This is a genomic window from Salinicoccus sesuvii, assembly GCF_042648145.1.
Classification (GTDB): Bacteria; Bacillota; Bacilli; order Staphylococcales; family Salinicoccaceae; genus Salinicoccus; species Salinicoccus sesuvii.
Genome location: NZ_JBHRWV010000008.1, coordinates 229,508 through 287,178 on the forward strand (window position 1 = coordinate 229,508; position 57,671 = coordinate 287,178).

The 57,671-nt window shown below is 42.1% G+C and carries 58 protein-coding genes (1 of these 58 cut by a window edge); 14 read left to right on the top strand and 44 right to left on the bottom strand.

What is annotated here, in order from left to right; translation table 11 throughout:
* Positions 1-59: 59 nt before the first annotated feature.
* The 3 genes from ACFOJ8_RS10120 to ACFOJ8_RS10130 form a co-directional block, all read right to left on the bottom strand.
* A complete protein-coding gene (locus ACFOJ8_RS10120; RefSeq protein ID WP_380656741.1) occupies positions 60-338 on the bottom strand; it encodes a hypothetical protein in 279 nt (92 codons plus the stop codon).
* A 153-nt stretch (positions 339-491) separates the two neighbouring features.
* On the bottom strand, positions 492-2,171 hold the full coding sequence (locus ACFOJ8_RS10125; protein ID WP_380656744.1) for a glutathione ABC transporter substrate-binding protein: 1,680 nt from the start codon (positions 2,169-2,171) through the stop codon (positions 492-494).
* A 180-nt stretch (positions 2,172-2,351) separates the two neighbouring features.
* Entirely contained in the window at positions 2,352-4,013 is a 1,662-nt protein-coding gene (locus tag ACFOJ8_RS10130; protein ID WP_380656747.1) for a glutathione ABC transporter substrate-binding protein, read from the bottom strand.
* A gap of 294 nt (positions 4,014-4,307) precedes the next feature.
* On the opposite strand from ACFOJ8_RS10130, the gene ACFOJ8_RS10135 reads away from it, so the two are divergent.
* From ACFOJ8_RS10135 to ACFOJ8_RS10150, 4 genes are read left to right on the top strand one after another with little or no spacing between them, the layout of a single operon-like run.
* The gene (locus ACFOJ8_RS10135; protein ID WP_380656750.1) at positions 4,308-5,216 is read left to right on the top strand and encodes an ABC transporter permease; all 909 of its coding nucleotides are present in this window, start codon (positions 4,308-4,310) and stop codon (positions 5,214-5,216) included.
* A gap of 10 nt (positions 5,217-5,226) precedes the next feature.
* Positions 5,227-6,147 (top strand): ABC transporter permease, encoded by a 921-nt coding sequence (locus ACFOJ8_RS10140; protein WP_380656753.1) that lies wholly within the window; start codon positions 5,227-5,229, stop codon positions 6,145-6,147.
* 16 nt (positions 6,148-6,163) lie between these two features.
* Complete coding sequence (locus tag ACFOJ8_RS10145) at positions 6,164-7,180, top strand: ABC transporter ATP-binding protein (RefSeq protein ID WP_380656756.1); 1,017 nt, start codon at positions 6,164-6,166, stop codon at positions 7,178-7,180.
* Positions 7,158-8,252 (top strand): ABC transporter ATP-binding protein, encoded by a 1,095-nt coding sequence (locus ACFOJ8_RS10150; protein WP_380656759.1) that lies wholly within the window; start codon positions 7,158-7,160, stop codon positions 8,250-8,252. Before ACFOJ8_RS10145 ends, ACFOJ8_RS10150 begins: the two co-directional genes overlap by 23 nt.
* Before the next feature lie 39 nt (positions 8,253-8,291).
* Here the strand turns inward: ACFOJ8_RS10150 and ACFOJ8_RS10155 are convergent, their stop codons facing one another.
* The 3 genes from ACFOJ8_RS10155 to ACFOJ8_RS10165 are packed head-to-tail and all read right to left on the bottom strand — an operon-like array spanning position 8,292 to position 10,878.
* Positions 8,292-8,777, bottom strand: a complete 486-nt coding sequence (locus tag ACFOJ8_RS10155) for a DUF456 domain-containing protein (RefSeq protein WP_380656761.1) — start codon at positions 8,775-8,777, stop codon at positions 8,292-8,294.
* On the bottom strand, positions 8,777-9,982 hold the full coding sequence (locus ACFOJ8_RS10160; RefSeq protein ID WP_380656764.1) for a sugar efflux transporter: 1,206 nt from the start codon (positions 9,980-9,982) through the stop codon (positions 8,777-8,779). Before ACFOJ8_RS10160 ends, ACFOJ8_RS10155 begins: the two co-directional genes overlap by 1 nt.
* 38 nt (positions 9,983-10,020) lie before the next feature.
* Positions 10,021-10,878, bottom strand: coding sequence for a LysR family transcriptional regulator (locus tag ACFOJ8_RS10165; RefSeq protein ID WP_380656767.1), 858 nt, complete (start codon positions 10,876-10,878; stop codon positions 10,021-10,023).
* A 137-nt stretch (positions 10,879-11,015) separates the two neighbouring features.
* Here ACFOJ8_RS10165 and ACFOJ8_RS10170 point away from each other — a divergent pair, with 137 nt between their 5' ends.
* A complete protein-coding gene (locus tag ACFOJ8_RS10170; RefSeq protein WP_380656769.1) occupies positions 11,016-11,894 on the top strand; it encodes an SDR family oxidoreductase in 879 nt (292 codons plus the stop codon).
* Positions 11,895-11,957: 63 nt separating this feature from the next.
* On the opposite strand, the gene ACFOJ8_RS10175 is transcribed toward ACFOJ8_RS10170, so the two are convergent.
* From ACFOJ8_RS10175 to ACFOJ8_RS10205, 7 genes are all read right to left on the bottom strand, one after another.
* Positions 11,958-12,488 carry a DUF402 domain-containing protein gene (locus ACFOJ8_RS10175; RefSeq protein ID WP_380656772.1) on the bottom strand — a complete coding sequence of 177 codons (531 nt, stop codon included), beginning with the start codon at positions 12,486-12,488 and terminating at the stop codon, positions 11,958-11,960.
* A gap of 77 nt (positions 12,489-12,565) precedes the next feature.
* Complete coding sequence (locus ACFOJ8_RS10180) at positions 12,566-14,575, bottom strand: hypothetical protein (RefSeq protein ID WP_380656774.1); 2,010 nt, start codon at positions 14,573-14,575, stop codon at positions 12,566-12,568.
* Positions 14,547-15,452 carry an ABC transporter ATP-binding protein gene (locus ACFOJ8_RS10185; RefSeq protein WP_380656776.1) on the bottom strand — a complete coding sequence of 302 codons (906 nt, stop codon included), beginning with the start codon at positions 15,450-15,452 and terminating at the stop codon, positions 14,547-14,549. The genes ACFOJ8_RS10180 and ACFOJ8_RS10185 overlap by 29 nt, the downstream gene beginning before the upstream one ends.
* Positions 15,436-15,828, bottom strand: coding sequence for a GntR family transcriptional regulator (locus ACFOJ8_RS10190; protein WP_380656778.1), 393 nt, complete (start codon positions 15,826-15,828; stop codon positions 15,436-15,438). The genes ACFOJ8_RS10185 and ACFOJ8_RS10190 overlap by 17 nt, the downstream gene beginning before the upstream one ends.
* Before the next feature lie 92 nt (positions 15,829-15,920).
* A complete protein-coding gene (locus ACFOJ8_RS10195) occupies positions 15,921-16,694 on the bottom strand; it encodes an SDR family NAD(P)-dependent oxidoreductase (RefSeq protein ID WP_380656781.1) in 774 nt (257 codons plus the stop codon).
* Positions 16,695-16,712: 18 nt separating this feature from the next.
* Positions 16,713-17,432 (bottom strand): YebC/PmpR family DNA-binding transcriptional regulator, encoded by a 720-nt coding sequence (locus tag ACFOJ8_RS10200; protein ID WP_380656784.1) that lies wholly within the window; start codon positions 17,430-17,432, stop codon positions 16,713-16,715.
* A 54-nt stretch (positions 17,433-17,486) separates the two neighbouring features.
* Positions 17,487-18,098 carry a Bax inhibitor-1/YccA family protein gene (locus ACFOJ8_RS10205; RefSeq protein WP_380659921.1) on the bottom strand — a complete coding sequence of 204 codons (612 nt, stop codon included), beginning with the start codon at positions 18,096-18,098 and terminating at the stop codon, positions 17,487-17,489.
* 259 nt (positions 18,099-18,357) lie between these two features.
* On the opposite strand from ACFOJ8_RS10205, the gene ACFOJ8_RS10210 reads away from it, so the two are divergent.
* Positions 18,358-19,554: a LysM peptidoglycan-binding domain-containing protein gene (locus ACFOJ8_RS10210; RefSeq protein WP_380656789.1), complete on the top strand. Its 1,197-nt coding sequence runs from the start codon at positions 18,358-18,360 to the stop codon at positions 19,552-19,554.
* A 64-nt stretch (positions 19,555-19,618) separates the two neighbouring features.
* Here the strand turns inward: ACFOJ8_RS10210 and ACFOJ8_RS10215 are convergent, their stop codons facing one another.
* Together ACFOJ8_RS10215 and ACFOJ8_RS10220 are read right to left on the bottom strand one after the other, a co-directional pair.
* Positions 19,619-20,527: a hypothetical protein gene (locus ACFOJ8_RS10215; protein ID WP_380656792.1), complete on the bottom strand. Its 909-nt coding sequence runs from the start codon at positions 20,525-20,527 to the stop codon at positions 19,619-19,621.
* A gap of 28 nt (positions 20,528-20,555) precedes the next feature.
* Entirely contained in the window at positions 20,556-21,704 is a 1,149-nt protein-coding gene (locus tag ACFOJ8_RS10220; RefSeq protein WP_380656795.1) for an MFS transporter, read from the bottom strand.
* Positions 21,705-21,915: 211 nt separating this feature from the next.
* On the opposite strand from ACFOJ8_RS10220, the gene ACFOJ8_RS10225 reads away from it, so the two are divergent.
* A complete protein-coding gene (locus ACFOJ8_RS10225) occupies positions 21,916-22,185 on the top strand; it encodes an ion channel (RefSeq protein ID WP_380656797.1) in 270 nt (89 codons plus the stop codon).
* Between the two features lie 15 nt (positions 22,186-22,200).
* On the opposite strand, the gene ACFOJ8_RS10230 is transcribed toward ACFOJ8_RS10225, so the two are convergent.
* Positions 22,201-23,385, bottom strand: a complete 1,185-nt coding sequence (locus ACFOJ8_RS10230) for a dicarboxylate/amino acid:cation symporter (protein WP_380656800.1) — start codon at positions 23,383-23,385, stop codon at positions 22,201-22,203.
* A 90-nt stretch (positions 23,386-23,475) separates the two neighbouring features.
* Positions 23,476-23,982, bottom strand: a complete 507-nt coding sequence (locus tag ACFOJ8_RS10235) for a GNAT family N-acetyltransferase (RefSeq protein WP_380656803.1) — start codon at positions 23,980-23,982, stop codon at positions 23,476-23,478.
* 108 nt (positions 23,983-24,090) lie between these two features.
* Here ACFOJ8_RS10235 and ACFOJ8_RS10240 point away from each other — a divergent pair, with 108 nt between their 5' ends.
* The gene (locus ACFOJ8_RS10240; RefSeq protein ID WP_380656805.1) at positions 24,091-24,375 is read left to right on the top strand and encodes a hypothetical protein; all 285 of its coding nucleotides are present in this window, start codon (positions 24,091-24,093) and stop codon (positions 24,373-24,375) included.
* Between the two features lie 37 nt (positions 24,376-24,412).
* On the opposite strand, the gene queF is transcribed toward ACFOJ8_RS10240, so the two are convergent.
* The 5 genes from queF to queC form a co-directional block, all read right to left on the bottom strand.
* The gene (gene queF, locus ACFOJ8_RS10245) at positions 24,413-24,901 is read right to left on the bottom strand and encodes a preQ(1) synthase (protein WP_380656807.1); all 489 of its coding nucleotides are present in this window, start codon (positions 24,899-24,901) and stop codon (positions 24,413-24,415) included.
* A 117-nt stretch (positions 24,902-25,018) separates the two neighbouring features.
* On the bottom strand, positions 25,019-25,657 hold the full coding sequence (locus ACFOJ8_RS10250) for a DsbA family oxidoreductase (RefSeq protein WP_380656810.1): 639 nt from the start codon (positions 25,655-25,657) through the stop codon (positions 25,019-25,021).
* Between the two features lie 77 nt (positions 25,658-25,734).
* On the bottom strand, positions 25,735-26,454 hold the full coding sequence (queE, locus tag ACFOJ8_RS10255; RefSeq protein WP_380657138.1) for a 7-carboxy-7-deazaguanine synthase QueE: 720 nt from the start codon (positions 26,452-26,454) through the stop codon (positions 25,735-25,737).
* Complete coding sequence (gene queD / locus ACFOJ8_RS10260; RefSeq protein ID WP_380656812.1) at positions 26,451-26,861, bottom strand: 6-carboxytetrahydropterin synthase QueD; 411 nt, start codon at positions 26,859-26,861, stop codon at positions 26,451-26,453. Before queD ends, queE begins: the two co-directional genes overlap by 4 nt.
* A complete protein-coding gene (gene queC / locus ACFOJ8_RS10265; protein ID WP_380656814.1) occupies positions 26,861-27,520 on the bottom strand; it encodes a 7-cyano-7-deazaguanine synthase QueC in 660 nt (219 codons plus the stop codon). The genes queD and queC overlap by 1 nt, the downstream gene beginning before the upstream one ends.
* 178 nt (positions 27,521-27,698) lie before the next feature.
* On the opposite strand from queC, the gene ggt reads away from it, so the two are divergent.
* Together ggt and trhO are read left to right on the top strand one after the other, a co-directional pair.
* The gene (gene ggt, locus ACFOJ8_RS10270; protein ID WP_380656816.1) at positions 27,699-29,411 is read left to right on the top strand and encodes a gamma-glutamyltransferase; all 1,713 of its coding nucleotides are present in this window, start codon (positions 27,699-27,701) and stop codon (positions 29,409-29,411) included.
* A gap of 148 nt (positions 29,412-29,559) precedes the next feature.
* Positions 29,560-30,516: an oxygen-dependent tRNA uridine(34) hydroxylase TrhO gene (gene trhO, locus ACFOJ8_RS10275; RefSeq protein WP_380656819.1), complete on the top strand. Its 957-nt coding sequence runs from the start codon at positions 29,560-29,562 to the stop codon at positions 30,514-30,516.
* A 44-nt stretch (positions 30,517-30,560) separates the two neighbouring features.
* Here the strand turns inward: trhO and ACFOJ8_RS10280 are convergent, their stop codons facing one another.
* On the bottom strand, positions 30,561-31,547 hold the full coding sequence (locus ACFOJ8_RS10280; RefSeq protein ID WP_380656821.1) for an acrylyl-CoA reductase family protein: 987 nt from the start codon (positions 31,545-31,547) through the stop codon (positions 30,561-30,563).
* A gap of 229 nt (positions 31,548-31,776) precedes the next feature.
* The gene (locus tag ACFOJ8_RS10285) at positions 31,777-32,415 is read right to left on the bottom strand and encodes an O-methyltransferase (protein ID WP_380659922.1); all 639 of its coding nucleotides are present in this window, start codon (positions 32,413-32,415) and stop codon (positions 31,777-31,779) included.
* 293 nt (positions 32,416-32,708) lie between these two features.
* On the opposite strand from ACFOJ8_RS10285, the gene ACFOJ8_RS10290 reads away from it, so the two are divergent.
* Positions 32,709-34,190, top strand: coding sequence for an MDR family MFS transporter (locus ACFOJ8_RS10290; RefSeq protein WP_380656826.1), 1,482 nt, complete (start codon positions 32,709-32,711; stop codon positions 34,188-34,190).
* 104 nt (positions 34,191-34,294) lie between these two features.
* On the opposite strand, the gene ACFOJ8_RS10295 is transcribed toward ACFOJ8_RS10290, so the two are convergent.
* Positions 34,295-34,489, bottom strand: a complete 195-nt coding sequence (locus ACFOJ8_RS10295) for a YwbE family protein (RefSeq protein ID WP_380656829.1) — start codon at positions 34,487-34,489, stop codon at positions 34,295-34,297.
* A gap of 203 nt (positions 34,490-34,692) precedes the next feature.
* Here ACFOJ8_RS10295 and ACFOJ8_RS10300 point away from each other — a divergent pair, with 203 nt between their 5' ends.
* Positions 34,693-35,181 carry a metal-dependent hydrolase gene (locus ACFOJ8_RS10300; protein WP_380656832.1) on the top strand — a complete coding sequence of 163 codons (489 nt, stop codon included), beginning with the start codon at positions 34,693-34,695 and terminating at the stop codon, positions 35,179-35,181.
* Between the two features lie 251 nt (positions 35,182-35,432).
* On the opposite strand, the gene ACFOJ8_RS10305 is transcribed toward ACFOJ8_RS10300, so the two are convergent.
* The 3 genes from ACFOJ8_RS10305 to ACFOJ8_RS10315 form a co-directional block, all read right to left on the bottom strand.
* Positions 35,433-36,032: a response regulator transcription factor gene (locus ACFOJ8_RS10305; RefSeq protein WP_380656834.1), complete on the bottom strand. Its 600-nt coding sequence runs from the start codon at positions 36,030-36,032 to the stop codon at positions 35,433-35,435.
* The gene (locus tag ACFOJ8_RS10310; RefSeq protein ID WP_380659923.1) at positions 36,029-37,159 is read right to left on the bottom strand and encodes a sensor histidine kinase; all 1,131 of its coding nucleotides are present in this window, start codon (positions 37,157-37,159) and stop codon (positions 36,029-36,031) included. Before ACFOJ8_RS10310 ends, ACFOJ8_RS10305 begins: the two co-directional genes overlap by 4 nt.
* A 116-nt stretch (positions 37,160-37,275) precedes the next feature.
* A complete protein-coding gene (locus ACFOJ8_RS10315) occupies positions 37,276-38,298 on the bottom strand; it encodes a fatty acid desaturase (RefSeq protein ID WP_380656840.1) in 1,023 nt (340 codons plus the stop codon).
* A 254-nt stretch (positions 38,299-38,552) separates the two neighbouring features.
* Between ACFOJ8_RS10315 and ACFOJ8_RS10320 the strand changes: the two genes are divergently transcribed.
* Together ACFOJ8_RS10320 and ACFOJ8_RS10325 are read left to right on the top strand one after the other, a co-directional pair.
* Positions 38,553-39,074 (top strand): D-glycero-alpha-D-manno-heptose-1,7-bisphosphate 7-phosphatase, encoded by a 522-nt coding sequence (locus ACFOJ8_RS10320; protein ID WP_380656843.1) that lies wholly within the window; start codon positions 38,553-38,555, stop codon positions 39,072-39,074.
* Positions 39,075-39,150: 76 nt separating this feature from the next.
* On the top strand, positions 39,151-40,218 hold the full coding sequence (locus ACFOJ8_RS10325) for an aldo/keto reductase (protein ID WP_380656845.1): 1,068 nt from the start codon (positions 39,151-39,153) through the stop codon (positions 40,216-40,218).
* Positions 40,219-40,288: 70 nt separating this feature from the next.
* Here ACFOJ8_RS10325 and aldA read toward each other — a convergent pair whose 3' ends face one another.
* The 16 genes from aldA to glmS all read right to left on the bottom strand — a co-directional run.
* Positions 40,289-41,740 carry an aldehyde dehydrogenase gene (aldA, locus tag ACFOJ8_RS10330; RefSeq protein ID WP_380656848.1) on the bottom strand — a complete coding sequence of 484 codons (1,452 nt, stop codon included), beginning with the start codon at positions 41,738-41,740 and terminating at the stop codon, positions 40,289-40,291.
* 84 nt (positions 41,741-41,824) lie between these two features.
* The gene (locus ACFOJ8_RS10335; RefSeq protein ID WP_380656851.1) at positions 41,825-42,574 is read right to left on the bottom strand and encodes an SDR family NAD(P)-dependent oxidoreductase; all 750 of its coding nucleotides are present in this window, start codon (positions 42,572-42,574) and stop codon (positions 41,825-41,827) included.
* Between the two features lie 174 nt (positions 42,575-42,748).
* Entirely contained in the window at positions 42,749-42,877 is a 129-nt protein-coding gene (locus ACFOJ8_RS10340) for a hypothetical protein (RefSeq protein WP_380656854.1), read from the bottom strand.
* A gap of 411 nt (positions 42,878-43,288) precedes the next feature.
* Positions 43,289-45,424: an ATP-dependent Clp protease ATP-binding subunit gene (locus tag ACFOJ8_RS10345; protein WP_380656856.1), complete on the bottom strand. Its 2,136-nt coding sequence runs from the start codon at positions 45,422-45,424 to the stop codon at positions 43,289-43,291.
* A 244-nt stretch (positions 45,425-45,668) separates the two neighbouring features.
* Entirely contained in the window at positions 45,669-46,040 is a 372-nt protein-coding gene (locus tag ACFOJ8_RS10350) for an iron chaperone (RefSeq protein ID WP_380657140.1), read from the bottom strand.
* Positions 46,041-46,164: 124 nt separating this feature from the next.
* Complete coding sequence (locus ACFOJ8_RS10355) at positions 46,165-46,938, bottom strand: SurA N-terminal domain-containing protein (RefSeq protein ID WP_380656858.1); 774 nt, start codon at positions 46,936-46,938, stop codon at positions 46,165-46,167.
* 116 nt (positions 46,939-47,054) lie between these two features.
* A complete protein-coding gene (locus tag ACFOJ8_RS10360; protein WP_380656861.1) occupies positions 47,055-47,438 on the bottom strand; it encodes a winged helix-turn-helix transcriptional regulator in 384 nt (127 codons plus the stop codon).
* 127 nt (positions 47,439-47,565) lie between these two features.
* Positions 47,566-48,120, bottom strand: coding sequence for a 6-phospho-3-hexuloisomerase (gene hxlB / locus ACFOJ8_RS10365; RefSeq protein ID WP_380656864.1), 555 nt, complete (start codon positions 48,118-48,120; stop codon positions 47,566-47,568).
* Between the two features lies 1 nt (position 48,121).
* A complete protein-coding gene (gene hxlA / locus ACFOJ8_RS10370) occupies positions 48,122-48,763 on the bottom strand; it encodes a 3-hexulose-6-phosphate synthase (protein WP_380656866.1) in 642 nt (213 codons plus the stop codon).
* Positions 48,764-48,972: 209 nt separating this feature from the next.
* Positions 48,973-49,674, bottom strand: coding sequence for an L-2-amino-thiazoline-4-carboxylic acid hydrolase (locus ACFOJ8_RS10375; RefSeq protein ID WP_380656869.1), 702 nt, complete (start codon positions 49,672-49,674; stop codon positions 48,973-48,975).
* 433 nt (positions 49,675-50,107) lie between these two features.
* Entirely contained in the window at positions 50,108-51,526 is a 1,419-nt protein-coding gene (locus ACFOJ8_RS10380; RefSeq protein ID WP_380659924.1) for a glycoside hydrolase family 1 protein, read from the bottom strand.
* Between the two features lie 57 nt (positions 51,527-51,583).
* Positions 51,584-52,849, bottom strand: coding sequence for a PTS sugar transporter subunit IIC (locus tag ACFOJ8_RS10385; protein WP_380656874.1), 1,266 nt, complete (start codon positions 52,847-52,849; stop codon positions 51,584-51,586).
* Positions 52,850-52,907: 58 nt separating this feature from the next.
* A complete protein-coding gene (locus tag ACFOJ8_RS10390; protein ID WP_380656877.1) occupies positions 52,908-53,216 on the bottom strand; it encodes a PTS sugar transporter subunit IIB in 309 nt (102 codons plus the stop codon).
* A 12-nt stretch (positions 53,217-53,228) separates the two neighbouring features.
* The gene (locus tag ACFOJ8_RS10395) at positions 53,229-53,519 is read right to left on the bottom strand and encodes a PTS lactose/cellobiose transporter subunit IIA (protein ID WP_380657143.1); all 291 of its coding nucleotides are present in this window, start codon (positions 53,517-53,519) and stop codon (positions 53,229-53,231) included.
* 285 nt (positions 53,520-53,804) lie between these two features.
* Positions 53,805-55,712 carry a BglG family transcription antiterminator gene (locus tag ACFOJ8_RS10400; protein ID WP_380656880.1) on the bottom strand — a complete coding sequence of 636 codons (1,908 nt, stop codon included), beginning with the start codon at positions 55,710-55,712 and terminating at the stop codon, positions 53,805-53,807.
* A 577-nt stretch (positions 55,713-56,289) separates the two neighbouring features.
* Positions 56,290-57,671 carry the 3' portion of a glutamine--fructose-6-phosphate transaminase (isomerizing) gene (glmS, locus tag ACFOJ8_RS10405; protein WP_380656883.1) on the bottom strand. The gene runs 421 nt beyond the window's last position, so 1,382 of the gene's 1,803 nt are visible here — the last part of the coding sequence; its start codon lies off the right edge, out of view; its stop codon occupies positions 56,290-56,292.

The window sequence follows — 57,671 nt, forward strand, 5'->3', positions numbered from 1 at the left end:
AAATCTCCTCGCTCTCAAATGTTTACTTCATGTATTCCCTTTTGAGGCGTATTTAATCTTTACCCAGCAGACGAGTCTTCCTGACTTTCATCCTCTTCCTGCTCTTCTTCATTTTCCTGTGCTGGTCCCGACTCTTCTTCTCTCAATGATTCGAGCTCAGCCTCCTTAGCATCTATATTCTCTTCCAACTGCTTGTTTTCTTCTTTAACATTCTGAATTCTATTCTCTAGAGATCTATTCTCTTGACTGATTGCTTCAAGATCTTTCGCCGCCTGGCTTTCGTCCGACCCGCATCCGGCGAGTAGCACTACCATTGCGATGACAGTTAGACGTTTCATTCGATCACCCTTTTTCTATTCTGTTGTAGATTATACCACCTAAAGTTGATGATGAAAATTTAAACAATGGTAGAGAAGATGTATTCATTAAAAAAGAGTACCGCAGACACTTACAGTGTCTGCGGTACTCTTTGATTATTTTGTACTACACTATTATTCGTTGATGTTTACATTTCTAAGATCATAGATATTGTATCGATCGATTCCGATATTCTCTACATTGTTACTGTATGCATTAAGGTTTTCAGAGTGTCTGACGAAGATGGCAGGCGCTTCATCAACGAGAAGTTGTTGTGCTTCTTGATAGATTTCTTCCCTAACCGAATCATCGGACTCTCGTTTCCCTTCATCAAGCAGTGCATCCAGCTCATCATTTTCAAAGAAGGAGCGGTTACCTTCTGCTCCTACCATGTCTGAGTGGAACAGCGGAGAGATACCATTGTCAGGGTCACCGGTAGTATTCGACCACCCAAGAATGAACATATCGTGTTCGCCGTTCCCTGTCATCTCGAGGTATGCGCCCCACTCGACCTGTTGAATATTTACATTGATATTGAGCTCTGCCAAGGATTCCTGCAGCCAGATAGCCATATCCCTACGCTCAGGGTTATCTTCGTTTACCATAAGATTGACATCGAATCCATCTTCATAACCTGCTTCAGCCAACAATTCACGCGCTTGGTCCATGTCGTATTCAGGACCTTCAAGACTATCACTGCTTCCTAAAATACCGGGTGCGAGTGGACCTGCTGCTGGCGTACCAGAATCATTGTAGACACCAGACAATACAGCTTCCTTGTCAAATGCATGCGTAATCGCAGTTCTCACCTGGGGATCATCGAACGGTTCCTTTTGAGTATTGAAACCGATATAGTCGATGGATACAGAGTCTGTACGTTCCAGTGTGACATCGTCATTGTTTTCCATACGCTCAATATTATTGGATTCTACTTGGGCAATAAAATCAGATGAACCTGTTTCTAGCTCAGCAATTCTAGAGCCTGTTTCAGAAACTACTTTGAAGGTCGCAGAATCGATTGTCGGCGCACCATCCCAGTAATCTTCGAAAGCAACAAGCTCTGTACTTTCACCTGGATTTCTATTCTCGAACTGCAGGTATCCAGAACCAGTCGGATTCTGTTCTACAACACTACCGATATACTGGCTGATTGAATCAGCAGCATCCTCGTATTCGCTGTCACCTGCTTCGCGTGCTTCGTAGTACTCGTCAGCAGTCATGTCGAGCCCAGCCTCATCGATTGCGTTCTGATAGTCCTCGTCAATAAGATCACCGCTCATCATTTTCCCTGCGCCATGAGTCAGGTGGTTGATAAGTGGTGCGAATGGATATTCCGTGACGATTTCGACTTGATAGTCATCGACTACGTTCACTTCCTCAATCATCTCTAGCACAAAAGCACGCTCAGAAGCAGCTGCGGGTTCCAAGAGACGATCCAGATTCTTCTTGACCACGTCAGCATTGAACTCACTACCATCATGGAAAGTGACGCCTTCCCTCAAGGTGAATAGCCATGTGGTGTCATCAGTCTGTTCCCACTCCGTCGCAAGCAGTGGTGCCACTTCGAGGTTCTCATCTTGTACAACAAGCCCTTCGTACATCGTATCCCTCACCTGTTCAGACGGCACGTCATTACTGCCATGTGGATCCATGGACACTGCGTCACTCGGGAAAGCAAGGACCATATCCCCGCCGCCACCAGACGTTTCTTCACCCTCAGCATCTGAGTCCGGCTCGACACTACTATCATCAGTACACGCTGCTAATACCAGTACGAAAATACTGATCAGCAGGAATTTCAAGTAATTCTTCATCTATTATTCCCCCTATGGTCATCTTCTCCCATCATCCAGTTCCTATGTATACTTGGGATACTACAATCTTATAACAGCAAGAGTATTCTTTCAATAAGGAATATTCAGAAATATAAAGGGGGAAAGAAACAGTCAATATACAATTAAGGGCATATTGACTGCTCCCACATCCAAAGCTTCCTAATTTCGCAACGTAACATTTCTAAAGTCCGGCTTATTGTAGCGGTCGATTGTGAGTCCTTCAACTTCATCACGATAAGCATTTGTACTCTCAGCCTGCCTCATGAATATCGATGGCGCTTCTTCTATCAGCATTCTTTGCGCTTCTTGATAAATCTGTTCGCGTGCCTCTATATCGCTCTCCTGTCTGCCAGCTTCAAGCAGCCCATCTAGTTCGTCATTTTCAAAGAAGAAGCGATTGCCCTGACTGCCGATCATTGAAGAATGGTACAGCGGCCATAGCCCCTGGTCCGGGTCTCCTGTGGTATTTGGTAATCCTAGCAGGAATATGTCGTGATCACCTGTGCTAGCTCTCTCAAGGTATGCTCCCCATTCGATTTGCTCTACTGTCGCCTCTATATTTAAAGTTGCGAGCGCTTCTTGAAGATATATTGCTACGTCAATCCTCTCTGGTGCATCATTCGTAATAATGGAAACCTCGAAGCCATCTTCATAACCTGCTTCCTCCATGAGCGCTTTGGCACGATCTACATCGTATTCCAATACTTCGATAGTGTCATCATACCCCAGCACTTCAGGTTGCAGTGGCCCATTAAGTGCTCTACCTGTTCCGTTGTAAATACCTTCAAGAACCTCTTCTTTGTCGAATATGTGAGTAATGGCCTGCCTCACTCTTTTATCATCTAGAGGTTCCTTACTCGTGTTGAAACCGACATATTCCATGGAGATAGAATGGAAAGTAAACATATGTGTTTCTGGATTATCTTCTATTCTCTCAATGCTACTTGAATCGAACCCGCTAATCATATGTGAAGTACCTGTTTCAAGTTCAGCGAGCTGGGAGCCTGATTCTGCTACAACTTTGTACGTAACTGTATCTAGTTTCGCTGGTGTCCCCCAGTAGTCATCGAATCTAGATAGAGTCGTCGACTCCCCGGGGTTACGTGTTTCTAGCTGAAGATAACCCGTACCGATTGGTTTTTGTTCCACTATTGTATGTAGGTATTCAGAAATATCATCACTGATTTCGTTATATCTTTCTATATCTGTCTCCCTTAGACTATAGAAATCCTCGACTGTAATATCAATATCCGCTTCCTCAAGTGCATTACTGTAATCTTCATCGATGACCCGCTTACTTATCATACCGCCACCATCATTTGTAAGATGGTTAAGGAGGGGAGCAAATGGATATTCAGTTGTAATCTCGACTTGATACTCATCTAAAATCTCAACAGACTCTATCATTTCAAACAGGTTCACGCGAGGAGAAGCAATACCCGGGTCCACTATCCTGTCAAAGTTGGCTTTGACGACTTCCGCATTAAATGGACTACCGTCGTGGAAAGAAACATCTTCTCTCAAGGTAAATAACCAAGTTTCATCATCCACCTGCTCCCACTCCTCTGCTAGCAACGGTTCAATTTCCAGTTCTGCATTCTGGGTGACCAGCCCTTCATAAATCGTGTTGCGCACTTTATCTGAAGGTAAGTCACTACTACCATGGGGATCTAGAGATACAAGATCACTGTTCGTAGAAAGTATAAAATCCCCACCGCTCTGACTCTGTGATTCAGTTTCTGATCCAACATCGCCATCATCCGTGCACCCTGCGAGTACTAAAAAGCAAAAAAACGAAAATACGATGGTTACCTTTTTCATCGATACACTCCTTTTTATTTTCCTACTAAATAACTATGCATTATTCATGATTTCATGTTATATTAACAATTTCAATAGTGCAATGCCTCGAACCGAAATAATTTGATTTATCTGGAAACATCAGTCTCCCACTTTTTTCTGGAAGGTGATCGTGTAAACCTCTCCTAAACAAAGAAGGTAGACAATTTCTATGTCCTTATAAACATTGATATATTGGATCGAGATATGTATCATTATGAATAACCAATAAAAGAATTTTCTCAAAATTCCATTAAGATTTCAGGAGGTCAGAGCATGGCAGTTGCTTCTAAAGAAAGAATTCGTGATACCAGACCGGTAAACCCCCGGATTAAAAGCCTAAAAGATACGTTTAGGCGCCTCAAAAAAAATAAATCCGCACTTGTTGGTTTTTATGTACTTTTATTCTTCTTCGTGGTATCCATATTTGGCGCACTTGATGCCAACTACGGTTTAACAGGTATAAGTTCAAATGCTACAAGTCTTTCAGAAAAACTGGAAAGCCCATCAGCCGCCCACTGGTTCGGCACGGATCACCTGGGTAGAGATATTTTCATAAGAATATTACATGGTATGTACATAACATTGGGAGTAGGATTTGCAGCTACGTTCTTAGCAGGCCTTGTTGGGGTACCACTTGGTATTCTTGCCGGTTACTACGGCGGATGGTTTGACACTATCGTCATGAGAATCATGGACGTCCTGCTAGCCTTCCCAGGAATTTTGCTTGCGCTTGCGATCGTAAGTGTTCTTGGAGGCAGTACAATCAATGTAACAATTGCCATCGCAATCGGCGCTATTCCACAATTTGCCCGCATTGTCAGAGGGTCGACATTGACAACTAAAAAACTGGAATATGTCGATGCCATTCGGGCACTCGGTGCACGTGATGGGAAAATCATCTTCCAACACATACTCCCGAACATCATGTCACCAATTATCGTCAACACTACACTCTTCATCGCAACAGCGATACTTACTGCTGCTGGACTTTCATTCCTCGGACTTGGAGTACAGCCGCCGACACCTGAATGGGGTGCTATGCTGAATGACGGGAGAAACTATATGTATCAGGCAGGACATATCACACTTTTCCCTGGCATGATGATCGTCATCGTGGTACTTGCATTTAATTTATTCGGAGACGGATTGAGAGATGCACTCGATCCGAAAATGAGAAAATAGGAGGCATCATATGACTACATTTATCATTCGCAGACTACTACAGCTGATTCCTGTACTGCTTGGGGTGACCATACTGGTATTCAGCTTGATGCATCTGACTCCGGGTAATCCGGCGGTAATCATGGCCGGTGAAAGTGCGCCTCAGGCAACTGTCGAAGCGATCGAACAGCGTCTTGGACTGAACGACCCACTGCATGTCCAATACTTAAATTTCCTAGGGAATGCCCTGCAGTTGGATTTTGGCACATCTATCAGGGATAACATCCCGGTATTCAGCCATATACAGCCAAGATTCCTAATCACACTAGAACTGACAATATATTCAATGATTTTTGCGATCGTTCTTGGACTTCTGGCCGGCATCGTTTCAGCCGTACGTCAATACACTATTTCTGACGTTGCTATCATGATCGTTGCACTGTTTGGTCTTTCCATGCCGAACTTCTGGCTTGGACTGATGCTCATCCAGTGGTTTTCAATCAATCTTGGGTGGTTTTCACCGACAGGCTGGGGAGATCCCGATCAGCTCGTCCTTCCTGTCATTGCACTGGGTACGGCGGGAGCCGCAATCATCGCACGCATGACAAGGAGCAGTATGTTAGATGTTATATCGCAAGACTACATTAGAACCGCGAGAGCAAAAGGCGTAAAAGAGCGCGTGGTTATATTCAGACATGCACTGAAAAATGCCATGATTCCTGTAGTGACGGTAATCGGCTTACAGTTCGGTTATTTCCTCGCCGGATCGGTCCTTACCGAAAGCGTCTTTGCAATCAATGGCCTTGGTCGTCTCATTATCGATGCCATCCTACAAAGAGACTTCCCGATCGTCCAGGGCGCTGTACTTGTTGTTTCAATATCTTTCGTTGTAGTCAATCTCATCGTTGATATATCCTACAGGTTCCTCAATAAACGCGTAGACCTAAACTAAGCTGGGAGTGACATATGTGTCAAAGAATATTCTTGATATAAAAGACCTGAGAACTTCCTTCTTTCTGGAAGGAAATGAAGTGCGGGCAGTCGATGGTGTAACATTCCAAGTGCCTGAAGGAAAGACACTCGGTATCGTCGGAGAATCAGGCTCCGGCAAGAGTATCACTGCGCTGTCCATCCTGCAGCTCATAGAAAATCCCGGTAAAATTGTCGGTGGTAGCATCAACTTCAAGGGAGAAGAACTCACAACAGCGAAGACATCCCGTATGCGAGACATTCGAGGAAATGAAATATCCATGATTTTCCAAGAGCCGATGACTTCACTTAATCCGGTCTATACCATCGGCCAACAGATGAGGGAATCTTATAAGATACACCAAGGTCTTGGTAAAAAGGAAGGCACAAAAAGAGCAATTGAAATGCTTGAACTCGTTGGTATCCCCTCCCCTGCCAAGCGTATCGACCAATACCCTTATGAATTATCAGGAGGTATGCGTCAACGTGTGATGATCGCCATGGCACTCGCATGTAGACCGGAACTCTTGATTGCCGATGAACCGACAACTGCACTTGATGTCACCATCCAGGCACAAATACTTGAACTTATCAAAGAACTTCAGAGCGATATTGGTATGAGCGTTATTATGATCACACATGACCTCGGTGTAGTGGCAGAAACATGCGATTATGTTGCCGTAATGTACTGCGGTAAAGTAGTCGAATATGCGGATGTCGAAACATTATTTGAAAATCCAAGACACCCCTATACGGTCGGTCTTCTTAATTCACTTCCACGCCATGATGTTGATCAAGATGAGCTAATTCCGATCAAGGGGAATGTGCCTGCACCGGACGAAATGCCGACAGGCTGCCGGTTTGCACCAAGATGTCCGCATGCATCCGATATATGCAGCAAGCTTCCTGAACTTGAGACTCAAGAAGACGGCAACGATGTTAGATGCTGGATCTATACTGAGGAATGGGATGGAGAGAAGGAGGTAGCAGTCTATGACAGAGAACCTACTACTTAAAGTTGAGAATCTAAAACAGTATTTCCCGATTAAAGGTGGATTCCTCGGACGTACTGTTAACCATGTCAAAGCAGTTGATGATATTTCGTTTTCTATCCGCAAAGGAGAGACTGTTTCTGTTGTCGGTGAGTCCGGGTGTGGGAAATCGACAACTGGTCGAGCCATACTCCGACTTGATGAACCGACAGCCGGAGGAGTCGAGTTCGAGGGCAGAGATGTTCTCGGTATGAGTGCAAAAGAGATGCGAAAAATGCGCAGTGAGATGCAGATCATATTCCAAGATCCCTATGCCTCACTTAATCCACGTAAGACCGTTCGCCAAACACTTAACGAGGCAATGGAAATTCAAAATGTGGTTCCTAAAAAGGAGCGTAACGCGCGCATCATTGAACTTATGGAGACAGTTGGACTTCAGAAGCACCAGGTAGATCGTTTCCCTCACGAGTTTTCAGGTGGTCAGAGACAGCGTGTCGGTATTGCGCGTGCATTGTCGGTGAATCCGAAACTCATCATCTGTGATGAGGCAGTGAGTGCCCTTGATGTATCTATCCAGGCACAAGTACTGAATCTGCTCAAGCGTCTACAGCGTGAGATGGGACTTACGTATCTTTTCATTGCTCACGATCTTGGTGTCGTCCGTCACATATCGGACCGTATCATAGTAATGTATCTTGGCAAAATAGTCGAAATGGGCGACACGAAGAGTATTTTCGAGAACCCACAGCACCCTTATACGAAAGCACTGCTCTCTGCAATTCCCATCGCTAATCCGAAAAAGAAGTCGGAACGGATATTCCTGCGTGGAGACGTTCCTTCTCCAATCGATCCGCCAACAGGATGTCGTTTCCATACAAGATGTCCATTCGCCACGGATAAGTGCCGAGAAGAAGTACCTGTTTTAGAAGAAAAGGATGAAATCTACAAAGATAAGCACAGCGTTGCCTGTCATTATGCGCTCGATATACAACAAGGCAAGCACCAGCCAAAGTACAATATGACCGATGTACGCAAAAACCTCGACGATGAGGGCACAGACAACAAGAGTAAGGAAAAGGAAATCGAAAACGTATAGGACAAAAAAGGCCCCTCAATGAGGGGCCCTTTTAATATGCTAGAAGACAAGCGCATCGAGCAGGAACCATATTACCATGAGTACATAGACGACTGCGTTGAATACTGCACTTGAAACAAACGCAAGCAATGAACCTACAGATGCCTTGAACGCTTGGTTTAAGTCTCTGGAATTGATAAGTTCCACAACTAATACCAGCACAAAAGGCACGAATATAATTCCAAACGGTGGATAGAGGAACATACCGACGACTACACCGACAATGGCGGCATATTCACCGCGCTTTGTCCCCCCATATTTTTTGACGAAATAGCTGTTTGCGATAAAGTCGCTGAATAGGACCAAGACTGTCAATACAAATACGACGAGCCAGAACATCCAAGATAAGGTCTCACTGTTGATCAGAAAATGATATACAAGAAAGCCGATCCAGAACATGAGTACCGAAGGTACAACAGGAAAAACCAGACCTGCAAATCCGATGATGAATGAAGCGACAACGACGAGCCACCAGATAATCTCCATTAAACTTCTCCTTTCTTAACTTCACTTTGTGTGAAGAAAAATAAAACAAATGCTGTGAATACGAACGCGCCTGCAATAAAGAATGAGTACTCCAAGCCTACAATATCGCTGGCAAAGCCACCAAGTAGGTTGCCTAGCAGCTGACCGATAATCATCCCATTGGCAAATAGCGTTGAGGCATAGCCTGGGAAATCGGGAAGCAGGTCCTGGAAATAGCTAATGCCGAGCCCGAGAAGCACAGCTAGGAAGATGGCCAGAGGAAACTGACCGATAATCATTGCTGTAAAGTCATTAAATATACCGATTGAAAAGAAAAACAGGCTCCCAAGGAAAGCACCGACGATCAGAAGTGTTCTCGAACTGACCTTACCTGCAATGTAACCCATCAGTATCATAAGCGGTACCTCAAGGCCTGCACAAAGGCTTGAAAGGATGCCGACACCCCGTTCTCCTGCTTCTAAGTACTGCGTTACATACAAAGGCATATTCAGAAGATACATCCATTGTCCCACATGCAGCATGGTAAATGCTACAAATGGCAACAGCAGTGCAGGTGTTTTGAGAATATTAGGCGGTCTATTCCCTTCATAATCCCTTATTGTTGCAGCACTTTGTGGCGCTACTCGCTTCTTTGCGGGCTTAATTAGAATTGACAGACAAAGTACTAGAATAAACATGAGTACGGTACCGGTAAAAAGTCCATTGAATCCGTAAATACCGAGCAGTACAGAGCCAATCAAAGGACCAAAAAGAAAACCGAAGGAGAACATGGACCTGAGTACTGTATTTGCCATTACTGCCATGTTGGATCTATAGGCATTAATCGATTCGCGCGCTGATGCGTATAGTTGGGGCATGGCAGGTGCACCAAGTGCCGCAAAAATAATGTAGGACAAAGCCAGAAGCCATACGTTGCCGATGACAAGATAGCTGCTAAAAGCAATAACCATCATCACCAGAGCACCGATAATCAGATACTTGCGATCAAAAGCAAGATGGTCACTCTTCCTACCAACCATCGTATTCATCAGGAAACCGCCTACTGCGGTAATAGCCATAAATACGCCATAAGCTGAAGTCGACATGCCATGGCGCTCCGTCATGAAGATAACCAGAAAAGGAGCTGTTAAGGAAACAGCCATTCCAAGTAGCATCATGTTAATCAGAAATAATCGATAATTCTGTATCCTGAAAAGTTCGCGCATTTTACCAACCTGTTCTTTCTATATATAGTCTTCGGTACTCAGTTTGCATTGACGAACGTCCTTACGAGCTTCAGAAATGCTTCCACTTGCGGAAGTTCAAGTACGCTCCTGTCGAATGCAATATAAGTATTGCGGGTAATTGGGCGCCCATCTACCTTCACCTCGTCAACATTGAATTTTTTCGTGTCGAAACCTTCTACAACAATCTCTGGAAGAACGGTCATGCCAATCCCTTCAAGTAGCAGTGCGCGACAGGTTGCGATCTGGTCAACCTTGATCTGCGCATCGTAATTACGACTGAATCGATGTTCAAAAAAATGCTCAATTTCACTGATGTACATAGGATCCGCTTGAAACTCAATGATTGGCAAGCTGGATCTGTCGTCGCTATTTTTTGGCGTTACAAGATAATGGCGATCTACAAACAGCAACTCGTTCTGCTTGTTCAGTATCTGGTTGCCACGTACGATAGAAATATGAAAATCGTTCTGCTCCCCGATAATCTGCTGAGAAGACCCGACCTTTATTTTAATATTCACGTTTGGATAGAGTTTTAGATACTGTGCCAGTATTTCCGGAAGGATGGTATGACCGATCAGTGAAGACACACCTATCGATAAGTTCCCCTGGATGGAATTCTGATTGATTCGGATATACTCCTTGACTAGCGCTTCACGTTCAACCACGCTTCTGGCATGATCAATGATCTTTTCCCCTTCACCTGTTACGTACAATTCCTTCTTTGTTCGAATAAAAATTTTTACTCCCCACTCATCTTCAATCGATTTGAGACGCTGACTGACAGCAGGCTGTGAGATGAAGAGTTTTTCGGCAGCACGTCTTAATGTACGGGTTTCATCCAACGTGACTAGAAGCTTATAATCATCGACCTTCATAATGCAACATCCTTTCATCAATAATGAAATATTATCACAAATACAGACAGAGATAATGACTGAATACAAATAAGTGTTAATAATCCGGGTGTGGGGTATATGCCTATTACATCATTCTATTAGGAGGCGCGAGAATAATGACCGAAGAAAACAAGTACAAACAGGTGGATGAAGCGGTTGAAGGGTATACACAAGATCGCCAGCCAGGTATTGAAAAAGACATGGACCCAAAACCGATTTTTGAAGATGAGAATTACAAAGGAAGCGAAAAACTAAAGGATAAAGTTGCCATCATTACAGGTGGAGATTCAGGCATCGGTCGAGCGGTTGCGATAGCCTACGCAAAAGAAGGTGCCGATATCGTCATCGGTTATCTTGATGAACACGATGATGCGAAAAAAACAAAAGAAATTGCAGAGTCATACGGCGCTAAATGTGAAATATACGCATTTGATGTAAAGCAAAAGGCAGAGTGCAATAAGCTTGTCGACTTTACCATCGAAAATTTCGGTAAACTGAATGTGCTTGTCAATCATGCCGGCGTACAGTATCCTACCGACGAATTCCTAGATATTACAGAAGAAAAAATTCGTGAAACTTTTGAAACAAATATCTACGGTATCATATTCATGTCACAAGCAGCAGTGCCGCATCTACACAAAGGAGATGCCATCATCAATACCACGAGCGTCACGGCATACAGAGGCTCACCTGAGCTCATCGACTATTCGGCAACAAACGGTGCAATCACATCATTTACACGCTCACTATCAGGTAACTTGGCGGAAAAAGGAATACGCGTCAATGGTGTGGCACCAGGCCCTATCTACACACCGCTTATTCCGGCAACATTCAGTGCCGAGAAAGTGGAAAAACACGGTGAAAGCACTCCAATGGGACGTCGCGGACAGCCGAGCGAACTCGCACCAAGCTATGTTTTACTAGCAAGTAATGACTCAAGCTATATGACTGGTCAAGTACTCCACGTAAATGGTGGAGACTTTGTCACTACCTGATGCATACCAAAGATTTGAAGCAAGGAAAAATCCGAACGACCGGCTAATCGGTCGTTCGGATTTTTATTGTATAAGCGATTTCTGACAGTACTGAACAAAAGTCTCGAATTGACTAAAATCAGTTTCAATCTTCGTCATCACTTCGTTCGCTACAGAGTAGGCATAATCGTGCTGTTCTTTGGTAATATATCCTCTTTTAATTGCACGTTTTAAGTCTCTTTCATCAACTAGTTCAAATCGTCCGTCTGGGAGCACAAGCACATCCAGATAGATATCTTTACGTCGAGCTTTGCCAAGTTCCAGAATATGTTGAGTATTAATATCGAAATAGTACTGCAACACTTCACCCTTGTCGTTGTACATTACCGTGATACTGTAGCTTCTATTCTCGGACATGATCTGTAGCCATTTATAATGATTATCACAAACCCGCACCTTCTTATCGAGTATCGGTACCGTGAGTGGAGAACGCACTTTGTGGATATCTATCAGTCCCACCAGTACTTTTTCACCATCGTAATTAATAATCTTCTCTTTATAGTCCGATCGGAGGAGACGTCTCCACCCTCTTTTATCGAGATATTTGGTTTTCATCACGCTCATCTCCTTCCCTTGATTATACAAAATTCAGGGAAAGAATGTGAAGGAATTAAAACTTTCAGGCTGTGACACTACTCGATACCAAGTATTAAAAATTGTTCCGCCGCTGCCAGTGGTTCTCCTCCCATCCCAACACCTTCCATGAAATCGGGTGAATACATCAAGAGACGGTTGCCACTCGAATCAACTTTGCCATCATCTATGGTATCAATGATCTCTTCAATCTCTTCTTCGTTTGGCTCTCTAATATAGTAATTTCCAATAAGATCCTTCAAAGGTTTAGTATTATAATCTTTGAAGAACGTTGCTTTCTCCTGGTCGTTTAAATCGACTATGTGCATTCTCTGTCCAGTGCTTACTCCAACAAAGTCTGAAAGATTATAGTTTTCCATGATTTTTTCTATCATCGCAGGATTATATAGCGAAACATTACCGTTATAATAGTAACCTGACTCAGTATTCAATGAGGCATTTACAAGCGGCATATTCGAATTGTTTATCAGTGTTGGAATCTCTGGATCAATCTGATGCGCAGCTTTCTGATAGTTATCAACGAACTCTGCAATTTCACTTCTAGTTTGTAAATTAAAGTAAGTGTTGATGCCGTATAATTCCAGATTGACTAGCTCATTGACATCCTCTACATTATAAACCACATCGTATACTTTCGAAAATTCCCCGCTGTCCAACAAAGCCATGAGTGACTGATAATTTTCAGTTTCCATAGAAATACTGTCGTAACTTCTATTTACATAGGAGCCGTCTTCCATCTTGTAGGCAATTTCAAAAGAACTTGTTTCGGCGCTATCAGGCATAATACCACGGTCAATAGCTTCTTGGTGCAAAGCTACTGCATTGCTGATCACGCCTTCATCTTCTATGAATAAATAGTCCTCTTTCATGACATCTTCATCTTGACCGCTCATCCAGGTATTACTATTCCAGTAACCATTAACACTGATACTCTCCACATCACTTTGATCCGGTACATAAGAGGTATACTGTTGCCAGCCAATTATGAACACAATCCAGAATACAGCTACAGATATAGTTGCGGTCAATATAGAACGGCGCTTAAAATTTATTTTAGCGGTTCCTTGGAAAAACATTTCTTGAGTAATATATGAGAACACCGCACCAATCGCAAAAGCGAGTACGTATACTACAATTAAATTCGGTAGAGCAAATGAAATGATCAATCCGACGAGTAGCATCCCGGAAATTGTAATCAAGGCCACCAACACATCTCTAATCCAACCATTATTGAAAGTATGATGGACGTTTTCACTCCTACTATTGTTGTAGTAGAAATAAGACAAGATGATGAGTATGACTGCTATTACCATCCAGATAATTGTCTTCCACCATACAATCCCGTCAACAATCTGCATTATTGAGAAGATTGGGAATGTATTGTTGACGACGAGTCCCATCAATCCGCCCTCGCCCACCGAAGATGTCGGTGCGATGCCATCATAAAGTAAATCAGCCACTGAAACAGTAAGCCCCCAAAAAACCACAGGCAGGAAGAACACAATGACGACCATCTGCATATGAACGAACATACTATTAACGAGAAAGCCTACAAATATCGAAATGGAAAATACTACGAGGAGGACGAATAAAGTGTAGAAGAACCATTTAACAATATCTGCTGTCGTTATATCGAATACAATAAAGTACCTCTGAAAGAAGAGGATCACTGCTGTAATCATAAGCGGAACGACAATATTGATGACACCCGCAATGATCACGTAGCTTAATAGCCCGCCTCTCTTCACAGGCATACTATGCATAAAGTCGAGCGATGCTTCTTTATGTTTATAGCTCAATAAGAACATCACCATGAAAACGATATACACCATGCTCGCCACAAGTTGAAATGGGAGGGCTTCGTTAAGTGCACTGCCGGAGACGAAAGTTATTTCTCCTGTTACGTTTTCACTATTGGCCGAGCGAATCCATAAGTAGAGCGGTTGCACAAGTATGTTACCGATAAGGAACAGGACTGTCAGCCAGAAAATACCTCCCATGAAGTGATTAAGTAACGTTCTATTCAACAATGATGTTGCTGATTTCATAGCCTTTATCCCCCATTTCATATGCGAATATTTCTTCTAATGACAGCGGTAAGATGTCATACATGAGCGGGTCGTACTTTGTCACCTGTTCTTCGATATGGCTGATATTTCCCTTAATGATGCACGTAAGGACTCTGCCCTTGGCTTCGTGGTGAACGACACCCATCTCGTGAAAGAACTGATTGTCAGGCAAGTTCTCGAAAGCAATTTGCAGTTTACAATGGGAGCCTTTGACTTCGTTTAGATCACGATGGAAAAGTTGCCTACCCATATGCATAATCGATACAGAATCACACAAATCTTCCATTTCCCTCAGGTTGTGGCTGGATGCGATAACGGTCATCTCATGGTTGGCAATATCTTGCATCATTATGTTCTTCACTTGACGCCTGATGATCGGATCTAATCCATCAAAAGGTTCATCCAGTAGCATAACTTTTGGTCGGGCAGAAAAGGCCAGAATGAAAGACGCCTGTCGCTTCATTCCTTTAGAGAGCTGGGAGAGCGGCTTTTTCTTCTCCAAGCCGAAGTGTTCGGAAAGTTGATTGAAACGTTTTGTTGACCAATTCGGATACATCGACTGGTGGAAGTGCGCCATTGATCCAAGTGTTGCCCCATTGAAGAAATATGGAATGTCATTGATGAAGAGCACATCACATTTTACGGCTGGATTTTCGAATATAGATGTGTCGTCGAATAGCACTGAGCCAGCGTCCGGCTTATAGATACCCCCGAGGGTTTTCATCAAAGTGGTCTTTCCTGCACCGTTGGAACCGAGAAGGCCATGAATGGTCCCTGAGTTCACTGTAAGAGTAACTGCATCCACTGCCTTTTTCCTGCCAAAAGATTTATCAAGCTGTTTAGTCTCGAGTCTCATCTTTCTTTCTCCCCTCTTCTACTGTCTTCTGTATCATTCTGATCAAACGTTCCTTGGAGGCGCCTAGATAGAGCAACTCACTTACAATACGCTGGAAGTCTTGAGTAAGTTCCAGTATTTTCATATTATTCTCGTTCTGTTTTACCTCGCTCACAAAACTGCCCTTCCCCGGTAGAGAATAGATATATCCCTCCCTTTCCAGTTCCCGATAGGCTTTTTGTATCGTGTTAGGATTGATCGTTAAATCCTGTGCGAGACTCCTGACTGAGGGGAGTTTCTCATCTGGTTTAATCACACCCTGTATGATAAGCTGCTTCACTCGATCTATAAGTTGCTCATATATTGGTATGCGGCTTTTCAAGTCCAAATCAATCATCCAGCCACCTCCTCTTTTCTGTATTAATTAAAATAATACAGTTAATACGGAATTATGACAATAAAAAAACGCCCGAAGGCGTAAATTATTTTTTACAGTGCGTGACCAGAAGCACCGTCGATGTTGATTGCGTCTCCACTTACATATGAGGCGAGGTCGCTACAAAGGAAAGTAATGACATTGGCCGCTTCCTTTGTCTCACCAATTCTACCAAGTGGAATATTATGGCGATCAAGTCTTGAATATTCTTCCCAGCTCAATTCAGGCGCTTCATTTTTCCACTTCTTCTCTATTTGATCACTTCGAATAAGTCCAATACATACCGTATTTACGCGGATATTATATTTCCCGAGATCTTTACTCATCGCCTTTGTCATCGCCATGCCCGCAGCACGTGAGACAGTCGTTGGTAGCGAAGAGGCTGGAGGCGTTTTGCCAAGTACAGCTGTCAGATTTACTATGGCTCCTCCTTGCTTTTTCAGATACGGCAAAGCAGCATTCGACATCCTGACAGCACCCAGCAGCTTAAGATCGAGGTCTTGTTCCCAGTCCGAAATAGATATGTCCTCAAACGATTTGGCAAATGAACCTCCTGCATTATTGACTAGAACATCGAGGCGTCCGTACCTTTCAATTGCCTGCTCAATAATTTGAGTTGCTGCATCGTCTTTTCTTACATCTGCAACCACATAGTCTACTTCTCCAAAAGCGGATAGTGCTTCTTTTGTTTCGGCTAGCTTATCCTCGCCTCTGGCTACAAGCATGACCTTTGCTCCGAGCTTCACCATCTGTTCTGCCGTTTCCCGACCGATCCCCTTACTGCTACCTGTGATGACTACCACTTTTCCTTGATAACCAAACTCCATCCTGTTCTCCTCCTCTGTCTAGACACCAAGGTTGACGTTGTGATAGACGTTCGATACGTCTTCAAGATCCTCCAATGCATCTATCAGCTTTTCAAACTGTGCTTCACCTTCTGCACCAAGAGACACTTCATTCTGAGCGACCATAGTATGCTCTGCAACTTCGTAATCTTCAACGCCCATTTGATCTAATGCTTGCTTAATTTCATGGAATGCCTGAGGCGTACCATAGACCACTGTATAGCCGTTCTCTTCAACAACGTCTTCTATATCGACATCTTTTTCCATGAGATCCATCATGGTATCTTCAGGCTCAAAACCAATGAATACAAACACTGACTTTGCATCAAACATATAGCTTACCGCACCACTGACACCCATGTTACCGCCATTCTTACCAAAGGCAGCGCGAACATCGGAAGCAGTGCGATTAACGTTATTCGTCAGTGCATCTACAATAATCATGGAACCCTCAGGTCCAAAGCCTTCGTAGCGCAGTTCATCGAACGTTTCTTCGTCGTTGCCTTTTGCCTTGTCGATTGCCTTATCAATAATATGCTTAGGAACCGAGTACGTCTTTGCACGATCAAGTACTGCTTTAAGTGCCTGATTGCTTTCCGGATTCGGCTCGCCTTTTTTAGCTGCAACATAGATCTCACGACCAAATTTGGCATTTACTCGACTCGTGTCCTTATCTTTCTGTGCTTTTTTCTCTTTGATATTATTCCACTTACGTCCCATTCTTTCATCTTCTTTCATTACATTGGTTTATCTATAATATATCATTTATGTTACCTATCGCCTATTGTTAATATAGCGGTACAGTCTCAGTAATCTTTTAATAATAATTAGGAGATTTAAGAACAGATTGAACCCCATCTCTCTTGGACTGAATTTTTTGTTTTTCATTCGATTGAAGTCATATATTGTGAAAAGGATGTAGAGTACAAGACCGGCGATTGTCAGGATTAGCGTCATATAAGGCAAATTGATAAAGAAGTTGAGCAGTGACGCAAAAATCACAACAAGCAACGCAATAAAAAGATATTTGCCCCAATGTGTGACATCTCTGAGAAGAAAATAGCCGATGCATCCGAAAAATACGAACACAAGAATTCCAAGCAGTACGACACGATAGAATACATCCTCCCCAAAGTCTATGACGAACGACTCAAACAGGCCGTAGGAAACAAGACCAATCAGGATTGCGTACAGGTGACTGATAATTGGCCCCGCCCTATTGAATCCCCTCACGAACAAAGAAATCATCATTAGACCGAATAACACAGCCGATGCAGTTGGACGCCATTCCTCAGGGAAGTACTGCCCAAAGTATGTACCGATGCCAAATACTACCCAATAATATAGAAAATAGAGCCATACTTTCCGATAGTCATGCTGGGCCACCATTTAATCACCTTTCTCAAAAACATAATACATTTTCTCTACCCTTTGAGTACTATTTCATTCTAAGATTTTATTATCATTACAGGAATATTCTGAATATAATGGTTTTGTTTTATTTCTATTACAATTATATTACATTGCGCTTTAGAGGCGGATTATTTGGTAAGATATAATCTGTAATGAAAGACAGCTGTGTAATAAACTAACAATAATATAAAATACATACATCATATCTATAATCCAGGAGGACAATACTTTCATGAAAAAGATCATTACTGCTTTGACAGCTACAGCAGCACTTGCTACTTACGGTCTTGCGGATCAGGCGGAAGCTTCTTCATACAAAGTACAAAGTGGAGATACACTTTGGAAAATCGCGAATCAGAATAGCGTATCCGTTTCCCAGCTAAAGTCTTGGAACAATCTTTCTTCAGATCTTATCTTCATCAATCAAAACCTTAAAACAAGTGGCAGCAGCTCAGATTCAACCAGTTCTTCCAATAGCTCGTCAAGCAACTCTTCGCAATCATCAAGCAGTTCTTCGAACACTTCTTCAAGTAATACGAGCGGATCTTATACTGTCAAAGCGGGAGACACTTTGAGCAGTATTGCTAGAGCAAACGGGATGAACTATAGAACGTTGATGAGCATCAATAACATATCTTCACATATCATCCACCCAGGACAGAAACTTTCACTAGGTGGTAATGCGACGAGTAGTTCAAATAACTCAAGCAGCAATTCATCAGACAAGTCAGAATCTAAGACCGAAACTGAGAGCAATACTGGAAATACTTCAAACAATTCTTCAAGTACTTCTACAGGGTCATACAGCGTTAAAGCTGGAGATACACTCAGCAGTATTGCAAGAGCACATGGTACTACATACACAAATATTATGAGCCTGAACAACCTGTCCTCCACTATCATCTACCCAGGACAGTCTCTAAAGGTTTCTGGAAATGCGAACACTTCAACGAACACTCCGAATACCTCAAATAGTTCAAATGAATCAAACGAAGCGAGCAATAGTTCTAACGCTAATGCTTCTGAAACTAAAGAAACGGTTGAGCAAAGTGTGTCTGCACCTGCTCCGACAAATGTCTCCTATGGCAAGAACTACTACACGTGGGGCGAGTGCACATGGTATGCATTTGAGCGTCGTCAGCAGCTTGGAAAACCCGCGGGCAATGGTTGGGGCAATGCCTACAACTGGAATACTGCTGCAAAGAGTGAAGGTTATAAAGTGAACAACTCTCCATCAGTTGGGGCAATCATGCAAGCTGATGCATGGACTAACTTCGCATGGGGCATGGGCCACGTTGCAGTTGTCGAAAGAATTAATGCAGACGGCTCTATCCTTGTCTCCGAAATGAACTTCGGTAGCGGACAAGGTGTCAAGGCTTTCAGAACAATCAGTGCTTCCCAAGTATCAGGACATAATTTCATCCACTAATCGTCATATAGAAAAGCGGAACGGAATCTTTTAAGATTCCGTTCCGCTTTTCTTATTTTATATACTACTCAGATGAAGGCTCCTCAAGCCTCGGTGCCTGACTGTTTATAATCATTTCGACCTGATAAATACGGTTGACCAAGGCGTATAGCGGTGCCTGCGTCAACAAGTAGGTTGTCCAGGAAGACTTGGGTTCGAAGTCATGGAGGGCCATAATGAATTCTTCACAGCCTGGAAGTTCTCTAAACTCAAAGCGTGGTGTTTTATTCATCTCTTTCTTAGATAACCCTCCGCCTTTAATTCTGTATATCTCTACACCGTCGAAACTGCTTTCTGCATCATATTGGACAACCAGTGCCGGGCGATCCCTCTTCACAAAGTGGATCTTAATGAGTTGACCTTCATATTCGACATTGATGATATCAGAAAGAATATCATTCAACCAGTTAAAATAGTATCGGCCTACATCTTTAATGTGCCAGCCTTCAGGGAGCGGGGCTCTTTGAACACTTCTGACATTGTTGTAGTCTGATGCTTTGTAGGACAGGTTCTTGCCGTATCTTTTGATGGGGGTATCTGTAGACTTGACCTCTGTACCATATGCACCGAGTACTTCCACAGTATAATCGTAACTCACTTCGTCTCCTACGAATATGATTTGCTCTACTCCATTTGCACGAGATGCGCGTGCGATGTTGTCCGCCAGAAGTATATATAAATCGTCAAAGCGTCCTTGTGTCTGTCTGTTCAGTCGCATGATAGGGTCTTCGAAAAAAATGACGATATCTATGTTCTTCAGTGCCTTCTCCACTTCCGGTAATATAAAAAGATCTTTCTTCAAGAATGTGATATCAAGATTGGTATCATCCTGATTGAAACTTGAGAATGCAAAAAGATTGTATACATCCTTCAGCTCTCTATAAAGATTCTGACCGATTCTTCCGTTTATACCCATTAATAGTACATTCTTCACTCTCTCACATCCTTTATTCATATTTTCCCTAAAGACCGGGTGTAAACCCGCTTCTTTTGTGTACAAGCTGGACAGAAATCAACAAGACAAGAAGAATTATCCCGATAAATAGAAACGGTGTCTCGAAATATGTGGCAAATATTCCTGAAAGATAGGACCCAGCTACCGAGCCGAGTGAGAAGAATGAGTAGAAGATACCGTTCGCTTTTCCTCTTTCGTACATTTCGGTATTCTGTCCAATAATCTTGTTCATCGATGGGAAGATGAAACTAAAACCGACGCCATATATTACCATTATAATATAGATGAGAGCAGCTGTTGGCACCATATGCAAAAGTATCATTGCGACGCCGACAATGAAAATACCTGTTGAAACAAGCAATATCGGACTATACTTTGTATATATACGATTGATTGGAGTGGCAAAAATCAGTATCGCTACAATACCAAAAACACTCAACATAGCACCTGTCGACTGTTCTGAAAGACCGACTCCTGAAACTTTCAGTGGTAGACCGAAAGCAAGTGAGCCATTGGACACCATGAGCGTGAAGGCAGAGATATAGGCCACAATCAGTGATGGCCGTGTAATAATCTGTCCAAAGTTGGTTTGATAATGATTTTCTCTTCCTCGTTCGGTTGTACTTTCTTTTACAGTAGCCAGAATTAAAATAATGCCAAAGACGAAAATAATGGCCATAACCAAGTAGACTGCCTGATAGCTTGCCTGGCTCGAAATGATGCCACCAAGGGCGGGGCCGATAACTGCGGCTACCCCAATAGATACCCCAGTTAATGCCATAGACCTGCCAATAGCGGATTTCTTAGAAATATCCGCCACAAGACTGAAGGCTGCGGGCGTAAGCAATCCGCTCGAAAAGCCGTGGATGACTCGAATAAGTATTAATAGACCAACAGAAGGTACCACAGTATAGGCTAGGAGTATGATGATCTGTGTACCCATACCTACTAAAAGCATATTCCTCCTACCGACCTTGTCAGATAGAAAGCCGCCCAAAACGTTTCCGATAATATTAAATAGGGAATAAATAGCTACGATTATGCCAGCAGTATACGTATCAGCACCCAACGACAAAGCAAAAGGGGTAATAATCGGCAGTTGGACAAACAGATCCAAAAAACAGATAACAATGATAAGGTATAAAAATTTGTTCATAATCCATATCCTTCATCTTTCTAGTTTCTAATACATACCATTATAAACAAATTATTAATCGCGGAGGAACTTCATGGCTCACGTTTTCTTAGGAATTCTCTTATTATTTGTCGCATTTCAGTTAGGAGCCTTTGCCAAAAAAAGGGGCGACTTGGGCAAAAGACATAGGCTCTCACTCAATTGGCTCCTTTACTTATATATTTTTACTGTGATGTTCTCCTTATTTCTCATTTTTGCAATCATATACTATATCCTGTCACTTCAGGCACCAATATATATGGATGGCAATGCGGGTGAATCGGTCGATGAATATCACTTCTCTGATGTCCTCTATTATAGCGGCGTTACACTGCTTTCGATTGGTTATGGGGACTACACACCTTTAGGAGTTACACGTTTCCTTTCACTGTTCGAAGGATTCCTTGGGATTGTTGTCCCCTCTGTCATTTTCATTAAAGAAATATCGAGAAATGACACATAGCCGATTCTTCCTAAATCAGTCATTCAACTTCTTCTCATATGCGCTAACGATGCCACTGACTGCACCATCGCCTGTGACATTGGCAGCTGTACCGAAGCTGTCCTGGGCCATATAAAGTGCAATCATGAATGCCACCGCCGCTTCAGTAAAGCCGAGATTACTCATTAGTACCCCACTTGCCGCCATAATTGCACCGCCCGGCACGCCAGGTGCTGCAATCATGACAATACCAAGTAGCATAATGGTACCGAGCATTGTAAAGAAGCCGGGCATTTCGTATGCCGGTAGTACCGTCATAACGGCGATGGAGCAACTGACGATTGTAATTGTACTGCCGGACAAGTGAATATTTGCGCATAACGGAACGACAAAATCTGCAACCCTGCTGCGGATACCGTTCTCCTTCGTCTGCTTCAATGTCACTGGTATGGTGGCTGCGCTACTCATCGTACCGAGTGCTGTAAAATAGGCAGGCATCATTTTCCGAATCATTTTAAACGGGTTTCTGCCAAGCAGTAACCCAGCCGTAGTATACTGTAGAGTGAGCCACACCCAGTGAAGGAGTACTGCTACAAGCAGAACGACACCAAATACAGTGAGCGTATCGAACACAGTACCCTGCGATGCCATTCCAGCAAATACACCCGCAATATAGAATGGCAGAATGGGAATAACGACTCTCTCTATAAGGAACTCTACAATATTCTTACCCTCTTCAAACCACTTGGCCATAAGTTCTGACTTTGTAAGTGTAATGACGATACCAAATGCAAATGCCAACACAAGTGCTGTAAGAATCTCCATAAGTGGTGCAATTTCGAATTCAAAAAACGGTTCGAGTCCAGCGCCTTCGGCTGGTACACTACCACCGTCTGTGATGCGAGGCATAACTGCTCTCGCTACCAAGTAAGCCATAATACCGGCACCGAGTGTAGAAATATATGCTGTCCCAAGTGTGACACCAACCAATTTACCTGACCCTACTCCAATCTTCGAAATACCATCTGCAATAAAGAAAAGAATAATCAATGGGATCATGAAAAATATAAAACTGCCGAGGATTGATTCCAAAGTAACCAGCAACCGCACCATAAATTCGAGGACTGAAGCTACTCCCCCTGAAACATCAACTCCATAGTAAAGACCGCCAATACCGATGCCGACTGCAATTCCTGCAACTAGTCTAAGTATTAATTTCACTTAAATACCTCCTTGTCTGAAAAATATACTCCTCCATGCTACTATACATACTCATTAGAAAACCACTAAATATATGTGTCCTCTTAACATTCAATCAAAAGTCTTCTCATAGGCGACGTACCAGTCATCCTCATTATCATCCAGGTTCAGTTTTCCTTTGAATTGATATCCGTTCCTCTCGAACTGCTTCTGCATCTTTTCATTCTCCAAAGATGTATCCGTATGGATGCCGCCATAACCTTCGGCCCTGATATACCCCTCTACTGCCTCCATCATCTTGCGCGCGATGCCGTGCCCCTGCTTTGATGGATCAACTGCCATACGATGCATTACTTTGCTGTTATCACGAGTGAGCTCCCATGGTATATCGTCGTAAGGGTATGGATGATCGTCATCTACTACAACAAAACTGACTATAGTACCAGCGTCTTCATAAACGTAAAGAGAACCGGCATCAATATCTTTGCCGAACCGCTCCCTATTAGGATATTCATCACTCCATTGGGTATTTCCTGCCTCCACCATCAAGGGTACAACCTTCTCCTTTATCTGCATGATGGCATCAAGATCTTCGTGTGAAGCTTTTCTAATACTCATATGTATCTCTCCATTTTTGAACAATTCACTATTTTCGATTTTTATAGCGACATCGTTTTATTATAGTGTATAATGTAGGTGGATATAAATACAGAGGGGATTTAAAACATGCTGAAATTTGATAAAAATACTATACCATATCATATTACGAATCTCATATTCTATATTTTCACGCTTGCCGTTATCGCACTCATTTATGTATATGTCTTCTATCCACCATTAGCCGATGTCGCTACCCAGGAGTTTTTTGAAGGTTTCGGTCTTCGTGAATTCGGCGGGTTACTTTTCTTTCTTCTATTGATCATTACACCTCTGCTTGTACTATATGGTGCCATATATCATTTATTCAGACTCATTAATTTCAACAGAACAGAAGGTACAACCTCACAATAAAAGGAGCCCAAAAGGGCTCCTTTTATTGTGAGGCATTTTAACGATTATCGACTTTTTCCGGATACATATCATGATTCATCATACGGTAGTCTGCCATTTCGGCATACTTCGTACCTTCTCTGCCGTAGTTACAGTAAGGATCTATCGAAATTCCACCCCGTGGCGTGAACTTCCCCCATACCTCAATGTATTTCGGATCCATCAAAGTGATCAAATCATCCATTATCATATTAACACTGCTCTCATGGAAACCTCCATGGTTTCTGTAACTGAACAGATAGAGTTTCAGTGCTTTACTTTCCACCATTTTGACATCCGGAATATAGCTGATGTATAGAGTCGCAAAGTCCGGTTGGCTCGTTATGGGACATAACGTAGTGAATTCAGGACAGTTGAATTTGACAAAATAGTCACGCCCAGGGTATTTATTATCGAACGTCTCCAATACTTCAGGATTATAGTTAAAGTCATATGTTACATTCTGATTACCAAGCAGGCTTAAATCCTGCGTATTTTCTCCACTCATAGTTCTTTCTCCTTTTGTGAAATGGTACAGTGTACCGAATTTTACACCGTTTCATTACACCCTAGTTTTTTATAGAGGGTCTAGCTAAGTACCTCTAAATCAAAGCATTTCGACCTACTATTCTTCTTCCATTTGAACTTGCTTCAGTGCTTCAAGAAATTTTTCTGCTGGCTGTGCACCAGAGACACTGTATTTACGATTAAAAACGACATACGGCACACCTTGGACACCGAGCTGTTTGCTTTCATTGTGATCACTAATGACTGCTTCCTTGTAATCGTCAGTAGGAAGCATGCTTTCCACATTAGAAGTCTCAATACCAATCTCGCTTGCAATCTCAAGTAATGTTTCTTTATCTGCCACATTTCTATTATCTATAAAATAGGCTTTGTAAAGTTGCTCGAGGGCAGACGCCTCTTTCTCCTCTGTTTTAGCCAATTTTACTAGACGATGAGCATCCATTGTATTGGAAGGTATCACCGTATCCAAATTGAATTCTAAACCAATGGCTCTAGCAGCTTCAGTGATTTGCACATTCATCTGTTTGGCTTCTTCGACACTTGTGCCGTATTTTTTAGCTAGCAGCTCCACTGATGTCTCTTCGGGTTGTTTTGGCGCTGTTGGATCTAGACGAAAGCTTTTATAAATTACTTCCACCTGATTCGCCTCATCAAATTGGGATAATGCTGTTTCAAAGTTACGTTTGCCAATATAGCAGAACGGACATGCTACATCGGACCATATTTCTATTTTCATGACCACGCCTCCTGTATTCTGTATTCGATACATATTATATCAGGCTTCACATGCTTTCTTCTAAAAACTGCCTGTAGTTAGACACCCTGTTTGTTACTCCAGAGAAGTGTATGGAGCTGGGGCAGCACTCTTGCATCATTCATCCGGGAATCGGCCATTGTCATGTCGACGAGGGTCTCATAGCGTTCGAGCAATCTTGACGTATGATTGTCGACATTATCCCCAAGAAATGGATTGCCTACTTGAAGATAGAAATCCACATTCGGGTATTTCTGATGCACATACGCAGCATACTCAAAGTCCTTCTCATCAAAAACAACTACTTTGAGATTATATTGTGCAGTACCTTGATCCAATCCTTTCATCACTTGTTCGAGTTTTTCAAAATCAGTAATCATCCCGGAACTCGGCGGTTTAGGACTGATTGTAACATCGTCGATTTCACTGAGCCACTCCTGAAATACTGTGCCCTGTGTTTCGACCGCCAGTCTGATTCCTCTACGTTTGGCCTCGGTGACAAAGCTCTGCATATTTTTCAACAGTGCGGGATTACCACCAGAAATCGTTACATGATTATAATTGCCACCCGCGAGATCATCGAGAGTTTTGATAATTTCATCCGCAGTCATCATACGTATGTTTTCCTTCTGGCTACCATCCCACGTGAAAGCTGAATCGCACCAGCTACAGCTATAGTCGCATCCGGCTGTCCTTACGAACATTGTCTTCTGTCCGATGACCGCACCTTCTCCCTGGAAAGTGGGGCCAAAAATTTCAAGTACGGGTACTTTCATTATTTCCTGTGCTCCTTTGGTCTATAGACGACATAACTTGTCGGTGTTTCACGCAGATAGATCTGCAAACAAACTGGACGATTGTCCAATTGTGCAATGAATGTCTCAACCATATTATATATTGTTTCCGCAAGTGTTTCGGATGTCGGTGGAATTGTTTCAAAGCGTTCATGTTCGTTCAGCAGTGTGTGGTCGAATGCATCACTGATCAGTGATTTGAGTGTTGAGAAATTGACTAGAAAACCGAGATCATCTAGTTGATCCCCGGCAAGAGTGATATTGACGAAATAAGTGTGTCCGTGCACCCTACTACATTTCCCTGCTCTTTCGTCGGGTACGTAGTGAGCTGCGGAGAAGTTCAAATCTTTATTGAGTTCGTACTGGTAATCGTGTGATGGTGTCTGGTACATCATCGTGCCTCCTTCTCATTCAAGTGTGCTTCGAGTCCCGCATTTCTAAGCTGGCATGCCGGACATTCCCCACAACCATCTCCAATAATGCCCTCATAGCATGTCAGTGTCTTCTTTCTTACGTAGTCGAGCTTCCCGTATTTATCGGCAAGTGCCCATGTCTCTTTTTTGTCGAGCCACATTAGAGGGGTCTCTATTACGAAATCGCGATCCATTGCCAAATTAGCAGTAACATTCATCGATTTAATAAAGACATCCCGGCAATCTGGATAACCGCTGAAATCCGTTTCACACACCCCTGTAATAATCGTTTTAGCGCCAACCTGATAAGCTATTGCCGAAGCAAAAGACAAAAAAAGCATATTCCGCGCAGGCACGAATGTATTTGGTACGCCTGCTGCTTCATCCGTCGTGATGTCCATGCTGTGATCAGTCAGAGCATTCGGACTCAGTTGTCCTAGTAGCGACATGTCTAAAATGCGATGTTTTAGACCCTGTTCTTCTGCAATGCTTTTTGCGACTTCTATTTCTGCATTATGACGTTGTCCATAGTTGAAGGTAACGAGTTCTACTTCATCGTAATTCGCCATGGCATGGAACATGCATGTTGTACTGTCTTGCCCACCGGAAAAAACAACAATTGCCTTATGTCTATCCATACATCATCCACCTCTTATCTTTCAATATCCAATTATATGATTCTACCAATTTTCGTAGTGAATTTCCACTATCCAATTCTTATATTGATCTGCTCCAATACTGCGGATGGTTTAAAATCCATGTTTTTAGGATATACATTTATAACGTTATATAGAAGTAGAACAGGAGAGGTGAATCATGACGAATATCGAAGACATCTTTAAAGTCCAGAAGCAACATTATAATACTGAAAAACAGATTGAAGGAGATACAGGTTCCTATGGTATGGTTGCAAGTGCCATCCAGGAAGCGACAGAAGCAGGCAACAAGATGCTTCAAGAAGGTGGTAATGCGTTCGATGCAATAATTGCAGTCCAGCTTGCCCTTGCGGTTGTTGAAGGGATGAATACGGGGATAGGTGCTGGCGGTTTTATCATATGTTACGACAAGGAGAAAGAAGAAACCAAAGTAGTCAATTCACATTCCAGGTCTCCAGCTGAACTGGAAAAGGATCATTTCGTCGATGAGTCTGGCGAAGTTATCCCTTTCGATGTACGTTCAACACATGGTACAGCTGTCGGTGTACCGGGAATCATGAAAGGTCTATCATATCTACATGAAAATTATGGCACACTCCCGCTTGAAACATTGATTGAACCTGCCATCGAACTCGCAGAATCTGAGTTCCGTGTAAATTCTCTGTGGGAACGTACACTTGAACTGTTTTCTCATCGTCTTGGTGAAGAAGCACGTAAGATGTTCATGCCTGACGGTAAGCTTCTTAAAGAAGGCGACACCATCGTGCAGTCGGAACTCGCCAATACTCTCAAAATTATTAGAGATAAAGGATTCGATGCCGTCTACGAGGGAGAGATTGCCGAGGCAATTGTCGACGCTGTTCAGTCACATGGCGGTGTCATGACTCGTCAGGATTTGATTAACTATCACGTCAAACTGGAAGAACCACTATGGAGTAACTATAAAGGATACGACATTGCCATGCCTGCACCACCAAGTGGAGGTGGTATTGCTGTCGCCCAGCAGCTAAAAATACTAGAAGACCTCGATATCGCCCAATATGATTCAAATTCACCTGAAAAATATCACCTGCTTGCACAGACTATGCAATTGGCGCTTGCTGATAAGAATACGCATATTGGCGACGCGGATTTTCATGAGCTGCCAATCGATGGTTTGTTGCACCCTGAGTATATTGAGGAACGCAGAGCACTGATTTCAACCGAGGACCGAGCTCAAACTTATGTTCATGGAGATCCATGGAAATACCAAGAAGGTAGAGATGGTGTTAGTGAAGTAGACCAATATGTCGACAACGAAGGATTTGAAACCACACATTTCACAGCTGTGGATCAGTGGGGCAACGTTGCTGCTTGTACCTCATCGATTGAACGTATTTACGGTTCTGGCATCATGGTACCAGGATACGGGTTCCTAATGAATAATGATTTGACCGACTTTGAAGCAGAACCCAATCAGGTGAATGAACCAAATGGACACAAGTATCCTACAAGCTCCAAATGCCCGACCATACTATTCCATGAAGGCAAGCCCTTCTTCACTCTAGGATCTCCAGGGGCACAGACGATTGTCGCTTCAGTAGCACAGACCATCATAAACGTTATCGATTATAATATGACACTCGATGAAGCTATTGATGCAGCGAGAATCTATGTAACTCGGGATCTTGGAACCCAGTGGCAGGATAAATTAGACGACAGCGTCCTAGAATCTCTCGAGGAGATCGGCTATCATTTCGACCAGTCGTTTAAGGAAGAGACAGCGGATACTCGTATCGGGGATGTCCAGGCGATTATGATTGATCATTCCGATGACCATAAACTTTACGGAGCTGCCGATTCTCCACGACCTGGTGATGCAGAAGGGCTGTAATAACAACAAATTGAACTTTTCTTGACAAGTGTGAAAAGTCCTTTCAAATGCAATGGTAAATTGGTATAATAAACCATTGCATGAAGGGCTTTTTTTCATGCAGCTATCAGGTATATCCTGCAAATATAATTGATAGGTGGAAAATGAAATGAAATATCAAGTTTTACTCTATTATTACTACAATCACATTGAAGATCCAGACGCCTTCGCCACGGAGCACCTTGAATTGTGCAAAAGCATGAATCTTAAAGGACGTATCCTTGTTGCCAATGAGGGCATAAATGGCACAGTTTCGGGCACGGTCGAAGATACAGAGAGATACATGGATTACATGAAGACTCATCCCCTTTTTGAGAATATCGTATTCAAAATCGATGAATCTGAAGGGCATACTTTTAAGAAGATGCATGTTCGACCGAGACCTGAGCTTGTCAATCTCAGTCTAGAAAATGATATCAATCCTCATGAAATTACAGGGGAGTATGTAGAACCTGAAGATTTCTTCAAGCAAATGCAGGATGACAATACTATCGTTCTTGACGCAAGAAACACTTACGAATATGATGTCGGACATTTCCGTGGTGCTATCCGCCCCGATGTTGAGACCTTTCGTGACCTACCCAAGTGGGTGGAGGAAAACCGTGAAATGCTTGATGGTAAACGTATCCTGACATACTGTACCGGCGGCATTCGCTGTGAGAAATTCTCAGGCTGGTTAAAGCGTGAAGGCTTCGATGATGTCGGTCAACTCCATGGTGGAATCGCTACCTACGGTAAAGATCCAGTAGCCAAAGGACAGAACTGGGACGGGATGATGTATGTTTTCGATGAGCGCCTGACAGTTCCAGTCAACCAGGTCGAACACAATGTTGTTGGGCGTGACCATTTCGACGGCACCCCTTGCGAGCGTTACATCAACTGCGCCAATCCTGACTGCAATGCTCAAATTCTTGCTTCAGAAGAAAACGAAGCCAGGCACCTCGGTGGTTGTTCTCTGGAGTGTACAAAGCACCCGCGGAACAGATATATTATTGAAAATGAATTATCCGAAGCGCATGTTGCTGCTCAGATTAAAACCCTCGAAGAAAAGACATTTGCCAAATAGAACAAACACCCTTCATCCAATCCATTATGGATGAAGGGTGTTTTTTAGAATTTAACAATTACACGACCACGAACATCGCCTTTAAGAATATCGTTTAGTGTATCAGGAAGTTCTTCCAGTGTCGCTTCATATGCAATATGTGTTTCCAATGCAGAAGGTTTCAGATCATCTGCAAGACGATCCCACACTTTCAAGCGATGCTCCATTGGATAATTTACAGAGTCGATGCCGAGCCAGTTGATGGCACGAGAGATGAAAGGCAGAACAGTCGTTTCCACTTCAATACCTCCGGCGAGACCACATGTCGCAACCGAACCACCATAGTCGAGGCTACTCAAAATATATTGGAGCGTTTTGCCGCCGACAGGATCGACCGCAGCTTTCCACTGTCTTTTCCTCGTCGACTTTCCATCTTCATCAGTTACTTCATCCCGGTGAATTACTGTATCCGCCCCAAGAGATTTCAGATACTCTGCTTCTTCTGTGCGTCCGGTACTGGCGACTACACTGTAGCCCCTGTCAGCAAGCATGTTGATTGCCAAGCTACCTACACCGCCACTTGCCCCATCAACGAGCACTTTACCTGGGCCCGGCTCCAGTCCGTTCTCTTCGAGTCGTTGCACGCAGAGTGCTGCAGTAAAACCGGCAGTACCCAGCTCCATTGACTCCTTCAGACTCATTCCATCTGGCAGAGGTACAACCCATTCTGACGGTATTCTCGCGACTTCACTGAAGCCACCGCTATGGCGCGTACCGATATGATAGCTCGTCGCAATCACTTCATCACCTTCTTTGAAGCGATCATCTTCAGATGACATTACTATGCCTGCAAGATCAATTCCTGGAATGATTGGGAAAGTTTCTGCAATGGCGCCTTTCACTGCCACCATACCATCTTTATAATTGACACTGGAGTAGGCGACTTTGATTGTCACTTCCCCTTCCGATAGGTCATCCATCCCAAGTTCTTTTATCTCCATTTTTGTCTCTTCATTGTGCTTATCTACAACTAATGCTTTAAACTTTTCCATAAGCCGCCTCCTCAATATAGATACAAAACTTCAATGCTTACACTATACCCGTGAAACCATTGGCTTATCCATGATATTACTTCTCAGTTTTGTAATTCAAGAAATCAAATCATCATTCTTAGGATCAAAAGCTGACTCGATAAAAAATGAGATGGATTTCTGTACAACTAACCCCTGATTACAATACACATAAGCATATTGTAATCAGGGGTTAATTTGTTACATATATCTAATCAAGAACGGCTATGACGAATCCATCATGCCCACTACTACCGACTGTTTGGACTGCTGTTGCATCGACTCGGGGATGTTCTGACAGTATTTGCATAAATCGCTGCATTTTAGGACACGTTGTCTCTTCCGCTTCAAACGTCTCCAGTATTTTGCGTTCTGTTACAATAACAGAACCACTCTTAGCCATGGAGATTGCACCTTCTAGATAATCCGGATAATGTTGCTGATTTGCATTAATGTATATGAAATCAAAACGCGGGTATCCTTTCTCCAGTAATTTCGGCAATGTTTCCTCTGCAGATGTACCAATTATCTCGATTTTGTCATCCAACCCAGCAGTTTCGATGTGCTTGAGCGCTTTTTCTGCATATTCCGGATTGGGCTCGATTGTTGCCATCCGCCCTTCTTCAGGCAATACTTTACCGAGCCATAGTGTACTGTAGCCATCTAACGTTCCTATTTCCAATACCGTTTTAGCACCTTTGATTCTCGCCAACAGTTGAAGGAATTTTCCTTGACCGTTGGTTGCTTCTGTTCTTTCTTCGTCATTTTCGAGAATTCCTGTCATTACTTCATCTTCAGCATTCAGTTGTGAAGTAAAATAAGCGTCCACATCATTCCAAAGTTTGGACATGTCGAATAGTTCGCCCCCGTAGATTTTAGTTAGTTTTTAGCACGTCTTCATATTTTCCGAATATTTAATAAACATACTGTAGTCCCGCATACTACACTAAAATATCATGAACCGCAAATAATATCCGACCTTCTCTTCGGGAGGTTAAATTGCTAAAAGCCCGACAGAGAGGGGACAAAGCCATTTGTGAGATTCAAGCATAATCCTTGTATTATCTGTATGTGCGTAATAACATAATCAAATGCAGTCATAGATTTATGTCTTCAAATCAAATACATATAGGAGAACAACTCATGGAGAATAATTCATCCCCACAATACGAATATTTATCAGATAACCCGAATATCAAGACTTTACCCATCATGCTCTCCCTAATTATTGGTGCATTTTTTGCGATATTGAATGAAACGCTGCTAAACATCGCTTTAACCACGCTAATGGAACAATTTGATGTCACATTACCGACCGTACAGTGGATGGCCACGGGCTTCATGCTTGTTATGGGAATCGTTATTCCAGTTTCGGCACTTTTAATACAATGGTTTTCAACACGTCAGCTTTTCCTTGGTACCATGATCGTGTTCACTGCGGGTACTATCATTGCAGCCTCAGCTCCGACATTCGGCATACTACTTGCAGGCCGCATGATCCAGGCGGTCGGCACCGGGATGCTGATGCCAATCATGTTCAATGTGTTCTTACTTATGTATCCACCCCATAAACGCGGGAAAATAATGGGGATGGTTGGTCTAGTCATCATGTTCGCCCCGGCCATTGGCCCGACACTTTCAGGAGTGATTGTAGAATATCTTGGGTGGAGGTTTCTGTTCATTTCAGTCATTCCATTCTCGCTATTCTCAATCGTGTTCGCATTCTTTTTCCTAGTCAACGTATCAGAAGTCACACGTCCCAAAATTGACATATTATCCATTGTCTTCTCAACTGTTGGTTTTGGCGCCACCATTTTTGGTTTCAGTTCCGTAGGAGAGAGCGATTCAGGTTTCATGAGCGTTGACGTTCTCCTACCCATCATCGCTGGACTCATCGGTATCTCCTTGTTCGTTTACCGACAATTGAAACTCGATGAACCGATTATGGATCTTAGAGTCTTCAAATATCCAATGTATCGGCATGCTATCATCATGTTCCTGATTATCGTCATGACGATGTTTGCATCAGAAATCATTCTACCGATATACATGCAAGGACCGCTGGCATTAAGTGCCGCAACCGCCGGGTTACTTTTACTTCCAGGAAGCTTGCTAAACGGTGCACTTTCTCCTTTTATGGGCCAACTTTTCGATAAAGTAGGACCTAGACCGATGATGATTCCGGCGACGCTCATCCTGACAGGTACGATGTTTATGATGAGCAGACTTGATACCAATACTTCTATATGGGTCATCGTCATCAGCTTCATGCTTCTAATGATTTCTGTTTCGGCGATTATGATGCCGGCCCAGACGAACGGTCTCAATCAATTACCTAAAAACATGTACCCTCACGGCACTGCTGTCGTATCCACTCTTCAGCCGCTGGCTGGTGCAATCGGGGTCTCTGTATTTATCAGTATACTGAATGCCAGGCAAGCAAGCGTTCTGTCAAGTTCGGAAACACCAAATGATCCAGCTACAATCAATCAGGCTATGGTCGCAGGAGTTGAACTTGTTTATTTCATCGGGTTCATCATCTCAATCGTTGCATTCCTGATGGCGCTACGTGTGTACCGAGCGCGACCGGACGATATGTCTAATTCTCAGGCAGAAGCAAAATAACATTATAGGACATATTTAAAGCCCCTGAATGATGACACCTTAAAGTGTGGTCATTCAGGGGCTTTCTTCAACAATTTCATGCATGTAATAAGTTCAATCTACTACTACTCAATTATTTCTTTCACCCTGCCAACGATACCGCTCTCAAGTTTTACTTTAATGCCGTGCGGATGCATCGCTGAATTCGTCAATAGCCTGGCGACAACTCCTTCTGTCAATTCGCCTGAGCGCTGGTCTTGCTTTTGCACTACTTTCACTTTTGAGCCCGGTTTAATATCGTTTCTCCTCGTTCCGTCCATATCGTATTCCTCCTCATTCTTTATCATCCATCATAACATGACAGTCTAAAAATTGACGTACAACAGTGTCTATTAAAATTTGTCATAAATCACACATATGTTCACAAATAGTGAACAAATTCTTATTTAATGTTATAGAAATACAGATAAATTGCATATAATGTATTATAATTATACTTCACCCTAAATAAGGAGGTCACTTCATGACTGGAAAAACACATATCTTGGGTGGCATTGCTGCCAGTTTGGCCGTCGCCCATACAGCAAACGAAAACCCGCTGGTCATGGTTGGTGCGGGAATCGTCGGTGCCCTCCTGCCGGACATCTGCCATAGTGGTAGCCTGATCGGCAAGAAGCTTCCGATTATCTCCAGAATAATCAACTTTATATTTGGACATAGGACTTTTACCCATAGTCTATTATTTCTTGTACTTGTATCGTTTCTAATTGACCATTTCTTCCCGAACGATGTACTTAAATACGGTCTTCTAACAGGTATGGTCAGCCACTACATACTGGACATGGCGACAAAGCGCGGAATCAAACTGTTCTTTCCGCTCAGTCTAACGGTCCGATTCCCTCTGACTACCCGTACCGGGAGCAAAGTTGAGAGTTTGGTCTTCAGCATACTCACACTCGTTTCTTTCTATTTCGGATATCAGTCCCTCAACTGGTTCGATATCGGATTCTAATTAGTATGGACCGAGGTATTCATGACAGTTTGAAAACCGTCAAGTAATCCTCTAAGTTAGATACAATTTCTAAGCTTAGGCTATCTATATAAAATGAGTCGGCACACTGCCGAACTCATTTTTAATTTTGCCTTTATACGTTGCATATTTAACTTGTAGTGTTCTAACCCGTTTTTAAGTGAGTGATAGATCGCAACACTGACCTGAATGCATTAGTAGCTAACGGGCTATCTGTAAGTATGCTCGGATATCTACTTCAGCCATCCCTTCTCTTCGGCTTTAGATATGGCTTCGATACGATTATCGACATCAAGCTTATCTAGTATGATGGATACGTAATTTCTCACTGTACCATTAGTAAGGTGCAGTTCTTTTGCGATGGCTTTTGTCGTTTTCCCCTCAGTAAGAAGCTGGAGGATTTCTATTTCCCTTACAGTCAGTGGGTTGGAAGCTTCAAAAGCGACGTCTATAAGCTCAGGTGAATAGATCCGTTTGCCTGTCATGATCTGCCTGATCGACTGTGCCAATGTTTCACTGGAACTATCTTTCAGCAGGTAGCCGCTTACTTTCGCTTTCTTAGCACGCTCAAAATAGCCGGGGCGCGCGAATGTCGTCAGTATAGCAACCTTACAAGATGTCCCGATTAGATTCTCCGCTGCCTCAAGCCCTGTCATGACAGGCATTTCAATATCCATTAGGCAGATATCTGGCGCCATCTTATCAACAAGCTCCAAAGCCTCCGCCCCATTCGACACTTGACCAACAACAGTGATATCATCTTCAAGATCGAGCAGCGCGGCAAGTGCACCTCTTAAAAGGTTCTGATCTTCAGCCAGCACAATACGGATCATTCCCATCCCTCCTCAATCTGCTTCAATACTTTCGGTATCGCAATATTAATTTCAAATCCTTCTTTGCTGTTCGTAGTGTGCATTGTGCCATTGACAAAGGACAAACGCTCCTTCATCCCTTGCAGCCCATGCCCAGGCTTTACCTCACCCGTCACGCCTGTACCGTTATCCATAACTTTAAGTAGTATGTCTTGGTTTGTATCGACCAGCTCAATGACACAAAGCTGTGCCCGGCTATGCTTCACTACGTTTGTCACCGCCTCTTTCAAGCACATACTAAGTACGTTCTCAATAAGTACCGGCATCTGCTCGAAAGATCCTTCCACATTAATATCGTAGCGTATCTGTGCCGCATCCATCAGCTTTCTAACATGTACCATCTCGTTTTTAAGACTCACTTGCTTCATATCACTAATCATTTCCCTGACTTCTTTTAGCGCCTGTCTTGATGCAGATTCTATATCTCGAAGTTCAGCTTTCGCCGCTTCCTGATCCTTATCTATTAGTTTCCTTGACAGTTCACTTTTAAGACCAATCATCGATAGCTTCTGCCCGAGCGTATCATGCAGGTCGCGTGCAATTCTATGTCGCTCCTCTACAATCGCAAGTTCTGCAATCTTAAGGTTGGCATCTTCGAGCTTCGATTCTAGTTCCTCTTGCTTCAGCCGGTTGTACTGGCTGATTGGTAGAAGAATGACCCCGAGCACTGTCATAATAAGAAACGGTAGATGAATGAGCAGCAGTGTATAGTTGTAGAAGAAACTGAATGTAACCGCAGCAACTGTCGTCACCAAATGGATGACATACATAGAGACGAAACCAGCCTTGCTACTAATATTGCCTACAAAGAAGGCAATGAACAGGGCGAAATATACGTAGCCGTACAACACAGTCATGACAATATTAATACAGAAGAGAAGACTCAATCCAATATAGACCATGGGGCCTTTTGTATTGAATGTCAGCCAGTATACCGTAAAGAACATCATAGTCATGACGCTGCCGAAGATAACCTCCCACATCGATGTCGAGCGGAATATGAAATAAAAAGGCAGCACACAGAAAATGATCCATATATATAGGCTCAGCCCCGTATTCTTTGGAAAAATATGATACCAGTCACGCATATAAATTCATCCCCCGCTCCGTTTTCTACTTCTTCAGTTTAACAGTTTTGTATCTTAATAGATGGGTACAAATCAAAAAAACCTCCTGGTTTAGCAGGAGGATTGGTTCTCATTCATCAATCTGTACTTGCATGCTGCTTAGCACTCATTTTTGCTTTCATCTCACGGAAAGTGACGAATGTCTTTTCCTTCTCATCGTAGAGGCGGAATTTAATTGATTCGAGACTGGATTTCAGTGTGATTGTCGTTGCTTGATGGAGAGGTGGCGTACTCTCGTGTGCTTTCTCGAGTGAGTAGTTCGGTACTCTTGGTGCCAGATGGTGTACATGGTGATAGCCGATGCTGCCTGTCATCCATTCTAGCCACTTCGGCAACTTGTAGTAGGAGCTACCATCAACCGCAGCTTTTACGTAATCCCATTCCGCTTCATTCTCAAAGTAGGAGTCTTCAAACTGATGCTGGACGTAAAATAACCAGATGCCGAGCATACCTGCAACATAGATGATCGGCAATTGGACCATCAAGAGCACGTGCCAGCCGAGCGTAAAGCCGATCAAGCAATAGATTGCAACGATTGATACGTTTATCAAGTAGGTGTTCATACGTTCCTTCTTTTTCGCACCCTTACGGTTAAAGCGGTTGTCGTAAAGGAATAGGGACAATGGCCCAAGTCCGAACATGATGAGTGGGTTTCTGTATAATCTGTACTTTAGCCTTTCTAGTTTACCAGCCTGTTCATATTCTTCGACAGTCATGACCCAGATATCACCGATACCACGCTTATCAAGATTACCGCTCGTTGCATGGTGGATTGAGTGCTCACGTTTCCACTTTTCAAACGCAAAATGTGTGATGATGCCAGTCAGCGTTCCAAAGAATGTATTCCACTTCTTGCTTTTGAAAAATGATTGGTGAGCGCAGTCGTGGAATATGATGAACGAACGGATCATAAACCCTGCAGCACCAATGCTGAATACCAGACTGAGCATAAATGATATGTTGAGCGACTGATACGCTAGAAACCATAGAACGAAAAATGGAAGAATTGTATTGAATAGTTGGATAATACTTGCCCGCGTCTGTGATTTGGCAAACGGCATGACGGCTTTCCTGAGCTGTGCTTGTTTCTCTTTCGACATGCGGAAAAACCCCTTTTCTGAATTATTGTCTTCATTGTAATTGAGATCGCCTATGTCTCGTAGAAGCAAGTGTCAGTAAAAACATATGACATTTGTCATTTATGCCAAAGGAGAAGGAGACTTCTTTCCTCATTTGTGTGATTATACATTTTAACTCTACAATTAAATGACCTATTCCCGTGATATATAAAGAGAGATCGTAATATACCAAAGACTTAAAAGTTCGATACAAATAACAAAGAGGGTGGAAAAGCATGCAAAAGGCAATTTTTCTTGACCGTGACGGTGTAATCAACGAAGTACTCACCCGTCGGGTCAGGTTCGTCAATACACCTCAGGATCTTTTCATTATTGAAGGTGCACCAAAAGCAATCAAACAATTTAACGATGCAGGATTTAAAGTCTTCATAGTTACAAACCAGGGTGGATTGGGGCTCGGGTTCCTGAGCGAAACTGCTTTGAACCGTATCCATGACGTATTAATCGAGAGACTCAAAGCATATGGCGCACGTGTAGATGACATTGCTTACTGTCCACACAAACCTTCGAGCGGATGTCCCTGCAGAAAGCCGAAAGCGGGCATGCTCACCGACCTTGCTTCACATCACAATATTCTGCTTCGCGATAGCTACATGGCTGGAGACCGGGAAACTGACATTGCAGCTGGGAAGAATGCAGGTGTACGTACTGTCCTCATCAACAAGAATGATCGAATGTTCGATGCCGACCATCAGTTTGATACATTGCTAGAATTTTCGAATTGGCTGATCAGATAGATGAAGCGAGGCGCTCTCATGTTTATACTGGTGCCAAAAGGGAAATGAATTCCCAAACGCGCCTAAGGAGGATATTATGGATTATATCTATCTGGGAAACTCCGGATTGAAAGTACCGAAATATATTTTGGGGACCATCCCATTCAGTGGAACAAACGGTTTTGAAGGCACAGGAAACATCGATGCAGAAGCAGCAAGAAGACACATCGATATCAGCCTCGATGCAGGTATAAATATGTTTGATACTGCCAATCTGTATTCAAAAGGGGATGCAGAAAAAGTACTGGGTGAAGCCATTAAAGGCAGACGCGATAAGTTGATGCTTACATCGAAAACCGGTTTCGACCTTGGAGATGATCCGAACGCTGTGGGTGCATCACGTTATAACTTGGAAACAAGCATCAACCAGAGCCTTGAACGCCTCGGAACGGACTATCTTGATCTCTATTTTGTACACTTATGGGATGGTCGTACACCGGTGGAAGAAACGATACAGACTATGAATGATCTGGTCAAGTCCGGCAAAATCCGCTATTGGGGTGTGTCTAACTATAGTGGCTGGGCACTCGCTAGAACGTATACTATGGCAGAACAAAATGGGCTCATCCCACCAATCACCCAACAGATCTACTACACACCAGAAGCCCGGGAAGCAGAGTATGAGCTGTTGCCAGCAGGCGCTGAACTTGGTGTTGGTTCCATGATCTGGAGTCCACTTGGTGAAGGACTATTAAATGGCAAGATAGACCGCAACAATAAAGCACCTTCAGGCACTCGCCAAGGAAACGGCTGGCCAGAGCCTTGGGTAAAGGATGAAGAAAGATTATATGATGTAATCGATGCACTGAAAGAAGTAGCTGAAAATCGAGGTGCTAGCGTACCTCAGATTGCGCTTGCATGGATCAAGGATCGACCGAATGTCGGCCCAGTGGTCATCGCAGCGAGAAATGAAGACCAACTACGTGACAACATCGCATCATACGATATTCATTTGACACAGGATGAACATGACCGAATTGAAGCGGTGGCACGACCTGAACCCTTCTATCCGCTCTGGCATAGGACCATGAGCAGTATGGCCAAAGGTTCACCTGCAGAAATGGCCTATCTTGAAGGTTATAAGAAATCAATGGGCATCGAATAAACGTATCGAATTAAAAGTAAGAGGGGTGGCTCAATTGAGCCACCCCTCTTACTCATTTTATTTGCAGAATTTATTTTTTATTGTTTTTATACTGCATATATACCACTTGCGTCACCAGGAAATCCTCCATACCATACTTACCGTCTGCACCACCCAGACCGGATTGTCGCATACCAGCATGATACCCCTGTACGGCTTCGAAGTTTTCTCTGTTTACATACGTTTCGCCAAACTTCATTTCGTTAACGACACGCATCGCCTCATTCAGATCATCGGTATAGACAGAAGAGGATAAACCGTAAATGGTATCATTAGCCATCTCGATTGCGTCGTCGAGTGTACTGTAGATGGTAATCGGAATGACCGGACCGAATATTTCTTCTTTCATGATTGTCGATTCGTGAGTTACGTTAGTCAGGATTGTCGGTTTGTAGAAGAAGCCTTTGTCCACATCCGCCGGACCACCGCCTGTAACAACCTCTGCACCTTCAGAAATGGCAGTCTGGACCATCTCATCGACTGTTTCAAAGCGATCCTGGTTGACTAGCGGGCCAAGGTCAGCAGCCTTATCCTTGCGTGGATCACCAAGAGTTTTCGATTCAAATACGGACTTAAGTTTTTCAGTCAAAGCTTCCGCAACGCTTTCATGTACATAGACCCTCTCGGCATTTGTACAGGCTTGACCATTATTCGCAAGCCGGGAAGTGGTGATATGCTCTGCTGCAAGATCCAGGTCTGCATTCTGTGTTACTATAGCGGGCGCTTTCCCTCCAAGTTCGAGATTCACTTTCGTGATATTCTGAGCTGCCGCTTCCATCACTTTAGTGCCGGCACCAATACTCCCCGTCATCGTCACCATGTGGACTTGCTTATGGGAAGCTAGCGCATTACCAATTTCAGAACCTGAACCTGTCACGACATTATAGACTCCTGCTGGAATCTCTTCCATTTCATCTATAATTTTTGTAAAAGCCATGGCCGTATTTGGGGTATGCTGACTTGGCTTGATCACTATTGTACAACCAGTAACCAATGCGGTCGCAACTTTCCTCGCCAGTATGAATACCGGGAAGTTCCATGGAATGATTCCAGCCACTACTCCGATTGGCTTCTTATAGACGAAAATATTTTCATTTTCACGATCACTTGGGACAATATCCCCTTCAATTCTTCTCGCCCATTCAGACATGTATCTAAAGTAGTCGATTGCGAGGTCTACTTCTCCACTGGCAAGCTCATAGTCTTTGCCTTGCTCTTCTTGTAGTAGATCGATGAATGTATCTCTTTGCTTTTCTATCTCATCACCCAACTTGCGCACAATTCTGCCACGTTCGATGTTCGGTGTCAGCTCCCATTTCTGCTGGATATCAAAGGCCGCTTGGACTGCCTTTTCGACATCTTCTTCAGTACCTTTTGGTGTGCGCGAAATCACTTCTTCAGTAGCCGGATTAATGATATCAATCCAGTCGTCTCCTGTTGATTCGATATATTCTCCATTGATGTACAACTGATGTGTTTGCACAATAAAAGCCTCCTAAATATATTTAGGAGACTTTTCCCTTTTGAATCAATCATAAACAAACTGAATTTTTGAGGAGGGCTTATATTATTTCGTGTTCGTAAACCCGCCATCTATGCGAATCACTTCACCATTAATGTACTCTGCCTTTGAAGTCAGTAGGAATGCAACCAGTTCTGCAACCTCTTCAGGTGTACCCAATCTTTTTTGAGGAATCCCACCCGCTGCATTTTCTTTCATCTTAGGGTTCGCTTCATAGAATGCTTTAACCATCGGTGTTTCTGTCGGCCCCGGTGCTATCGCATTCACTCTGAGGCCATCTTTAGCGTATTCTGCAACCATACTTTTGGTCAGTCCAATGATGCCGTGCTTTGTAGCAGAGTAAGTCACTACCGAATCCTGGCCGATGACCCCGGCACTTGAAGCAGTGTTAACGATTGCGCCCCCACCGTTTTTCAGCATCACTTCAGAGACATAACGTACGCCATACAAGGCGCCAAGCAAGTTGATACCGACTATTTTTTCTATTTCCTCTATTTCAGTATCGAGAAAATACTTCCCACTGCCTGATATTCCAGCGTTATTGAAGAAATAATCGATAGTACCAAAATGTTCTACCGTCTTATCAACATACTGTTTCACATCACTAGGATTTGAGACATCTGCTTTAATGAAGATTGCATCGGCGCCTGCTTTCTTCACCATATCGACTGTCTCATTTCCACCTTCTTCATTGACATCGACAACAGCGATATTGACGCCTTCTTCCGCAAGTCGAACTGCAGCAGACTGACCAAGCCCGCTGCCTCCACCTGTAACGATTCCAATTCTAGCCATTTTATTACCTCCGTATTTTGAAATATTTCTACGATAGTATTATATATCTCTAAAACTATATGTTTAAACACCATACCAAGAAAGCATACCTCATGTGCCGATATGAAAATTAAGTTGTATTTCTCTTTATTTCGACTTAATGCAATTAGATTGACAATTCACCTGACACGCAAGCTATTCCGGTTGTGGCGTGTCGTTGATTGTCTGCTGCTGATCGAAATCGTCGTCATTACTATGCATACCACAAGCTGATATAAATACGCTCATTGTAAAAATAAGCATTACTGTTCCAATACGCTTCATTTCAAACTCCTTTCAAAACAGAGTGCTCGGCTCCCTATCCTTTGAATTATGCATTTGTCTCAAATTTTAACATAGACTACTGGACTTTTACCCACAATACATACTGGTACCCCCTAAAGTATTGTCTTGCCTTTACCGGCTACAGTTTGTGCCACCACAAAACTTCTCTAATCCCCCTGTCCCTGTGTACAAAGAACGAAGAAGAAACAATTGTATCCAAACTTCAGATACGATTGTTTCAACATCTCCTTCGATGAATAGAGTTAAAACGTGCTGACCTTGCAGACTTCAACATCTCCCAAATGTAATCAAACCCAGTGAGTCCTGTATATTGTTTAAACAAATATATAGGTTTCCAATATAAAAAAAGCCGAAGACAGTAGGCTGTCTTCAGCTGATCATATATCTGTATTAGGCTCTCGCTACTACAATTTCTCCATCTTCCACGATCACTTTCACCTGATCGACTGCTGCTTCTTCAAGAAGCAGGTCTGTCAGCTGATCTTCAATCTTGTCTTGAATAACCCTGCGGAGTGGTCTTGCACCAAAGCGTTTATCATAACCGAGTCTCGCAAGCTCACTTTTCGCTTCTTCAGTGATTGAAATACTTATTTCATTCTCTTCGACCGTGTCCTGAAGCTCTGCAAGCATCAGATCGACAATCTCAATCAGGTTATCTTCTGACAACTGGTTAAAGTTGATGATAGAATCGAAGCGGTTCAGAAACTCGGGCTTGAAATACTCACTCAAGTTGTCGAGGGTAGAGACAGATTCGTGCTTATCTGGACTAAAGCCGACACTCACAGTATTCACGCCTGTACCCGCGTTACTTGTCATGATAATGACTGTATCTTTGAAGCTTACAGTACGCCCGTGCGAGTCAGTGAGATGTCCGTCTTCCATAATTTGCAGGAACATATTTTGAACATCTGGATGTGCTTTCTCTATCTCATCAAGCAAAATGATACTGTACGGGTTGCGGCGGACCTTCTCAGTTAGCTGACCTGCTTCCTCATGGCCGACATAGCCCGGAGGTGACCCGATAATCTTAGAGACCGTATGTTTCTCCATATACTCACTCATATCGAGTCTGATCATTGCATCACGGGATCCAAATAGTTCTCCTGCAAGTGCTTTAGTTAATTCAGTCTTGCCGACACCTGTTGGGCCGACGAATAGGAAGGACCCGATTGGACGATGTTTAGATTTCAAACCTGCTCGGCTTCGGCGGATGGCTTTAGATACTTTACCGACAGCTTCTGCTTGTCCAATGACCTTATCAGCGAGCTGTCCTTCAAGATCACGCATCTTCTTCTGTTCATCTGACTGCAGTTTTGTTACAGGAATACCGGTCTTCTCTTCAACAATCAGCTGGATATCAGTCACTTCCACATCGAGCGTTTGTTCTTTGTCCTTCGCTTTCTCAAGTTGCTTCTCAAGCTGGATTTCCTGATACTTGAGATTTGCTGCCTTTTCATAATCTTCACGCTCAGCAGCTGCATCTTTTTCCTGGGCGATTTCAGTTAAACGCTGCTGAATAGTCGTCGCGTCTCCTTCTGCGTTGGAAAGATTTAGACGTGACCCGACTTCATCCATAAGGTCAATCGCCTTATCTGGCAAGAAACGGTCTTGGATATAGCGGTCAGATAAGCTGACAAACGCATGAATGGCCTCGTCGCTATAGCGCACCTCATGGAACTTCTCGTATCGATCTTTAATACCTTGGAGAATCATTTCCGCTTCTTCGAGCGTAGGTTCTTTAACGATAATCGGTTGGAGTCGGCGCTCCAGTGCTGCGTCTTTCTCGATCTGGCGGTACTCTTTAAGCGTTGTCGCACCGATGATTTGCACCTCACCGCGTGCCAGTGCCGGCTTTAGGATGTTACCAGCATCCATCTGTGACCCTTCGGAACTTCCAGCACCGACAAGCTGATGTATTTCGTCGATAAAGAGAATAACCTCTTCACGTGCCTGGAGCTCTGCAATTAGTTGCTTCAAACGCTCTTCAAATTGTCCACGCATTGTTGTATTGGCCACAAGGGAAGCAACATCAAGCACGTAGATTTCCTTGTTTGTCAGTTTAGCCGGAACAGCACCTTCGACAATTTTTAATGCCAAACCTTCTGCAATTGCTGTCTTACCGACACCCGGCTCACCGATCAGTACTGGGTTATTTTTATTTCTTCTGTTCAATGTTTCGATAACGCGCTTGATTTCTTTATCACGTCCGATAACTGGGTCAATGTTACCACTTCTAGCTTCGTCAGAGACATTTTTGCCCAGTTGATCGAGCAAACCATTCTTCTCGTTACTCTGTCTTTGTTTCGTTTTCGTTCCGGTTTGACCGGCGCCATTTCCTTGGAAATATTTATTATTGCCATTATTATTTTCAAAAGAAGAACCGGAGAAGAAATCGTTGCCACCCATCATCTGGCTTCTGATTTCATGGAAACATTCATTACACAAATGTACTTCAGTCTGTTGGTGGTTGATGTTCATTGATAGATTGACGTGAGCATCATTAAGACCACAATTTTGACATTTCATGTGTTATTCCTCCTTGATTTAAAAAAATTAGCCCATCAATTTGTTTGACTAAATTTGACTATAATAATATTATAAACCTCTTTATCTATTGATACAACAAAGATGCTCATAATTAAATTGAAATATATTCAATTAAAATCATAATTACTGACTATTTTTGACTATTTATATTATATGATGATGCACTTTTGCCTTCAAGTTTTGAGCTCACAAAAAAGAAGCCTTTCGGCTCCTGCGAGGTATACTATTTTCTCCAGAATGTACTACATTCTGCTTTATCTTCAATGTTGAATGTTATTAATTTTTCGAGCAATACGTAATCAATAGGCATATCCCAAGGTACACGAATAATATTGTTAGTGTAATCATAACCTGCCTCTTCAATAGACCCTATATTGTGAATGATGCCCGCTGCCTCAGGTGCAATAGCAAAATGTTTCTTCGATACACTGAACCCGATAATATATGTCCCGTTATGCGTAAACATCGGTTGGTTCCACTTTACTACCGTATCCAGCTCAGGATAGTTTTCCTGAACCCACTCGAGCGTTGATTTCAGTTTTTGTCTGTACTCCAAATCAGCCATTTTGTCTAAAAAGGCGTGGTATACCTCCATGCCAATTCCCCCTTCGACTTCTGTGATTAACTTCATTATAAACCATCAGAAACAATCAGCCCATATTGAATACTGCCAAAATAAAACCTTTCCAGTGTTGTTTCAACTGGAAAGGTTTATATCATTATAGATTAATTGTGACATCTGCATTTTCACGAAGTTCATCAGCATAGTTGCGGGTAGCCTCATTTGCTTTCTGCTCCCGAACGTTGGCCTCCAGATTATCCTCCACTTCTTCAAATGGTGGCAGCTCTTGTTCTCCACCCGTTTCTTCCTGTTCCGCTACTGCATCGTCGTAGACACTTTGGAGCTCTTCCTCAGTAACTTCGATTTCACCAATTTCTTCATCTAGCAGTTTATCTTGACTCAATCCATCACTGAGTTGCATGCGCACTTCTTCTTCCGTCAGACCCTGCTCTTCCAGTGCAGCGAAGAGTTCATCTCTTGATTCGAGACCGTTTTGTTCCACGAGATCATCGATGACGGCATCCACTTCTTCATCACTGGTTTCGATACCCCGGTTCTCGGCTTCCTGCCTGAGAAGTTCTTGACTGACGAGGCCATCGGCGACTTGCTCTTTCACTTGCGCTTGATTCACCTCTTCGCCAGCCATCTGTGCTTTCATAGCAACCTGCTGGAACTGTGGTACATAAACTTGTTCAAATTCATCTTTATTGATTTCTTGACCGTTCACTTCAGCAACAACATCTGGTACATCTTCAAGGTCCGGTTCAGGCATTTCCATCTGCTGGTCTGATGCACCCTCACTATCACCTGTTGCCACATCTTCTTGATTCTGTGTCTCCTCATTTGTATTATTTGCTGAATCGTCATCTCCACAAGCAACCATAACGACTGCAAATGCACTAAGGGATAAACCCAGTAACCATTTCTTCATCTACAAAAGCTCCTTCCGATGCATATTGTCCGTCATTTTACCATACTCTCTTTAAGTATACATTCTCGAAGCCTCTGATACATGAAATCGTTCTTTTTTAGTCACACATTTATAGTCTAACCATTTGATTCGTAGCTTTTCTCTGTACATTCGGGCTGCGCGTGCTCATCAAGATTATTCTTGATATAATCCTTCCCCCACTCGTACATCGAATCCAATATGGGAATCAAGGTCCTTCCTTGGTCAGTCAGTGAATATTCTACTTTTGGCGGTACTACCGGATATACTTCCCGATGCACAATCAAATGATCTTCCAGTTCGCGTAACTGATTAACTAGCATTCGCTGTGTAATACCAGGCATCAGTTTTTTCAACTCACCAAAACGCTTTGTGCCTCCTTTACCAAGATGCCAAAGCACCAGCATCTTCCACTTTCCGCCGATAATTGAGAGTGTTAGTTCTTTTTCACAGTTGAAGATTTTGTCGTTCAGATTCGGCATCTGTGCTTCATCCTTTCCTGATATGTATAAAAATTATGATATACCCTTATATGCATTAAAATCTAGTAAACCGCTTCATAAGAAAAACCTGGACCGTATGCACCGGATCCAGGTTCTCTGTAATTATTTATTCCAAATTTGCGTGTCGCCCATACATTCCATCGGACTTTAGTCCCTTTTTATCCATGAGGCCTAGTATCAAAGCATCATAAAAGAGTAGAAGGGACTGCTCAAATAGAGAGCCCATAGGCTGGATTGACTTGCCGCTATCACCATCGGATTTCGCCTGTGCCGGTATCTCAACTACGACATCCGCCATTTCGCCGATAGTAGAATCAGGATTTATAGTAACGGCAACTATCGTCGCTCCAATCTTCTTTGCTTTCTTGGCCATGGATACAAGGCTCTCCGTTTCACCAGAGCCGGAACCGACAATGAATATATCATCAGTTTCAAGATTTGGTGTTACTGTTTCTCCTACTACATAAGCATCGAGATCAGTGTGCATCAGACGCATGACAAATGCTTTGGCCATGAAGCCGGAGCGGCCACCGCCTGCGACAAAGATCTTTTTTGACTTTAGTATACTGTCTACTACTAGTCCAGCACTCTTATCATCCATGCCTGAAAGTGTATTTTTGAGCTCACCTAATATTTCCTCTGTGAACCTTCTGTGCGTCATTTTAAGAAGTCACACTTTCTTTAATCAGCTTTTTAATTTCCGCTGCTTCCGCACCTTTATCTTCTTTGCTTGTAATGCCGCCACCCACGATGATGAGATCTGGTTGTGCTTCAATTACTTCCGGGAGTGTTTCAAGTTTAATTCCGCCAGCAATTGCTGTGTGTGCATTTTTGACAACACTTTTGATAGTACGCAGGTCTTCAAATGAATCTTTGCCTTCAGCCTGTAGATCGTAACCTGTATGAACACAGATATAATCTGCACCAAGCGCATCAAGTTCTGAAGCGCGTGTTTTGATGTCTTTTACGGCAATCATGTCGACAAGTATCTTTTTGCCCTGCTTCTTCGCCTCTTCAACTGCACCTCTGATTGAGGAATCTTCAGCTTGGGCAAGAATAGTCACGATATCTGCACCAGCAGCTGAAGCGTTGGATACTTCGTATGCCGCAGCATCCATGATTTTAACATCTGCAAGTACTTCCAGTCCTGGGAATGCAGCTTTGACTTCTTCCACTGCTTTCAGACCTTCCTTGTTGATGACAGGTGTACCAATTTCAACGATATCGATATGCGCCTCTACTTCTTTGATCAATTCTATCGCTTGTGGGATATCCACTAGGTCTAATGCCAGTTGCAGTTTCATATATATTTCTCCTTTGAGTATTGATGTGATGTAAATCCAGTGTATGCCTTGAAATCATTAATGTGAAGTACGCACTTTAAACGCACATAGTGATGAAAAGTATACCATGAGTCGTGGCGGGGTCTCGTGGCGTTAATAATAAATTGCAGACAATAAAGCCAAAAAATATTTGAAAGGTATAAATAAAAAACCAGCAGATAATCTGCTGGTTACTTCTCTTCATTCATCTTGAAATGGAAGTGACATTGCCCTTCACGTAAGACAAATTCATCGTGGACCACTTCAAAATCTTTGTTGTAGCCTTTAGCCAATGATGGATCGATCATCTGGCAGTAGAGAATACCGTACTGCCCTGTCCCGTCATCTGCCCATTGCTGACCAAGCGGGCAGTATGTGAATGTCTGTTCAAATTCCCCATGACCAGGAACCGTATCTACTTCAAACAACTCACTTCTTGCCATGTCATAATTGTTAAGATAGTTTTCAGGAGTATTCTCAAGACCGTTGGTACGGGCACGCTGGGCGATTCCCTGACCGCGCTTCTTGCCAAAGCGTTCGACAGCGCGCCTTACAACATCTTCGCCTTCTTCACCATACTTATCAACAATCTGTTTTGAGATCTCAGCGAACATTTTTGAAAAACGTGCAAATGCCGTCAGTGCCGAATACTTCTCTTCGCCTTCGACAACTTGTGGAAGGTATTCGTAAATGAAGTGATTCTCGCCCTCAGCAGTGGCCTTCTTAGCAAGCGTTTCTGCATCTTTCATACCAAATGATTCAAGACCCTTCCCAACAAGTCTGCGCCCCTCTTCTCCATAAGTTTCTATAGACGAAAGGTGCAACTCATTAAACATTTTAGCTGTAATCATATCCATCGACAATGCCTTCATCATCAGACTTTCCTGGCTCATTCCGCATGTCTCCTTATAAAATTTTATTGTTCATCCATTATAAGAGAATATATCCGTATAAGCTATTGAATTGTTTTAAGTATGTCAATTTATAATCGTCTTGATTGGTAGGCTGTCCATAAAGGTGTTAATCAAATTAAAATTGGGTTTTGCTACAGCAATGATGTACCAGCTAAAACTATATTTACTAATTATTTATCAAAATTTTAGTACACGCCCTTTTAGAAAATAATCAATCTAATAACTTAGCTTATTTTAAACACTTTGCTCGAACAAGCGACTAAACTCCCAGCAAGGGAACTGTTAAACTTTGCTCATCTATTAAAAAAATATTTAACAGATTCTAAGAAGGGAAATAAAGAATAAGGTTTTAAAATATATTAAAGTTGCCTGAGAACCATTTTTATACAATGGTTCTCAGGCAACTACAAGTTCAATTTTTGTATAGTTCTTCTCCATTCGAAGCTATAACTTTTTTANAATCAAAACTGTCCTTTTTAACTCGCTTCAATGTTCCATTACCTTGGTCGTCTTTGTCTACATGTATAAAACCGTACCTCTTTTGCATCTGACCAGAACCTGCACTAATGATATCTATAGGCCCCCAGTAAGTATAACCCAAAATTTCACAGCCGTCTTCGATAGCTTCATTTATTTCAATTAAATGTTTCTTTACATACTCTATTCTGTAATCATCATGTATCTTACCGTCTTCTGATACCGTGTCTTTAGCCCCTAGCCCATTTTCGACAACAAACAATGGTTTTTCATATCTATCGTATAATTCATTGCATACGTATCTCAATCCTTTAGGATCTATTGGCCATCCAAAGTCGGAATTCTCTAAGTATGGATTCTCATATCCCATGCTACCGCCAGTTGATTCGAAGATTGGTGTTCCTGCTTTATAAGTAGAAGTTAAATAATAACTAAAAGCTAAGAATGAACACGTGTTCTCGCTTATTAAAGCATCATCGTCCTCTTCTTTTTCAATCGTAATATTATGTTCCTTTAAAATTCTATCTGTATAAGAAGGATATTTGCCGCGCAACATTACATCCGAAAAGAATAGAGATCTTCTTCTGTATTGGTAAGCACCGAAAATGTCTTCTGGATCACAAGTATTTGGATAGAAAGCACTTAAAGATAGCATACAACCCACTTCATTTTCAGGCATAATCTCTTTACCCAATTTAACAGCCATCGCATTCGCCACGAACATATGGTGACTTGCCTGATAAACTCTTTGTAGTTTATCGGGACCGTCTTCAATACGACATGCCCCAGCTGCGAAAGGGATTTTATGCATGTTATTCACTTCGTTGAATGTCATCCAATATTTCACTTTGTTTTTATAACGATTGAATATGACTTCACAGTATCTACTAAAGAAGTCAATCAATTTTCGGTTCTCCCATCCTCCGTATGCATCAACTAAATGCATCGGTGTTTCATAATGAGATATTGTTATCATTGGTTCAATACCGTTCTTGATTAACTCGTCGAATAAATTATCATAAAACTCCAAGCCATGTTCATTCGGCTCTTTCTCATCGCCATTAGGGAAAATTCTTGTCCAATTAATTGAAGTTCTGAATAGAGTAAAGCCCATTTCTTTAAACAGGGCAATATCTTCTTTGTACTTGTGATAAAAATCTATAGCTTCGTGACTAGGATAATATTTATCAGAATCAATCTCTTTATCCGATACTCCTGATATTATCCCACCTCTTACTACGTCAGCTATAGAAACGCCCTTACCATCTTCATTCCAAGCACCCTCTGCTTGATTAGCAGCAATAGCTCCTCCCCAGAGGAAATCATCGGGAAATGTTCGACTTTCGTTCACCATGCAACCACTCCAATGTAATTAAATTTTTTAGACTGATATTTTGTACTTTACTCGCTGCTATACCTGCTTCTCTTCTTCTAAAGCCTTTCTATCTAGCATCTTTAAGAATGGATAGTAAATTAACATGTTGAGTATAATTAACATGATTTGTAATACTATTAAAAATGCTGATCCGGCTAAAATAGAGTTAACAAATACTGGTGTACCTAGAGGTATGTGAAGTCCATTAACCAACGGAAATATTCCTAGATCCATCAATGTATAAGAGATAATTGCATTTGATAGGGGAGCAACAATAAAAGGTACTGCCATATAAGGGTTCAGAACAATCGGTAAACCAAAAATTAATGGCTCATTTATCCCAAAGATTACTGGGGGTAGAGACAACTTGCCTAAAGTCTTATATCTCTGACTTTTAGTAAAGAAAGTTAGAAGTATACCGAGAGAGAGTGTTGCTCCTGCGCCGCCAATAATTACAGCGACAATTAAGAATCCTGTGTTCACAATATTCTCTGGTGCATTACCAGCTGCAATGGCGTCTAGATTTTCCAATCCGAGCGGAATCCAAACACCATAAAGAATAGGTAAGATTGATAAAGTTCCGTGAATGCCAAAAAGCCATAGAGTATGTATAACTAATACAAGGATGACCATTGACCAGAATCCTCCGCCAAGATTTAGGAGTGGCGCTTGGATAAACGTATAAACAAACTCATGTGCACTTCCGAAACTCGTTAGTCTAAACAATCCGCTTATAATAGTAAAGAGTACCACTATTACTATACCTGGAAGTAGTCCGGCAAATGTCTTTTCAACAGTCGGGGGCACACCGGCTGGCATTTTGATTGTCCAGTTACTATCCACTATGAATACATAGGCCCTAGCAGATAATAAACCGACAATGATTGCGACAAAAAGCCCTTGGGCCCCTAGAAATTCTACTGGTATTACGCTTGCTTCATCAAGAGTTGCAAAGGGTGTTACTGTAAAGAAGCAAATTAATGCTATGATACCTGCCACTACTCCGTCATGATCAAACAAAGATGCAAGTCTGTACGCTATGCAAAAGACAGCATAAAGTGCAATGATTGAAATGGTTACAGAGGCTGGAAGAATCAGTACCGATTTCAATCCTGTGTCTGTAATGAAATTCTGGTACACATCCCAGTTTATGTTAGCAATAAGCGTTGAAAGCGCACCGATGATTATAGCAGGTAATGCTAAAAGCAGACCTTCAGATACTGATTTTAGATACCTATTCTCTCCCATTTTTCCTGCAAAACGTTGTAAATTACTTTGTATAGCTTCTGAACGTGCACTCATATCTACACTCCATTCATTAAAAGTTACGAAACAGCATTATAGCGGTGGTGTGAAGTGATTACTTAGAATCTATCAGTCCTAATGCCCAATCAAGAACTTTTTGGCCATTCATCGTTCCATAATCAACACTATTGATGACTTCTACTGGAATACTCGGCTCATATTTGTTTTTATAGTCATTTTTGAGATAAGAAACTTGGGGGCCTAATAATAATACATCTGCTTCATCGATGTATTTTTTTATATCTCCACCAGAAGTTGCCTGAATAGTAACTTCTTTATTACTCGCGACTGCAGCTTGCTCCATTTTATTAACAAGCATACTCGTAGACATTCCTGCTGCACAAACTAATAGAATATTTTTCACTTGATCTTCCTCCTACAAATTTATAGTTTTTTTAGTTAACTCAATAATTTCGATGGCTAAATCTCTGACAGTCATTGCATTCATAAAATGATCTTGGGCATGTACCATGAGTAAGGAGACTTCAGTTTTTTCACCTCTCGATTCTGCTTGAATTAGATCTGTTTGAATACGATGGGCTTTGTTCAACTCGTTGCTAGCTTCTTCAATTAGTGATTCAGCGACTTCAAAATTCCCTTGTTTGGCTTCTACCATTGCATTCATAGCAGAACTTCTTGCATTTCCGCCGTGAATAATGATTCCCATGATTACTTCTTGGTTTTCCACTTTTTCACCTTCTTTTGAATTGATATGTTATTACTGAAACTATACAGCTAAATTGCTGCTATCAAAAGTTAGCCTTTTTCCATATGAAATGGAAATAGTTTATACTTAAATTTGCTTTAAAGTTACGTATTAAATTAATAGAAAGTAAAAAACTGCTTACACAGACATCAAACAGATAACTCGAGCAACTAAAACAAGCTCCCAAATAAGTATGGTATACATACTTATTTGGGAGCTAATGTTTGCTACTATTGTATTGATTAACTACATTCCTTTCACAATTTGCATTATTTTATCCGGATTTTTTTCAGATATTATTTGTTGTACAATCTCGTAATTATTAATAAAACTAAATAGTTTTTCATACATTGGTTTTAACTCTTCCTTGTTTTCATCTGCTACATGAAGTAGGCAAACGAATTGGACTTTATTTTCACCCCAGTCGATCGGCTTCTCTAAAGTTGCTATCGTCCAAAAAGTGTGGGAAGATTTAGCCACTAATGGGTGAGGAACGGCTACTAAGTTTCCATAACTTGTTGATGCAGCACGCTCTCGTTCTAATACGCTTTCTACAATTCCCTCTTCAGTCAATTCTTTTCGAATGAGTTCATTTCCCAAGTATTCAATTACTTCTATAGGTTTTTCAAAAGAGAGATTAGTATAAATTAAATCTTTTTTTAAATACTTATCAATGATAGAGCTACTTCGGTTTCCTACCATCTCTTCTAGTTTAATTAATTCAGTATCTCCGAAAAGTGTACCTACTATAACGTAAGGAACATCGACTGTATTTGGTAGAGGAACTGTAGTAACAATAAAATCGACATTTTCTTTATTGTATTTTGGTAAGTTATGCAATTCGGTAGTACCAATTATATTCAATCTATCTCCAAACTTTACCTGCAACTTATACGACAAAAGTTGTGAGCTGCCCATCCCTGTAGTACATACTATGAGACATCTTTTAGGTTCCGAATTCAGTTTAGCCCTCTCTATGGCTGTGCCAAAATGAAGTGCTATGTAACCGATTTCATTTTCGCTCACTGTAATTTTGTATTCTTCTTCAATTACTTTTCCAGCAAGAATAGCAGCGTCAAACGCAACTGGATAATTTACCTTAATTTCTTCAAGCATTGGATTACGCAAATTCATATGATGTTGAAATCTGTGAATAGCAGGTTTCAAATGTAGGGCAATTGCAGTGAGTAGTTCTTTATCTCCAGCGATATTTAAATTGAACTGCTCCTCGACCCTGTTTATTAATATTTCTACAGTATTTGAAACTTTAAGATCAAATTCACTTTTTAAATTTGATTGGCTTTCGTTCAGTAGTAAACTAGTTCCTAATAGATGCATTGCCACATATAGAACTTCAACCTCTGGAAATGCTACGTTTAATCTATATTCAATATTGTTGATAATTCTTCTTGCCATCGAATATTCTTTCTTCATCTCAATATTATTTTCATTTAAATTTATTACATATTGATTGCTCTTTATTCGCTTAGAAGCAATAGCAATATGTATAACTAAATTTTGTAAAGAAATATCAGACAAGTTAAAATTAAAGGACTTTAGTTCTTTTAGTATGGCACTGCGAATCAATTCCATGTCTTCTCCTGGCAATAGCCAAGATTTATAGTCATAATCGTCCTCGATAAGAACGGGGTGCTTAAAGAGCAATTCTGAAATAGCAAAACGTATATTTTTTTCATTTCCACTAATTTTTAATCCGTACTTAGGTTTTTGCATCAGGGTTAGACCATATTTATCTATAATCATTTTTACGTCTTTAATATCATTCTTTATTGTAGATCTACTTACGTATATTTCTTCCGCTAAATCCTCTAACTTTAAATACTCTGAGGATAAAAGGAATTTTTCGACCAAAAAGTTTACTCTATCTCTTGGTTCTGTTGGAATGTTATCATCTATTTTAATAAGATCGTATACCGATTGTTTGAAATTTTCACCATCTCCTATCTGTAATTGATAGCCTTCATTTCGATTAGAAACAATTCTTGCTCCAGTAGATGATAAATACTGATCAATTTCTTTTAGATCGTTTCTAATTGTTCTGGAACTAACTTGAATGATGTGAGCAAGCCGTTCTCCCTTAACTTTTCTTTCTTCTAGAATTATCTTTAATATTTGCTGTTGTCGAGCATTCAAAGTAGATGCCCCCCTTACATTTTCATTGTAAAATCTTCAATCAATTATCTGGGTATAAAAGTTTTCCTGTTGCTGAGGAAAACTTTTGTCTTATGGTTATTAAATACTATTTATTATGATAGAAATTACAGATATTATTTTGAAGATAATTAAAGAATTAAAGTCAAATATGTATAGACAAATTTTTTAACTATTTAATATAAAAAATTTTTATCTTCAAAATTACTAAATAAAGAATATTATACTCTGTGCCGTATGATAATACGATACTATGCTCTACTAACAAATATTTATAAGAGATACTAGGAAAATAAAATTTAGAATCTCAAAAACTTTAAGGTCAGCTTCGTAATACATCTAATAAGCTCTCTCGCTTGTTTATATAAATATGCTCGTATACCAAGCTTTTTTAACAACCCAAATATTAGATTGAATTAAAAATAGCACAGCTCATTTGAGCCGTGCTATTTAGCACTAACTATTTCAACAAGTTTCATCAGAAATAGCTAATATTAAAATCCTTGAACTTAGAATGGTATTTAAAGCTCACTTTTTACCATTTAAAAGGTACTTAGTACTATTCTACTGTAACTGATTTAGCCAGGTTTCTCGGCTTATCAACATCATTACCGCGGTGCAGCGCTGCATAATAGGCGATAAACTGGTAAACGACGACTGACACGAGTGGTGTGAGCATCTCATGAACGTGTGGAATAACGTATGTGTCACCTTCCTGGTCTAACCCTTCCATGGATACTACGCACACTTTAGCCCCGCGTGCTGCGACCTCTTGGGCGTTCCCTCGGATGTTTAGATTAATCTTCTCCTGCGTCGCCAGTGCGAAGACAGGTGTATTTTCTTCGATCAGTGCAATCGTACCGTGCTTGAGTTCCCCACCAGCGAACCCTTCAGCCTGGATATAGGAGATTTCTTTTAGCTTCAATGCACCTTCGAGTCCAACATAGTAGTCCATTGCTCTACCGATGAAGAATGCGTTTCTTGTAGTCTCAAGATATTCGCTGACGATTTGCTCAATTGCTGGCGCGTCATCAATGATTGCTGTAATAGCTGTTGTCACTTTTGCGAGTTCCTGCATGAGGTTAATCTCAACGTCTCTGCCAGATTCTCTTGCTGCAACCTGTGCTAGGATGGAAAGTACCGCAATTTGTGCTGTGTATGCTTTTGTGGAAGCTACTGCAATTTCAGGTCCTGCATGTAGTAACAACGTCTGATCCGCTTCTCTTGAAAGTGTGGATCCCGGAACGTTAGTTACTGTCAATGACTTATGGCCACGTTTTTTGATTTCAACGAGTACAGCACGGCTGTCAGCTGTTTCGCCAGACTGTGAAATGAAGATAAACAACGGTTTCTCGGATAGGAGTGGTGTGTTGTAAACAAATTCTGAGGCAACATGGACTTCTGTCGGTACACCTGCCCATTTTTCGAAGAATTCTTGACCGACCAATCCTGCATTGTAACTTGTCCCTGCAGCAACGATATAGAGTCTATCTGCATCTTTTAACTGTCCAATGATTTCCGGATCAATTTTTAATTCTTCATTTTCATCCTGGTACTCTTGGATGATCTTTCTCATTGCGGCCGGCTGGTCGTTGATTTCTTTGAGCATGTAGTGCTCATACGTGCCTTTTTCAGTATCACTCTCATCAATTTCAGCGATATAAGATTCTCTCTCGATTTCTCTGCCCGCTTTATCTTTAATGATGATTTCATCCGCTTTCAGCAAGACAACTTCGCCATCCATCAGCTCTACAAATTCATTCGTCTGCTGGAGCATTGCCATAGCATCTGAAGTGATAACATTAAAGCCATTCCCTCTGCCGAGAAGTAGCGGAGATTTGTTCTTCGCTGCATAGATGACATCGTTCTCTTCCTCATCCATCAAACCGATGGCATAGGAACCGTGTAGTATTTCTAATGTTTTATTGAAAGCTTCTTCTG

What these genes read in the sequence shown, in the direction of transcription:
- ACFOJ8_RS10320 (WP_380656843.1), top strand. Translation starts at nt 38,553, where the DNA reads ATGCAAAAGGCAATTTTTCTTGACCGTGACGGTGTAATCAACGAAGTA.
- ACFOJ8_RS10200 (WP_380656784.1), bottom strand. Translation starts at nt 17,432, where the DNA reads ATGGGACGTAAGTGGAATAATATCAAAGAGAAAAAAGCACAGAAAGAT.
- hxlB (WP_380656864.1), bottom strand. Translation starts at nt 48,120, where the DNA reads ATGACGCACAGAAGGTTCACAGAGGAAATATTAGGTGAGCTCAAAAAT.
- ACFOJ8_RS10160 (WP_380656764.1), bottom strand. Translation starts at nt 9,982, where the DNA reads ATGCGCGAACTTTTCAGGATACAGAATTATCGATTATTTCTGATTAAC.
- ACFOJ8_RS10125 (WP_380656744.1), bottom strand. Translation starts at nt 2,171, where the DNA reads ATGAAGAATTACTTGAAATTCCTGCTGATCAGTATTTTCGTACTGGTA.
- ACFOJ8_RS10235 (WP_380656803.1), bottom strand. Translation starts at nt 23,982, where the DNA reads ATGAGTATTAGAAAAGCTTCACACGAAGATCTTGATGCCATCATGCAG.
- ACFOJ8_RS10225 (WP_380656797.1), top strand. Translation starts at nt 21,916, where the DNA reads ATGTTCTCCTTATTTCTCATTTTTGCAATCATATACTATATCCTGTCA.
- queC (WP_380656814.1), bottom strand. Translation starts at nt 27,520, where the DNA reads ATGGATAGACATAAGGCAATTGTTGTTTTTTCCGGTGGGCAAGACAGT.
- ACFOJ8_RS10135 (WP_380656750.1), top strand. Translation starts at nt 4,308, where the DNA reads ATGGCAGTTGCTTCTAAAGAAAGAATTCGTGATACCAGACCGGTAAAC.
- ACFOJ8_RS10310 (WP_380659923.1), bottom strand. Translation starts at nt 37,159, where the DNA reads ATGCGTGACTGGTATCATATTTTTCCAAAGAATACGGGGCTGAGCCTA.
- ACFOJ8_RS10120 (WP_380656741.1), bottom strand. Translation starts at nt 338, where the DNA reads ATGAAACGTCTAACTGTCATCGCAATGGTAGTGCTACTCGCCGGATGC.
- ACFOJ8_RS10360 (WP_380656861.1), bottom strand. Translation starts at nt 47,438, where the DNA reads ATGCCGAATCTGAACGACAAAATCTTCAACTGTGAAAAAGAACTAACA.
- ACFOJ8_RS10280 (WP_380656821.1), bottom strand. Translation starts at nt 31,547, where the DNA reads ATGGAAAAGTTTAAAGCATTAGTTGTAGATAAGCACAATGAAGAGACA.
- ACFOJ8_RS10355 (WP_380656858.1), bottom strand. Translation starts at nt 46,938, where the DNA reads ATGAAGAAATGGTTACTGGGTTTATCCCTTAGTGCATTTGCAGTCGTT.
- ACFOJ8_RS10180 (WP_380656774.1), bottom strand. Translation starts at nt 14,575, where the DNA reads ATGAAATCAGCAACATCATTGTTGAATAGAACGTTACTTAATCACTTC.
- queD (WP_380656812.1), bottom strand. Translation starts at nt 26,861, where the DNA reads ATGTACCAGACACCATCACACGATTACCAGTACGAACTCAATAAAGAT.
- ACFOJ8_RS10185 (WP_380656776.1), bottom strand. Translation starts at nt 15,452, where the DNA reads ATGAGACTCGAGACTAAACAGCTTGATAAATCTTTTGGCAGGAAAAAG.
- ACFOJ8_RS10335 (WP_380656851.1), bottom strand. Translation starts at nt 42,574, where the DNA reads ATGGCTAGAATTGGAATCGTTACAGGTGGAGGCAGCGGGCTTGGTCAG.
- ACFOJ8_RS10150 (WP_380656759.1), top strand. Translation starts at nt 7,158, where the DNA reads ATGACAGAGAACCTACTACTTAAAGTTGAGAATCTAAAACAGTATTTC.
- ACFOJ8_RS10340 (WP_380656854.1), bottom strand. Translation starts at nt 42,877, where the DNA reads ATGAAGCGTATTGGAACAGTAATGCTTATTTTTACAATGAGCGTATTT.
- ACFOJ8_RS10290 (WP_380656826.1), top strand. Translation starts at nt 32,709, where the DNA reads ATGGAGAATAATTCATCCCCACAATACGAATATTTATCAGATAACCCG.
- ACFOJ8_RS10165 (WP_380656767.1), bottom strand. Translation starts at nt 10,878, where the DNA reads ATGAAGGTCGATGATTATAAGCTTCTAGTCACGTTGGATGAAACCCGT.
- ACFOJ8_RS10385 (WP_380656874.1), bottom strand. Translation starts at nt 52,849, where the DNA reads ATGAGTGCACGTTCAGAAGCTATACAAAGTAATTTACAACGTTTTGCA.
- ACFOJ8_RS10295 (WP_380656829.1), bottom strand. Translation starts at nt 34,489, where the DNA reads ATGGACGGAACGAGGAGAAACGATATTAAACCGGGCTCAAAAGTGAAA.
- ACFOJ8_RS10325 (WP_380656845.1), top strand. Translation starts at nt 39,151, where the DNA reads ATGGATTATATCTATCTGGGAAACTCCGGATTGAAAGTACCGAAATAT.
- ACFOJ8_RS10395 (WP_380657143.1), bottom strand. Translation starts at nt 53,519, where the DNA reads ATGGGAATCATTATTCACGGCGGAAATGCAAGAAGTTCTGCTATGAAT.
- ACFOJ8_RS10250 (WP_380656810.1), bottom strand. Translation starts at nt 25,657, where the DNA reads ATGAAAATAGAAATATGGTCCGATGTAGCATGTCCGTTCTGCTATATT.
- hxlA (WP_380656866.1), bottom strand. Translation starts at nt 48,763, where the DNA reads ATGAAACTGCAACTGGCATTAGACCTAGTGGATATCCCACAAGCGATA.
- ACFOJ8_RS10240 (WP_380656805.1), top strand. Translation starts at nt 24,091, where the DNA reads ATGCTGAAATTTGATAAAAATACTATACCATATCATATTACGAATCTC.
- ACFOJ8_RS10170 (WP_380656769.1), top strand. Translation starts at nt 11,016, where the DNA reads ATGACCGAAGAAAACAAGTACAAACAGGTGGATGAAGCGGTTGAAGGG.
- ACFOJ8_RS10350 (WP_380657140.1), bottom strand. Translation starts at nt 46,040, where the DNA reads ATGGAGGTATACCACGCCTTTTTAGACAAAATGGCTGATTTGGAGTAC.
- ACFOJ8_RS10210 (WP_380656789.1), top strand. Translation starts at nt 18,358, where the DNA reads ATGAAAAAGATCATTACTGCTTTGACAGCTACAGCAGCACTTGCTACT.
- ACFOJ8_RS10305 (WP_380656834.1), bottom strand. Translation starts at nt 36,032, where the DNA reads ATGATCCGTATTGTGCTGGCTGAAGATCAGAACCTTTTAAGAGGTGCA.
- ACFOJ8_RS10140 (WP_380656753.1), top strand. Translation starts at nt 5,227, where the DNA reads ATGACTACATTTATCATTCGCAGACTACTACAGCTGATTCCTGTACTG.
- ACFOJ8_RS10175 (WP_380656772.1), bottom strand. Translation starts at nt 12,488, where the DNA reads ATGAAAACCAAATATCTCGATAAAAGAGGGTGGAGACGTCTCCTCCGA.
- ggt (WP_380656816.1), top strand. Translation starts at nt 27,699, where the DNA reads ATGACGAATATCGAAGACATCTTTAAAGTCCAGAAGCAACATTATAAT.
- ACFOJ8_RS10345 (WP_380656856.1), bottom strand. Translation starts at nt 45,424, where the DNA reads ATGAAATGTCAAAATTGTGGTCTTAATGATGCTCACGTCAATCTATCA.
- ACFOJ8_RS10300 (WP_380656832.1), top strand. Translation starts at nt 34,693, where the DNA reads ATGACTGGAAAAACACATATCTTGGGTGGCATTGCTGCCAGTTTGGCC.
- ACFOJ8_RS10285 (WP_380659922.1), bottom strand. Translation starts at nt 32,415, where the DNA reads ATGTCCAAACTTTGGAATGATGTGGACGCTTATTTTACTTCACAACTG.
- ACFOJ8_RS10315 (WP_380656840.1), bottom strand. Translation starts at nt 38,298, where the DNA reads ATGTCGAAAGAGAAACAAGCACAGCTCAGGAAAGCCGTCATGCCGTTT.
- ACFOJ8_RS10220 (WP_380656795.1), bottom strand. Translation starts at nt 21,704, where the DNA reads ATGAACAAATTTTTATACCTTATCATTGTTATCTGTTTTTTGGATCTG.
- ACFOJ8_RS10190 (WP_380656778.1), bottom strand. Translation starts at nt 15,828, where the DNA reads ATGATTGATTTGGACTTGAAAAGCCGCATACCAATATATGAGCAACTT.
- ACFOJ8_RS10375 (WP_380656869.1), bottom strand. Translation starts at nt 49,674, where the DNA reads ATGAGCCAGGAAAGTCTGATGATGAAGGCATTGTCGATGGATATGATT.
- ACFOJ8_RS10195 (WP_380656781.1), bottom strand. Translation starts at nt 16,694, where the DNA reads ATGGAGTTTGGTTATCAAGGAAAAGTGGTAGTCATCACAGGTAGCAGT.
- queF (WP_380656807.1), bottom strand. Translation starts at nt 24,901, where the DNA reads ATGAGTGGAGAAAATACGCAGGATTTAAGCCTGCTTGGTAATCAGAAT.
- ACFOJ8_RS10155 (WP_380656761.1), bottom strand. Translation starts at nt 8,777, where the DNA reads ATGGAGATTATCTGGTGGCTCGTCGTTGTCGCTTCATTCATCATCGGA.
- ACFOJ8_RS10130 (WP_380656747.1), bottom strand. Translation starts at nt 4,013, where the DNA reads ATGAAAAAGGTAACCATCGTATTTTCGTTTTTTTGCTTTTTAGTACTC.
- trhO (WP_380656819.1), top strand. Translation starts at nt 29,560, where the DNA reads ATGAAATATCAAGTTTTACTCTATTATTACTACAATCACATTGAAGAT.